The 55,570-nt window shown below is 33.0% G+C and carries 54 protein-coding genes; 40 read left to right on the top strand and 14 right to left on the bottom strand.

Annotated elements, in window-relative coordinates; all coding sequences use genetic code 11:
- Positions 1 to 138 precede the first annotated feature (138 nt).
- Together KA878_RS04100 and KA878_RS04095 are read right to left on the bottom strand one after the other, a co-directional pair.
- The gene (locus KA878_RS04100) at positions 139 to 939 is read right to left on the bottom strand and encodes a prephenate dehydratase (RefSeq protein ID WP_075108564.1); all 801 of its coding nucleotides are present in this window, start codon (positions 937 to 939) and stop codon (positions 139 to 141) included.
- 29 nt (positions 940 to 968) lie between these two features.
- Positions 969 to 2,036, bottom strand: a complete 1,068-nt coding sequence (locus KA878_RS04095) for a nitric oxide synthase oxygenase (RefSeq protein ID WP_193839963.1) — start codon at positions 2,034 to 2,036, stop codon at positions 969 to 971.
- Between the two features lie 178 nt (positions 2,037 to 2,214).
- Between KA878_RS04095 and KA878_RS04090 the strand changes: the two genes are divergently transcribed.
- The 10 genes from KA878_RS04090 to KA878_RS04045 all read left to right on the top strand — a co-directional run bounded on the left by KA878_RS04090 (position 2,215) and on the right by KA878_RS04045 (position 13,688).
- Entirely contained in the window at positions 2,215 to 3,684 is a 1,470-nt protein-coding gene (locus KA878_RS04090; protein WP_075108566.1) for a nicotinate phosphoribosyltransferase, read from the top strand.
- The gene (nadE, locus tag KA878_RS04085) at positions 3,677 to 4,498 is read left to right on the top strand and encodes an ammonia-dependent NAD(+) synthetase (RefSeq protein ID WP_075108567.1); all 822 of its coding nucleotides are present in this window, start codon (positions 3,677 to 3,679) and stop codon (positions 4,496 to 4,498) included. The genes KA878_RS04090 and nadE overlap by 8 nt, the downstream gene beginning before the upstream one ends.
- Before the next feature lie 82 nt (positions 4,499 to 4,580).
- Positions 4,581 to 5,186, top strand: a complete 606-nt coding sequence (locus KA878_RS04080; RefSeq protein WP_053030392.1) for a DUF2179 domain-containing protein — start codon at positions 4,581 to 4,583, stop codon at positions 5,184 to 5,186.
- On the top strand, positions 5,167 to 5,337 hold the full coding sequence (locus KA878_RS04075; protein WP_070855045.1) for an NETI motif-containing protein: 171 nt from the start codon (positions 5,167 to 5,169) through the stop codon (positions 5,335 to 5,337). The genes KA878_RS04080 and KA878_RS04075 overlap by 20 nt, the downstream gene beginning before the upstream one ends.
- A 269-nt stretch (positions 5,338 to 5,606) precedes the next feature.
- Positions 5,607 to 6,902, top strand: coding sequence for an adenylosuccinate lyase (purB, locus tag KA878_RS04070; RefSeq protein ID WP_193839147.1), 1,296 nt, complete (start codon positions 5,607 to 5,609; stop codon positions 6,900 to 6,902).
- 93 nt (positions 6,903 to 6,995) lie between these two features.
- A complete protein-coding gene (locus tag KA878_RS04065) occupies positions 6,996 to 7,298 on the top strand; it encodes a YerC/YecD family TrpR-related protein (protein WP_011275350.1) in 303 nt (100 codons plus the stop codon).
- A 280-nt stretch (positions 7,299 to 7,578) separates the two neighbouring features.
- Positions 7,579 to 8,274, top strand: coding sequence for a heptaprenylglyceryl phosphate synthase (gene pcrB / locus KA878_RS04060; protein ID WP_193839148.1), 696 nt, complete (start codon positions 7,579 to 7,581; stop codon positions 8,272 to 8,274).
- The gene (gene pcrA / locus KA878_RS04055; RefSeq protein WP_053030389.1) at positions 8,271 to 10,463 is read left to right on the top strand and encodes a DNA helicase PcrA; all 2,193 of its coding nucleotides are present in this window, start codon (positions 8,271 to 8,273) and stop codon (positions 10,461 to 10,463) included. Before pcrB ends, pcrA begins: the two co-directional genes overlap by 4 nt.
- 3 nt (positions 10,464 to 10,466) lie before the next feature.
- The gene (gene ligA, locus KA878_RS04050) at positions 10,467 to 12,470 is read left to right on the top strand and encodes an NAD-dependent DNA ligase LigA (RefSeq protein ID WP_075108570.1); all 2,004 of its coding nucleotides are present in this window, start codon (positions 10,467 to 10,469) and stop codon (positions 12,468 to 12,470) included.
- Positions 12,471 to 12,482: 12 nt separating this feature from the next.
- A complete protein-coding gene (locus KA878_RS04045; RefSeq protein ID WP_193839149.1) occupies positions 12,483 to 13,688 on the top strand; it encodes a CamS family sex pheromone protein in 1,206 nt (401 codons plus the stop codon).
- Between the two features lie 60 nt (positions 13,689 to 13,748).
- Here the strand turns inward: KA878_RS04045 and putP are convergent, their stop codons facing one another.
- Positions 13,749 to 15,287 (bottom strand): sodium/proline symporter PutP, encoded by a 1,539-nt coding sequence (putP, locus tag KA878_RS04040; RefSeq protein WP_075108572.1) that lies wholly within the window; start codon positions 15,285 to 15,287, stop codon positions 13,749 to 13,751.
- A gap of 464 nt (positions 15,288 to 15,751) precedes the next feature.
- On the opposite strand from putP, the gene gatC reads away from it, so the two are divergent.
- From gatC to dinB, 7 genes are all read left to right on the top strand, one after another.
- Positions 15,752 to 16,054 (top strand): Asp-tRNA(Asn)/Glu-tRNA(Gln) amidotransferase subunit GatC, encoded by a 303-nt coding sequence (gene gatC, locus KA878_RS04035; protein ID WP_011275356.1) that lies wholly within the window; start codon positions 15,752 to 15,754, stop codon positions 16,052 to 16,054.
- A gap of 1 nt (position 16,055) precedes the next feature.
- Positions 16,056 to 17,513, top strand: a complete 1,458-nt coding sequence (gene gatA, locus KA878_RS04030; protein ID WP_053030385.1) for an Asp-tRNA(Asn)/Glu-tRNA(Gln) amidotransferase subunit GatA — start codon at positions 16,056 to 16,058, stop codon at positions 17,511 to 17,513.
- A 12-nt stretch (positions 17,514 to 17,525) separates the two neighbouring features.
- Positions 17,526 to 18,953: an Asp-tRNA(Asn)/Glu-tRNA(Gln) amidotransferase subunit GatB gene (gene gatB / locus KA878_RS04025; RefSeq protein ID WP_070855034.1), complete on the top strand. Its 1,428-nt coding sequence runs from the start codon at positions 17,526 to 17,528 to the stop codon at positions 18,951 to 18,953.
- Between the two features lie 328 nt (positions 18,954 to 19,281).
- Positions 19,282 to 20,274 (top strand): diacylglycerol kinase, encoded by a 993-nt coding sequence (locus KA878_RS04020; RefSeq protein ID WP_053030383.1) that lies wholly within the window; start codon positions 19,282 to 19,284, stop codon positions 20,272 to 20,274.
- Positions 20,275 to 20,375: 101 nt separating this feature from the next.
- Complete coding sequence (rlmD, locus tag KA878_RS04015) at positions 20,376 to 21,737, top strand: 23S rRNA (uracil(1939)-C(5))-methyltransferase RlmD (protein WP_193839150.1); 1,362 nt, start codon at positions 20,376 to 20,378, stop codon at positions 21,735 to 21,737.
- Positions 21,738 to 21,866: 129 nt separating this feature from the next.
- Positions 21,867 to 22,415 (top strand): DUF3267 domain-containing protein, encoded by a 549-nt coding sequence (locus tag KA878_RS04010; protein ID WP_053030381.1) that lies wholly within the window; start codon positions 21,867 to 21,869, stop codon positions 22,413 to 22,415.
- 101 nt (positions 22,416 to 22,516) lie between these two features.
- Positions 22,517 to 23,587, top strand: a complete 1,071-nt coding sequence (dinB, locus tag KA878_RS04005; RefSeq protein WP_193839151.1) for a DNA polymerase IV — start codon at positions 22,517 to 22,519, stop codon at positions 23,585 to 23,587.
- A gap of 61 nt (positions 23,588 to 23,648) precedes the next feature.
- On the opposite strand, the gene KA878_RS04000 is transcribed toward dinB, so the two are convergent.
- A complete protein-coding gene (locus KA878_RS04000) occupies positions 23,649 to 24,200 on the bottom strand; it encodes a 3'-5' exonuclease (protein WP_193839152.1) in 552 nt (183 codons plus the stop codon).
- Between the two features lie 355 nt (positions 24,201 to 24,555).
- Complete coding sequence (gene ftnA / locus KA878_RS03995) at positions 24,556 to 25,056, bottom strand: H-type ferritin FtnA (RefSeq protein ID WP_053030378.1); 501 nt, start codon at positions 25,054 to 25,056, stop codon at positions 24,556 to 24,558.
- Between the two features lie 194 nt (positions 25,057 to 25,250).
- Here ftnA and murT point away from each other — a divergent pair, with 194 nt between their 5' ends.
- Both murT and gatD read left to right on the top strand, forming a co-directional pair.
- Positions 25,251 to 26,561: a lipid II isoglutaminyl synthase subunit MurT gene (gene murT, locus KA878_RS03990; RefSeq protein ID WP_070855033.1), complete on the top strand. Its 1,311-nt coding sequence runs from the start codon at positions 25,251 to 25,253 to the stop codon at positions 26,559 to 26,561.
- Between the two features lie 2 nt (positions 26,562 to 26,563).
- The gene (gene gatD / locus KA878_RS03985) at positions 26,564 to 27,286 is read left to right on the top strand and encodes a lipid II isoglutaminyl synthase subunit GatD (RefSeq protein WP_053030376.1); all 723 of its coding nucleotides are present in this window, start codon (positions 26,564 to 26,566) and stop codon (positions 27,284 to 27,286) included.
- 63 nt (positions 27,287 to 27,349) lie between these two features.
- Here gatD and KA878_RS03980 read toward each other — a convergent pair whose 3' ends face one another.
- A complete protein-coding gene (locus KA878_RS03980; protein ID WP_075108577.1) occupies positions 27,350 to 28,339 on the bottom strand; it encodes an FUSC family protein in 990 nt (329 codons plus the stop codon).
- 147 nt (positions 28,340 to 28,486) lie between these two features.
- On the opposite strand from KA878_RS03980, the gene map reads away from it, so the two are divergent.
- Positions 28,487 to 29,239, top strand: a complete 753-nt coding sequence (gene map / locus KA878_RS03975) for a type I methionyl aminopeptidase (RefSeq protein ID WP_193839153.1) — start codon at positions 28,487 to 28,489, stop codon at positions 29,237 to 29,239.
- A gap of 382 nt (positions 29,240 to 29,621) precedes the next feature.
- Here the strand turns inward: map and KA878_RS03970 are convergent, their stop codons facing one another.
- Positions 29,622 to 30,632 (bottom strand): HoxN/HupN/NixA family nickel/cobalt transporter, encoded by a 1,011-nt coding sequence (locus tag KA878_RS03970; protein WP_193839154.1) that lies wholly within the window; start codon positions 30,630 to 30,632, stop codon positions 29,622 to 29,624.
- A 187-nt stretch (positions 30,633 to 30,819) separates the two neighbouring features.
- Between KA878_RS03970 and KA878_RS03965 the strand changes: the two genes are divergently transcribed.
- Genes KA878_RS03965 through vraR form a run of 4 tightly spaced genes read left to right on the top strand, consistent with a single transcriptional unit; the run spans position 30,820 to position 33,600 of the window.
- Positions 30,820 to 31,206, top strand: coding sequence for a hypothetical protein (locus KA878_RS03965; RefSeq protein WP_075108579.1), 387 nt, complete (start codon positions 30,820 to 30,822; stop codon positions 31,204 to 31,206).
- Between the two features lie 24 nt (positions 31,207 to 31,230).
- A complete protein-coding gene (gene vraT, locus KA878_RS03960; RefSeq protein ID WP_053030371.1) occupies positions 31,231 to 31,932 on the top strand; it encodes a cell wall-active antibiotics response protein VraT in 702 nt (233 codons plus the stop codon).
- Positions 31,929 to 32,975, top strand: a complete 1,047-nt coding sequence (vraS, locus tag KA878_RS03955; RefSeq protein WP_075108581.1) for a sensor histidine kinase VraS — start codon at positions 31,929 to 31,931, stop codon at positions 32,973 to 32,975. Before vraT ends, vraS begins: the two co-directional genes overlap by 4 nt.
- The gene (vraR, locus tag KA878_RS03950; protein WP_193839155.1) at positions 32,965 to 33,600 is read left to right on the top strand and encodes a response regulator transcription factor VraR; all 636 of its coding nucleotides are present in this window, start codon (positions 32,965 to 32,967) and stop codon (positions 33,598 to 33,600) included. Before vraS ends, vraR begins: the two co-directional genes overlap by 11 nt.
- 716 nt (positions 33,601 to 34,316) lie before the next feature.
- Here the strand turns inward: vraR and KA878_RS03945 are convergent.
- From KA878_RS03945 to KA878_RS03935, 3 genes are all read right to left on the bottom strand, one after another.
- The gene (locus KA878_RS03945) at positions 34,317 to 35,528 is read right to left on the bottom strand and encodes a YihY/virulence factor BrkB family protein (RefSeq protein ID WP_193839156.1); all 1,212 of its coding nucleotides are present in this window, start codon (positions 35,526 to 35,528) and stop codon (positions 34,317 to 34,319) included.
- 188 nt (positions 35,529 to 35,716) lie between these two features.
- On the bottom strand, positions 35,717 to 36,001 hold the full coding sequence (locus KA878_RS03940) for a YtxH domain-containing protein (RefSeq protein WP_053030367.1): 285 nt from the start codon (positions 35,999 to 36,001) through the stop codon (positions 35,717 to 35,719).
- Between the two features lie 5 nt (positions 36,002 to 36,006).
- On the bottom strand, positions 36,007 to 36,471 hold the full coding sequence (locus KA878_RS03935) for a low molecular weight protein-tyrosine-phosphatase (protein WP_193839157.1): 465 nt from the start codon (positions 36,469 to 36,471) through the stop codon (positions 36,007 to 36,009).
- A 141-nt stretch (positions 36,472 to 36,612) separates the two neighbouring features.
- On the opposite strand from KA878_RS03935, the gene KA878_RS03930 reads away from it, so the two are divergent.
- The 3 genes from KA878_RS03930 to KA878_RS03920 are packed head-to-tail and all read left to right on the top strand — an operon-like array spanning position 36,613 to position 38,649.
- Entirely contained in the window at positions 36,613 to 36,822 is a 210-nt protein-coding gene (locus KA878_RS03930) for a DUF1128 domain-containing protein (protein WP_075108584.1), read from the top strand.
- A gap of 13 nt (positions 36,823 to 36,835) precedes the next feature.
- Complete coding sequence (locus tag KA878_RS03925) at positions 36,836 to 38,083, top strand: aminopeptidase (protein WP_193839158.1); 1,248 nt, start codon at positions 36,836 to 36,838, stop codon at positions 38,081 to 38,083.
- A gap of 32 nt (positions 38,084 to 38,115) precedes the next feature.
- Positions 38,116 to 38,649: an acyl-CoA thioesterase gene (locus tag KA878_RS03920; RefSeq protein ID WP_053030364.1), complete on the top strand. Its 534-nt coding sequence runs from the start codon at positions 38,116 to 38,118 to the stop codon at positions 38,647 to 38,649.
- 122 nt (positions 38,650 to 38,771) lie between these two features.
- Here KA878_RS03920 and yfkAB read toward each other — a convergent pair whose 3' ends face one another.
- Positions 38,772 to 39,911 (bottom strand): radical SAM/CxCxxxxC motif protein YfkAB, encoded by a 1,140-nt coding sequence (yfkAB, locus tag KA878_RS03915; protein ID WP_193839964.1) that lies wholly within the window; start codon positions 39,909 to 39,911, stop codon positions 38,772 to 38,774.
- Positions 39,912 to 40,067: 156 nt separating this feature from the next.
- On the opposite strand from yfkAB, the gene KA878_RS03910 reads away from it, so the two are divergent.
- The 7 genes from KA878_RS03910 to KA878_RS03880 all read left to right on the top strand — a co-directional run bounded on the left by KA878_RS03910 (position 40,068) and on the right by KA878_RS03880 (position 45,527).
- Positions 40,068 to 40,229: an SE1561 family protein gene (locus KA878_RS03910; protein ID WP_107630250.1), complete on the top strand. Its 162-nt coding sequence runs from the start codon at positions 40,068 to 40,070 to the stop codon at positions 40,227 to 40,229.
- Between the two features lie 88 nt (positions 40,230 to 40,317).
- Positions 40,318 to 40,836: a type 1 glutamine amidotransferase domain-containing protein gene (locus KA878_RS03905; RefSeq protein WP_070854230.1), complete on the top strand. Its 519-nt coding sequence runs from the start codon at positions 40,318 to 40,320 to the stop codon at positions 40,834 to 40,836.
- 272 nt (positions 40,837 to 41,108) lie between these two features.
- Entirely contained in the window at positions 41,109 to 41,921 is an 813-nt protein-coding gene (gene sgtB / locus KA878_RS03900) for a monofunctional peptidoglycan glycosyltransferase SgtB (protein WP_193839159.1), read from the top strand.
- A gap of 168 nt (positions 41,922 to 42,089) precedes the next feature.
- On the top strand, positions 42,090 to 42,893 hold the full coding sequence (gene recX, locus KA878_RS03895; RefSeq protein ID WP_193839160.1) for a recombination regulator RecX: 804 nt from the start codon (positions 42,090 to 42,092) through the stop codon (positions 42,891 to 42,893).
- Positions 42,886 to 43,200, top strand: coding sequence for a YfhH family protein (locus tag KA878_RS03890; protein ID WP_075108589.1), 315 nt, complete (start codon positions 42,886 to 42,888; stop codon positions 43,198 to 43,200). Before recX ends, KA878_RS03890 begins: the two co-directional genes overlap by 8 nt.
- Before the next feature lie 15 nt (positions 43,201 to 43,215).
- The gene (locus KA878_RS03885) at positions 43,216 to 44,727 is read left to right on the top strand and encodes an ATP-binding cassette domain-containing protein (RefSeq protein WP_193839161.1); all 1,512 of its coding nucleotides are present in this window, start codon (positions 43,216 to 43,218) and stop codon (positions 44,725 to 44,727) included.
- Positions 44,728 to 44,735: 8 nt separating this feature from the next.
- Complete coding sequence (locus KA878_RS03880) at positions 44,736 to 45,527, top strand: teichoic acid transporter (protein ID WP_193839162.1); 792 nt, start codon at positions 44,736 to 44,738, stop codon at positions 45,525 to 45,527.
- A gap of 57 nt (positions 45,528 to 45,584) precedes the next feature.
- Here the strand turns inward: KA878_RS03880 and KA878_RS03875 are convergent, their stop codons facing one another.
- The gene (locus KA878_RS03875) at positions 45,585 to 46,562 is read right to left on the bottom strand and encodes a metal-dependent hydrolase (RefSeq protein WP_053030356.1); all 978 of its coding nucleotides are present in this window, start codon (positions 46,560 to 46,562) and stop codon (positions 45,585 to 45,587) included.
- Between the two features lie 144 nt (positions 46,563 to 46,706).
- On the opposite strand from KA878_RS03875, the gene mutY reads away from it, so the two are divergent.
- From mutY to KA878_RS03860, 3 genes are all read left to right on the top strand, one after another.
- Positions 46,707 to 47,753 (top strand): A/G-specific adenine glycosylase, encoded by a 1,047-nt coding sequence (gene mutY, locus KA878_RS03870; RefSeq protein WP_193839163.1) that lies wholly within the window; start codon positions 46,707 to 46,709, stop codon positions 47,751 to 47,753.
- A 113-nt stretch (positions 47,754 to 47,866) separates the two neighbouring features.
- Positions 47,867 to 48,409 carry a nucleoside tri-diphosphate phosphatase gene (gene ntdP / locus KA878_RS03865; protein ID WP_053030354.1) on the top strand — a complete coding sequence of 181 codons (543 nt, stop codon included), beginning with the start codon at positions 47,867 to 47,869 and terminating at the stop codon, positions 48,407 to 48,409.
- Positions 48,410 to 48,572: 163 nt separating this feature from the next.
- Complete coding sequence (locus KA878_RS03860; protein WP_075108594.1) at positions 48,573 to 50,309, top strand: ABC transporter ATP-binding protein; 1,737 nt, start codon at positions 48,573 to 48,575, stop codon at positions 50,307 to 50,309.
- Positions 50,310 to 50,358: 49 nt separating this feature from the next.
- Here KA878_RS03860 and KA878_RS03855 read toward each other — a convergent pair whose 3' ends face one another.
- Both KA878_RS03855 and KA878_RS03850 read right to left on the bottom strand, forming a co-directional pair.
- Entirely contained in the window at positions 50,359 to 51,453 is a 1,095-nt protein-coding gene (locus tag KA878_RS03855; RefSeq protein WP_053030352.1) for an FUSC family protein, read from the bottom strand.
- Between the two features lie 153 nt (positions 51,454 to 51,606).
- On the bottom strand, positions 51,607 to 52,896 hold the full coding sequence (locus KA878_RS03850; protein WP_193839164.1) for a glutamate-1-semialdehyde 2,1-aminomutase: 1,290 nt from the start codon (positions 52,894 to 52,896) through the stop codon (positions 51,607 to 51,609).
- An 81-nt stretch (positions 52,897 to 52,977) separates the two neighbouring features.
- Here KA878_RS03850 and bcp point away from each other — a divergent pair, with 81 nt between their 5' ends.
- The 3 genes from bcp (at position 52,978) to perR (ending at position 54,934) form a co-directional block, all read left to right on the top strand.
- Positions 52,978 to 53,433, top strand: coding sequence for a thioredoxin-dependent thiol peroxidase (gene bcp, locus KA878_RS03845; RefSeq protein WP_053030350.1), 456 nt, complete (start codon positions 52,978 to 52,980; stop codon positions 53,431 to 53,433).
- A 4-nt stretch (positions 53,434 to 53,437) separates the two neighbouring features.
- On the top strand, positions 53,438 to 54,388 hold the full coding sequence (locus KA878_RS03840; RefSeq protein WP_193839165.1) for an NAD(P)-dependent oxidoreductase: 951 nt from the start codon (positions 53,438 to 53,440) through the stop codon (positions 54,386 to 54,388).
- 93 nt (positions 54,389 to 54,481) lie between these two features.
- Positions 54,482 to 54,934: a peroxide-responsive transcriptional repressor PerR gene (gene perR, locus KA878_RS03835; protein WP_053030348.1), complete on the top strand. Its 453-nt coding sequence runs from the start codon at positions 54,482 to 54,484 to the stop codon at positions 54,932 to 54,934.
- Positions 54,935 to 55,570: the final 636 nt, after the last annotated feature.

Below are 55,570 nucleotides of genomic sequence, written 5' to 3'. Positions count from 1 at the left end.
CTTTGTTGGGGCCCCGCCCGCAAGGATGACTAGAACTGAAAAAAGCTTGATTTAAGCGCATTTTCAGTTCAGTCAGCTACTGCGAATTTGCAAAATAGCATAATCATATTATTTATGTCCCAGGCCCACTCCTAATTTCTATTGGCGATTGAATGCGCCTATAATTTTAACACTGAAGTCCAATGTTTCTAAAATTGAAATAACTTTATCAAGTGCTTCACTTTTACCTATATCGGTTTGAACAAAGAAACGATACATTCCTAGTTGCGTCTTAAGCGGTCTAGATTCTATCCATGATAAATTAATATCAAATAATGCAAAAGTATTAAGTATACTAGCTAATAGGCCAGCTTTGTCATGTTTCGGTGTGATTAATAACAACGTGCTAGAAGCTGTTTCACTATAGTGTTCATCACTTTTAACAACTAAAAAACGCGTAACATTGTGCGGATAGTCTTGAATGTGTGCATCAATTGGTTCGAAACCATATGCTTCGCCACTACCTAGTGGCGCAATAGCAGCAACATGTGTATCGATTTTCTCCAAACTTTGTATTGTACTGTCGACGTAATCATATAAGAAATGATGTCGGTGTATATATTGGCTGGTCTGACTAATCGCAGGTGCGATAGAATATACCTTTTCAATATCCTCCAGTGAAGTACCTTTAAGCGCGTATAGGCCAAAATTTATATCTAAATGAATTTCACCATGAGCATAAATGTCTTCTTGTGCAAGCGCATCTGCAACAATATTAATTGTTCCTTCAATTGAATTTTCAATAGGGACGATACCCACAGCATTGCTATGACTGTTAACTGCTTTAATTACCTCATAGAGATTGGATTTAGGAGAATATGTAACCTCTTCCTCTGATAAATAAGTTTTAGCTGCTAAGTATGAAAAAGTCCCTTTAGGGCCTAAATAATATAAACGCATCTTTGTTCATCACCTCGAATGATTGAACACTAGTGGAACGGACACTTCATTGACTGTGATGTCTTATAGTGAAAATTAGGATCCTTGATTTCATTATTATAACCATGATGATAGTTTGAAGTTAGGGTTGGTGAAAGTGGTGGTGCTAACCATGACCATTTTCCTGTAACATCACGATGATGTGCGTGTTCTTTTTCTTCAAATAATTGAAATTGTTTAGATGCAGTTAGATGATCTACAATTGAGACACCTTGAGATTTGAATGAATGATACACTGCATAATTTAATTCAACTAGCGTTCGATCTTTATTAAAAGAATTATTCTTAAGTGTACCAAATTCAAACGCTTCTGCAACACTTTCAAGTAAATTATAACGGTAAGGGTCTGTGAAATTGCGCACTGCAATTTCAGTTACCATATACCACCCATTAAATGGAGCAGTTGGATACGTGATACCACCAATTTTTAAATCCATATTCGAAATGATAGGAACACCGTACCATTTTAAATTTAGTTGTTTCAATTTTGGGTACTGATCATGTTCTATATTAACTTCTTTTACTAATTCATGGGGTAACTCATATAGTTTAATTGAATCATTAGGTAACTGGTAAATGAGTGGTAGTACATCAAAGTCTGTGCCTGCACCTTTCCATCCTAAATGTTCGGCCAATTGTGTTACTTCTCGTTCAAATGGATCACCACAATGTTCATAGCCTGCATACCTAATAAGTTGATTATTAAATATACGTGGTGCTTGATCAGGTGAAAAAATCGTTATATATGGTTTGATTTTACCATCATTCGTTGCATGTTTTAGATGATGGTTGATAGCATTAATAAAATCAAGCTCATTGTCAACGTTTCTTGCATCTTCTACATGGAGAGAATCCCAGAATAAGCGCCCAATACAACGATTAGAATTACGCCAAGCAAGTTTTGCACCATACGCTAATTCGTCAAACGTATGTGTATATGTACCTGTATATTGAATCTCTTCTTCTATTTCTTTTAATCTATTATCGCGTTGCGATGCATTGTAATTAAGTTCGTGATACATCGTTTCGATAAAACGTCTCGCTTCTTCTAATAACATAAGACCACCTCGGTTCATATTATAATCTAGACAATCAATTAACTCATTCAATTACATATATTGTCACGAATTTGTCTAATTGATATATTTTTTATTTTAAAAGTATCAATTAGATGTGAATACGCACTTCTAATGAATTATGATAAAATGTACTAAAACATCGTTAGGAGAGATTGTGGTGTATCGATACGAAGATGACAGTTTAATGTTACATAATGACTTGTATCAAATTAATATGGCAGAAAGCTATTGGAATGATGGTATTCACGAACGAAATGCAGTATTTGACTTGTATTTTAGAAATATGCCTTTTGAGAGTGGCTATGCAGTATTTAATGGATTAAAAAGAGTAATTCAATTTATAGAACATTTTCATTTTAGTGATTCTGATATTGCGTATTTACAGTCGATTGGTTATAAAGATGATTTCTTGAACTATCTAAAGAACTTAAAGTTCACTGGTAATATACGTTCAATGCAAGAAGGTGAATTGTGCTTCGGTAATGAGCCATTACTTCGAGTAGAAGCACCATTAATTCAAGCACAACTTATAGAAACAGTATTATTAAACATAATTAACTTCCATACGTTAATTTCAACTAAAGCAAGTCGAATCCGTCAAGTTGCACCTGATGATACTTTAATGGAATTTGGAACACGACGTGCACAAGAATTGGATGCAGCACTATGGGGGGCACGTGCTGCCTATATTGGCGGTTTTGATTCTACGAGTAATGTGAGATCAGGTAAATTATTTGGTATACCTGTTTCTGGTACGCATGCACATGCACTCGTTCAGACATATGGTGATGAGTATAAGGCGTTTAAAATCTATGCAGAACGTCATAAAAATTGCGTTTTCTTAGTAGATACGTTCCATACATTGAAATCCGGTGTGCCTACAGCGATTAAAGTGGCTAAGGAATTAGGGGATAAAATCAATTTCATTGGGATACGTTTAGATTCTGGTGATATTGCTTATTTATCTAAAGAAGCACGTAGAATGTTAGATGAAGCGGGATTCAAAGATGCTAAAATTATTGCATCTAATGACTTAGATGAACAAACAATTATGAGTTTAAAATCTCAAGGCGCTAAAGTTGATTCATGGGGTGTAGGCACTAAATTGATTACCGGTTATGATCAACCCGCTTTAGGTGCAGTGTATAAGCTTGTAGCAGTTGAAGATGATAACGGTCAATATATTGATCGAATCAAACTTTCTAACAATGCTGAGAAAGTAACTACACCAGGTAAGAAAAAGGTATATCGCATCATTAATACAAAAACAGGTAAAGCTGAAGGCGACTATATTACGTTAGAACATGAAAATCCTAATACAGAGAAGCCTTTAAAAATGTTCCATCCAGTTCACACATACAAAATGAAACATATTAAACACTTTGAGGCGATTGATTTACATCACTCCATTTTTGAAAATGGTAAATTGGTTTATCAATTACCGAGTGAAAAAGAAGCACAAGACTATTCTAAGCATGCGCTATCTAAATTGTGGGATGAAAATAAACGCTATTTAAATCCTCAAGAATATCCGGTTGATTTAAGTACTGCTTGTTGGGATAACAAACATAAACGTATATTTGAAGTTGCAGAACACGTGAAAGAAATGGAGGAGGACAATGACTAATTTACAAGATATCGTAGTCAAAGAAATGAAAGTGAAACCAACGATTGATAGTGAACAAGAGACGCGTGACATTATACAATTCATAAAAAATTATGTACAATCACATTCATTTATTAAATCTTTAGTATTAGGCATTTCCGGTGGTCAAGATTCAACGTTGACTGGTAAATTGGCACAGATAGCGGTTGAGGAATTACGTAAAGAAGGGCGAGCGTGTCAATTTATCGCTGTGAAATTACCTTATGGTGTTCAAAAAGATGCTGAAGAGGTCGAAGACGCGCTAGACTTTATTCATCCTGATGAAATCATAACCGTTAACATTAAACCAGCTGTTGATCAAAGTGTTCAATCGTTAAGCGAAGCCGGCATTACATTAACAGATTTTCAACGTGGTAATGAAAAAGCCCGTGAACGTATGAAAGTTCAATTTTCAATTGCATCTAATCGAAGTGGCATCGTCATAGGAACTGATCATTCAGCTGAAAATATTACCGGATTCTATACGAAGTATGGTGATGGTGCTGCCGATATTGCGCCAATCTTCGGTCTGAATAAAAGACAGGGAAGACAATTATTGAAATATTTAGATGCACCAAAACATTTATACGAAAAAATCCCTACAGCAGACTTAGAGGATGATAAACCTCAACTACCTGATGAAGAAGCATTGGGTGTTACGTATGATGAAATAGATGATTATTTAGAAGGCAAGGACGTGTCAAGCGAAGCACGTGATACGATTGAAAATCACTATATCAAAAATGCCCATAAACGTGAATTAGCATATACACGTTACACTTGGCCAAAAAATTAAAAACATTTACTAGTGACAAAATAAACATTCACTGATAAAATTATTTCGATTTTAGATATCCATGTAAGAAAAGGGGATTAGTATGTCAGTGATAACTTCAAATCCATGGTCAATGGTATTAGCGATATTCGTTATCAACGTTTTCTACGTCACATTTTTAACTATGCGTACGATATTAACGTTAAAAGGGTATCGTTATATGGCGGCGGCAGTCAGCTTCCTTGAAGTATTAGTATATGTAGTTGGTCTTGGTATGGTGATGTCTAGTTTAGACCAAATTCAAAATATTTTTGCTTATGCGTTTGGTTTCTCTATAGGGATTTTAGTTGGAATGAAAATCGAAGAAAAACTCGCTTTGGGTTATACAGTAGTAAACGTGACATCATCGGAGTATGAGATTGATTTACCAAATGAATTGAGAAATTTAGGTTATGGTGTTACACACTACGCAGCACACGGTCGTGATGGTAGTCGAATGGTAATGCAAATATTAACGCCAAGACGTTATGAACGTAAATTAATGGAAACAGTGCGCAATTTAGATGCGAAAGCATTCATCATAGCGTATGAACCTAGAGCGATTCATGGTGGCTTCTGGACGAAAGGTGTTCGTACTCGAAAAGTTAAAGCATATGAAGTTGAAGAAATTGAAAGTGTTGTGGAACATGATGAAATTCAAAGTAAATGACAATGAAACCATCTCAGAATGTCTATCACGTATGCGTGAAGAAGGGTATATGCCAGTTAAACGAATTGAAAAACCAATATATACTGAAGATGAAGAGGGTAATATCGTTGTTCTAAGACAAGATATTCAATTTGTTGGTAAGAAACTTTAATATTAAAATTAATGAAATATAGCTTGAATAAGAGTGAAAAGAAGGGTGTTCAAAACTTCTTTTCACTCTTTTTATAGTTCTATTGTTAATAGATGAGTGTATTATTTAAAAGAAATCTATTATACTAAGTTTGTAAAAAAAGATTTATACATTTGATATATAATCTGTTAAACTAAAATTGAAGTCTTAAAGACGAACTATTTTAGATAATTTACGTTTAATGTACAGTTTTGAATTATAAATTTTATACATAGAATAGGAGATTAGAAATGATTGATCGTTATTCAAGAGAAGAAATGGCAAATATTTGGACTGATCAAAACAGATACGAAGCTTGGTTAGAGGTTGAAATCTTAGCTTGTGAAGCTTGGAGTGAATTAGGCCACATTCCTAAAGAAGATGTACAAAAGATAAGACAGAACGCTAAAGTTGATGTGCAACGCGCACAAGAAATTGAACAAGAAACACGTCACGATGTTGTTGCTTTTACAAGACAAGTTTCAGAAACTTTAGGTGAAGAACGTAAATGGGTACACTATGGTTTAACTTCAACAGATGTCGTTGATACAGCACTAAGTTATGTAATTAAACAAGCTAACGAAATTATAGAAAAAGATATTGAGCGTTTCATAGATGTTTTAGAACAAAAAGCAAAAAAATATAAATATACATTGATGATGGGGCGTACTCACGGTGTACACGCAGAACCAACGACGTTCGGTGTTAAAATGGCATTGTGGTACACTGAAATGAAACGAAATTTAAAACGATTCAAAGAAGTTCGAAAAGAAATTGAAGTGGGTAAAATGAGTGGCGCAGTTGGTACGTTTGCTAATATTCCACCTGAAATAGAACACTATGTATGTGAACACTTAGGTATTGATACAGCACCAGTTTCAACACAAACATTACAACGTGATCGTCATGCATACTATATCGCTACGTTAGCTTTAATAGCTACATCACTTGAAAAATTTGCTGTCGAAATTCGTAATTTACAAAAAACTGAAACACGAGAAGTTGAAGAAGCATTTGCAAAGGGCCAAAAAGGTTCATCAGCAATGCCTCATAAACGTAATCCTATTGGTTCAGAAAATATCACAGGTATTTCTAGAGTAATCAGAGGGTATATTACTACTGCATACGAGAATGTGCCATTATGGCATGAACGTGATATCTCTCACTCTTCAGCTGAACGTATCATGTTACCAGATGTTACAATTGCGCTGAATTATGCATTAAATCGTTTTACAAACATTGTAGATAGATTGACTGTGTTTGAAGATAATATGAGAAATAACATCGATAAAACATTCGGATTAATCTTCTCACAACGTGTATTATTAGCATTAATCAATAAAGGCATGGTTCGTGAAGAAGCTTATGATAAAGTACAACCTAAAGCGATGGAATCTTGGGAAACGAAAACACCTTTCCGTCAATTGTTAGAGAAAGATGAAACGATTACAAATGTACTTTCTAAAGATGAATTAGATGAATGTTTCAACCCTGAACACCATTTAAATCAAGTTGATACTATTTTCAAACGTGCAGGATTAGAATAATAAGTGACTGTTTTCATTTAAAATACTACACTTTAACTATTTAATGCGTTAAAATGAGAGTATATTGAAAACGGATTATAGGGGTTGTTTGAGATGCAAATAGAGAAATTACGAGGACAAGCGTTAGATGAACTTTTTGATGCAATTCTTACACTTGAAAATAGAGAAGAATGTTATCAATTCTTTGATGATTTATGCACTGTTAATGAACTTCAATCGTTATCTCAAAGACTACAAGTTGCTAAGATGATTAAACAGGGCTATACCTATGCTACTATCGAAAAGGAATCTGGCGCCTCAACAGCAACAATTTCCAGAGTGAAACGTTCATTACAATGGGGTAATGATGCGTATACGATGATTTTGGAACGACTAAATATAGAAACGAAAAAATAATATATCATAACGTTAAACGCAAAGTTATAACGTGAATTGCTCCCTTCGAAACGGTCATTCATATGAATGTTTTGGAGGGAGCATTTTATCTGTACGTTCAATGCGAAGGGATAACTGTTTATAAATATAGGTTTAAAATTAATTTTTTTCACAAGTGTAACTGCAAATAATTATAATTTGTTTTCCTTATAAACTGTATAAATTCCAATGATTCTATTTAGAATTGGCACCCTAAAAATGATATAATTTGGTGTATGTTAAAAAAAGGAGTTAAGGGATTATGTATGACATTAAAGCGTGGCAACATGTGTTCAAATTAGATCCTGCAAAAGAAATTAGTGATAACGATTTAGATACACTATGTATGTCAAATACAGATGCTATCATGATTGGTGGCACAGATAATGTTACTGAAGATAATGTCATTCATTTGATGAGTAGAGTAAGAAGATATCCATTACCATTAGTTCTTGAAATATCTAATATTGAAAGTATTATTCCGGGCTTTGATTTTTATTTTGTACCTACAGTGTTAAATAGTCAGGATACGACATATCATAACGGGATAATGCATCAAGCCTTGAAACAATTCGGTTTTATGGTTAATTTTGATGAAGTTGTGTTAGAAGGTTATCTCGTGCTTAATCCAAATAGTAAAGTAGCACAACTAACACAGGCTAATACGAATTTAGATATTGAAGATGTAGAGGCATATGCACAAATGGTTAATGAGATGTATAAATTGCCAATGATGTACATTGAATATAGTGGAGAATATGGTGATGTTGCGACGGTTGAAGCTGCATCACGTTTATTAACGAATACGCAACTGGTGTATGGCGGTGGTATTACGTCTATTGAACAAGCTAGAGAAATGTCACAACATGCAGACACTATTGTAGTAGGTAATATTATTTATGAAGACATTAAAAAAGCGATAAAAACAGTAAAAATAAAAAAGGAGTCTAATAAATGAATTCATTAGTTGATCATATGAATAAAGAGCAAAGTGAAGCGGTAAGAACGACAGAAGGTCCATTGTTAATTATGGCCGGCGCTGGTTCAGGTAAAACGAGAGTGTTAACGCATCGTATCGCCTATTTATTAGATGAAAAAGACGTTTCTCCTTACAATATATTAGCGATCACTTTTACTAATAAAGCCGCTAAAGAAATGAAAGAACGTGTTGAACAATTAGTAGGTGAAGAGGCACAAGTGATTTGGATGTCTACCTTCCACTCTATGTGCGTAAGAATATTGCGACGTGATGCAGATAGAATAGGCATTGAACGTAATTTTACAATTATTGATCCAACCGATCAAAAATCTGTCATTAAAGATGTCCTAAAAAATGAAAATATCGACAGTAAACGTTTTGAACCAAGAATGTTTATTGGTGCAATTAGTAATTTGAAGAATGAACTCAAAACACCTGAAGATGCAATTAATGAGGCGAATGATTTCCATTCACAAATGGTTGCTACGGTTTATAGTGGATATCAACGTCAATTGACGCGTAATGAAGCACTTGATTTTGATGATTTGATTATGAAGACAATTCAGCTATTTGAACGTATTCCAGATGCACTTGAATACTATCAGAACAAATTCCAATACATTCATGTAGACGAATACCAAGATACGAACAAAGCGCAATATACTTTAGTGAAGTTATTAGCTAGTAAATTCAAAAATCTTTGCGTAGTTGGTGACTCAGATCAGTCTATTTATGGCTGGAGAGGTGCAGATATTCAAAATATCTTATCATTTGAAGAAGATTATCCTAATGCTAAAACAATATTTTTAGAACAAAATTATCGTTCGACTAAGACGATTTTAACTGCAGCCAATGAGGTCATCAAACATAATTCAGAGAGAAAACCAAAAGGGTTATGGACAGCAAATACAGGTGGCGAAAAAATCAAATACTATGAAGCAATGACAGAACGTGATGAGGCTGAATATGTAGTTAGAGAAATTATGAAGCACCGTAAAGCTGGAAAAGATTATAGTGATATGGCAATACTTTATCGAACAAATGCTCAATCACGTGTCTTAGAGGAAACATTTATGAAATCTAATCTTCCTTATACGATGGTTGGTGGTCAAAAGTTCTATGACCGTAAAGAAATCAAAGACTTACTAAGTTATTTAAGAATAGTTGCCAATAGTAATGACGATATCAGTTTACAACGTGTCATTAATGTGCCTAAACGCGGCATTGGCCCTTCATCTGTTGAGAAAATTCAACGCTATGCGATGGATAATAATATTAGTATGTTTGATGCTTTGGCAGAAGTAGACTTTATTGGTCTTTCGAAAAAGGTAACGCAAGAATGTATTAAGTTTTATGAACTGATTCAAAACTTAATCAAAGAACAGGAATTTTTAGAAGTAAGTGAAATTGTTGTTGAAATCTTAGATAAATCAGGATATAGAGACATGCTTGAACGTGAACAAACGATAGAGTCACGTAGTAGATTAGAGAATATCGATGAGTTTATGTCCGTACCAAAAGATTATGAAGAGAATACCCCTTTAGAAGAACAATCACTTATTAACTTTTTAACAGATTTATCATTAGTGGCGGATATTGATGAAGCGCAAATTGAAAATGGCGTAACACTTATGACAATGCACTCAGCGAAAGGATTAGAATTCCCAGTCGTATTCTTAATGGGAATGGAAGAATCACTATTTCCTCATATTCGTGCAATTAAGAGTGATGACGACCATGAAATGGAGGAAGAACGTCGTATTTGTTATGTGGCCATAACTAGAGCTGAAGAAGTATTGTATATTACGCATGCGACATCCCGTATGTTGTACGGTCGTTCACAATCTAATATGCCTTCAAGATTCTTACGTGAAATTCCTGAAGATTTATTAGAAACGCCAGCTAAGCAACAACGTCAAACGATTACGCCTAAAACATCAAAACAACCTAAACGTGGATTTAGCAAACGTACTACATCATCAAAAAAACAAGTTTCAGCTTCTGACTGGAATGTTGGAGATAAAGTGACTCATAAAGCATGGGGCGAAGGCATGGTAAGCAATGTCAATGAGAAAAATGGTTCTGTTGAATTGGACATTATATTTAAATCAGAGGGGCCTAAACGTCTCTTAGCACAATTTGCGCCAATCGAGAAAAAGGAGGATTAATGTATGGACAATATCCAAAATCGTGTGAAAGCGTTACATGATTTATTGAATCAATATGGCTATGAATATTATGTACAAGATAATCCTTCTGTACCTGATAGTGAATACGATAAATTATTACGTGAATTAATCGATATTGAAGAAGCACACCCTGAATTAAAATCACCTGATTCACCTACCGTTCGTGTAGGTGGAGAGGTGCAATCATCGTTCGAGAAAGTGAACCATGATACACCAATGTTAAGTTTAGGTAATGCTTTCAACGAGCAAGAGCTGCGTCGATTTGATCAACGTATTCGTGAACAAGTTGGTAAAGTTGAATATATGTGTGAATTGAAAATTGATGGTCTAGCTGTATCACTCAAATATGTAGATGGTCGTTTCGTTCAAGGTTTGACACGAGGTGATGGAACGACAGGGGAAGATATCACTGAAAATTTACGTACCATACATGCGATTCCATTGAAAATTAATGAGCCGCTTAGTTTTGAAGTGCGTGGTGAAGCTTATATGCCACGTAGTTCTTTCATAAGACTCAATGAAGAAAAAGAAAAAAATGATGAACAACCATTTGCGAATCCACGTAATGCTGCAGCAGGTTCATTAAGACAACTCGATCCGAAACTAGCTGCTAAACGTAAATTGAGCGTATTTTTATACAGTGTTAATGATTTTACAGATTTTAAAGCAACCACTCAAAGTGGTGCGTTAGATGAGTTAGATCGCTTAGGATTTAAGACAAATCATGAACGTGCACGTGTTGATGATATTGAAGGTGTATTAGCATACATAGAAAAATGGACAAATCAACGTGAACAACTACCTTATGATATTGATGGTATTGTAATAAAAGTAAACGACATAGAGCAACAAGATGAAATGGGATACACACAGAAATCTCCAAGATGGGCTATTGCATATAAGTTCCCAGCAGAAGAAGTAGTTACAACATTACAAGATATTGAGTTAAGTATTGGTAGAACAGGCGTTGTGACACCAACGGCAATTCTCAATCCAGTACGTGTTGCTGGAACAACAGTTTCTAGAGCATCACTACATAATGAAGATTTAATACGTGAACGTGATATTAGAATTGGAGATAGCGTCGTAGTTAAAAAAGCTGGTGACATCATTCCAGAAGTTGTAAGAAGTATCACGGAGCGTCGTCCTGAAGGTACGTCACCTTATTCTATGCCTACGCATTGTCCAAGTTGTGGTCATGAATTGGTAAGAATCGAGGGTGAAGTTGCATTACGTTGTATTAATCCAAAGTGCCAAGCACAACTAGTTGAAGGGTTAATTCACTTTGTATCACGTCAGGCAATGAATATAGATGGTTTAGGCACAAAAATAATCCAACAACTCTATCATCATGAAGTGATTAAAGATGTGGCTGACATTTTCTACTTAACTGAAGATGATTTATTACCACTAGAGCGCATGGGTTCTAAAAAAGTAGACAATTTACTTAAAGCTATTGATGATGCTAAAGCCAATTCATTAGAGCATTTGCTATTTGGTTTAGGTATTCGCCATCTAGGTGTAAAAGCGAGTCAAGTTTTAGCTGAGAAATATGAAACAATGGATCGTTTGCTTGAAGTGACCGAAGAGGAACTTATTAGTATACATGACATTGGTGATAAATTGGCACAATCAGTAGTGACTTATTTAGAAAATGAAGATATAAAAGCATTGATTGAAAAATTAAAAAACAAAGATGTCAATATGGTTTATAATGGAATTAAGACGTCGGACATAGAAGGTCACCCTGATTTTAAAGATAAAACCATCGTTTTAACAGGAAAATTACAACAGTTAACACGCAAAGAAGCATCCGCTTGGTTAGAATTACAAGGTGCGAAAGTTACAAGTAGTGTAACAAAAAATACGGATTTAGTAATTGCGGGTGAAGATGCTGGTTCTAAATTAACTAAGGCTGAAAAGTTTGGTACTGAAATTTGGACAGAAGAACAATTTGTGGCAAAACAAAATGAAATATCAAGTTAGAGGAGAACGGCAATGAAGCGGACCCTATTTTTAATTTTAACGTCGCTTGTGCTGTTAGCGGCATGTGGCAATGACAATGATAATAAAAATAATCAATCTGTAAATAAGCAAGAAACAAAATCAGACTCAAATAATGTTAAGACAATAGCAACAGATAAAAATGTACAAGGTGATAATTACCGTACGATTCTGCCATTTAAAGAAAGCAAGGCGCGTGGCGTATTACAAGATAATATGGCAAATAGCTACAATGGTGATGATTTTGAAAGTGGTTTATTGAAATTAAGTAAAGATGTCTTTCCAACTGACGACTATCTATATCAAGACGGTCAATATTTAGATAAAGATACAATTAATAGTTACTTAAATCCTAAATACACTAAAAAAGAAATAGATAAGATGAGTGATAAAGAGAAGGAATCAAACAATGCGAGTGAAAATTTAGGTTTGAATCCATCACATAAAGGTGAGGATGATCCAGAAAAAATCGCAGAACAATCACCTGCGTATTTATCTAACATACTTGAACAAGATTTCTATGATAGTAGTGATACTAAAGGCAAAAATATAAAAGGTATGACAATTGGTTTAGCCATGAATAGTGTTTATTACTATCAAAAAGAAAAAGATGGAGAAACTTATAGTAAAGAACTTGATGATAAGGAAATTGAAAAACAAGGTAAACAAATGGCATCCGAAATCTTAACGAGATTAAGAGCCAATGATGACCTTAAAGATATTCCTATTCATTTTGCGATTTATAAACAATCAGATCAAAATTCAATTACTCCAGGTGAATTCATCGCCAATACTACAGTGGATGATGACCAAACTAAAATTAATAAATGGAATAAAATTGATCAAGTTTCAGCACTCTTACCTTCATCAACAGCTGAAAAGTATAATGAGAATTTAAATAATAATTTCAAGCAATTCAATAATAATCTACAATCTTACTTTACTAATTTTACGCAAGCAGTAGGTAAAGTGAAATTTGAAGGTAAGAAACCAACCCAATTAACAATAGACTTACCGATTGATTACTATGGTCAAGCTGAGACGATTGGTATTACGCAGTATGTTACAGAACAAGCGCAGAAATATTTTGATAATATCGATAGTTATGAAATTCGCATTAAAGATGGCAATACGCCAAGAGCTCTAATTAGTAAATCTAAAGAGGACAAAGAACCTCAAGTTCATATTTATAATAATTAATTAAAAAACTACGGATAATGCCTAAATGATAGGCTATCCGTAGTTTTTAATATAATCATGCTATTTTTCACGAACAATTGATTTAACTTTCTCAATGTCTCGTTCAACAAAGTCACCAGGATGTTGCGTTAACAAACTAACAACATAGGTAACAATAACACTAACTAAGAAACCTGGAATGATCTCATACATGCCAAAAATTTCATTGATACCAGCTAGAGGTTTAATCCATACAATCCAAATAATGACCACGAGCGCACCAGCTACCATACCACTAATCGCACCAGCTCGAGTTAACTTCTTCCAGTAAAGTGAGAATAATACTAATGGACTGAAAGATGCGCCAAAGCCTGCCCAAGCATTACCAACCAAATTCAGAATTGTGTCATTAGGAGACCATGCAATTGCGATAGCAACAATGGCAACCGCTAATACAGAAAGTCTACCAACCAATACGAATTCTTTTTGATGTGATTTTGCGCGTTCTTCACCACGAATTAATTTATAGAAGTCTTCTGTTAAGGAACTTGAAGTAACCAATAATTGTGATGAAATCGTGCTCATAATTGCTGCAAGAATGGCAGCCAATAAGAAACCACCTACTAACGGGTGAAATAAAATTTGACTCATAATGATGAATAACGTTTCAGGATCATCCATCTTAACGTGATTGTCTGGTATAAACGCAATACCAGTTAAACCAACGCCTACAGCACCTAGTAGGCCAACAGTCATCCAACTAATACCTAATCGACGTGCTTTAGGTAACATTTTATGTGACTTTATAGACATAAATCTTACAATGATGTGAGGTTGACCAAAATAACCTAGACCCCAAGCAAATAGAGAAATAATACCAAGTGTAGTCGTACCTCTAAATAAGTCCATATTCGTTGGTTTCATTTCAGCTACTCGAGAAAAAGTATCCCAACCATTAAGTTGCAACATAGCAACGATAGGAACCATAACCATCGCGATTAACATAATGACGCCTTGGAAGAAATCGGTAATCGATACAGCCAAGTAACCTCCGAAGAAAGTATAGGCAATCACGATGACAGCAACGAGTAGTAATCCAAAGTGATAGTTTAATCCAAATGCACTTTCAAACAGCTTACCACCCGATACAAAGCCAGAGTGAGTATACAATGTGAAGAATACTACAATGATTAAACCAGAAATAATTTTAATAATATTTTCTTTATCATTAAGTCGATTTTTGAAGAAATCAGGAAGGGTGATTGCATCGCCTGCCACTTCTGTATACACTCTCAATCTTGGTGCCACAATAAGGTAGTTGACATAGGCACCTAATGTAAGTCCGATTGTTATCCAAATTGCTGATAAGCCTGTGCTATAGACTGAACCTGGAAGCCCCATAATCATCCAACCGCTCATGTCTGATGCACCGGCAGATAATGCTGTAATATATGGTCCGATATTTCGACCACCAAGCATATATTCACTTAAGTTACCCGTAGCTTGCTTGTAGCCGTAATAACCAATAATAAGCAAAATAATAAAATAAACCGCAATCATTATGTATGTTTGCCAATTGGTATTCACTTGACTAGGCAAGCTTGCTCCTAAAATAAGCATATAGAAATACCCCCTTTGATTTTAATGAAGTAGATGCATAGATGTTCAATAAACTTTGATAAATTTTAAATACATATGTATGCAACCTTTTTAATTAATTTAGTTACATGTAATATTATACAATGTGATGAATGGTTTAGAGAAGTGTTAATTTTTATTTTTAAAAAGAAAAACACTTTAAACACTTAATAATAAAGGGTTTTTAAAAAGTGAAATTTAACAATCTTATTGTGTTTGATGTGAATATTTAAATGTTTAATGTCCTTAAATGCAAAATATAGACCACATATATCTCGAAAATTATAATTGAGTTACATCATTTGTGGTGCAAAAAGATCTTGTTTTTCTATCAATGAACCATTCACAATGGTTTACCGTAGTGTTGATTCAATAAATATTTAGATTTTTAAGTGAAAATTTGATACAATTTTATGATGAATGAGTAATAAGGAGGCTTTTAATAAATGACTAAAGTTACACGCGAAGAGGTTGAACATATAGCACATTTAGCAAGACTTCAAATTTCTGAAGAAGAAACTGAAGAAATGGCTAATACACTTGAAAGTATCTTAGATTTTGCTAAGCAAAATGATACAGCAGATACAGAAGGTATTGAACCAACGTATCACGTATTAGATTTACAAAATGTGTTACGTGATGATGAAGCAATCGAGGGCATTCCTCAAGAACTTGCATTAAAAAATGCTAAAGAGACAGAAAATGGTCAATTCAAAGTACCAGCTATCATGAATGAGGAGGAAGCTTAAGATGAGTATTCGTTATGAATCAGTTGAAAAATTATCAGAAATGATTAAAAACAATGAGATTAAGCCTTCAGAAGTTGTCAAAGACATCTATGATGCAATTGAAGAAACGGATCCTACAATTAAATCATTTTTAGCATTAGATAAAGATAATGCAATTAAAAAAGCTAAAGAATTAGATGAATTACAAGCAAAAGGCCAAATGGAAGGTAAATTGTTTGGTATTCCAATGGGAATCAAAGACAACATTATTACTAAAGACGTGGAAACAACATGTGCAAGTAAAATGTTAGAAGGATTTGTTCCTATTTATGAATCAACTGTAATGAATAAATTACATGATGAAAATGCCATTTTAATCGGTAAACTTAACATGGATGAGTTTGCTATGGGTGGTTCTACAGAAACATCATACTTTAAACAAACAGTTAATCCATTCGATCATAAAGCTGTACCAGGTGGTTCATCTGGTGGTTCAGCAGCAGCAGTTGCAGCGGGATTAGTACCGTTTAGTTTAGGGTCAGATACTGGTGGCTCAATTCGTCAACCAGCAGCATATTGTGGTGTCGTAGGAATGAAACCAACCTATGGACGTGTTTCACGTTTCGGATTAGTTGCATTTGCATCATCACTAGATCAAATAGGACCAATTACACGTAATGTTAAAGATAACGCTATCGTTTTAGAAACGATTTCTGGCGTTGATAGAAATGACTCTACAAGTGCACCAGTTGAAGACGTTGACTTCACGTCAGATATTGGTAAAGATATTAAAGGTTTAAGAGTAGCGTTACCAAAAGAGTATTTAGGTGAAGGTATCAATGAAGATGTTAAAGAAGCTGTTAAGAATGCAGTTGAGACACTTAAATCTTTAGGTGCAGAAGTTGAAGAAGTTTCACTTCCAAATACTAAATATGGTATTCCATCATATTATGTTATTGCGTCATCTGAAGCATCAGCAAACTTAGCTCGCTTTGATGGTATTCGTTATGGTTACCATTCTAAAGAAGCTCAAACATTAGAAGAATTATATAAAATGTCTAGATCTGAAGGTTTTGGAGCTGAAGTTAAACGCCGTATCTTCTTAGGTACTTTCGCGTTAAGTTCTGGATATTATGATGCATACTATAAAAAATCACAAAAAGTTAGAACATTGATTAAAAATGACTTTGATAAAGTATTTGAAAACTATGACGTAGTTGTAGGACCAACAGCACCAACGACTGCATTTAACTTAGGTGATGAAATTGATGATCCTTTAACTATGTATGCTAATGACTTATTAACTACACCTGTTAACTTAGCTGGTTTACCAGGTATTTCTGTTCCTTGTGGGCAATCAAACGGTAGACCAATCGGCTTACAATTTATCGGTAAACCTTTTGATGAAAAGACGTTATATCGTGTGGCATATCAATATGAAACACAATTCAACTTACATGACGCATATGAAAAATTATAAGGAGTGGAAATAATGCATTTTGAAACAGTTATCGGACTTGAAGTTCACGTTGAGCTAAAAACAGACTCAAAAATGTTCTCTCCATCACCAGCACATTTTGGAGCTGAACCTAACTCAAATACAAATGTTATTGACTTAGCATATCCTGGTGTATTACCAGTCGTTAATAGACGTGCTGTAGACTGGGCTATGCGTGCATCAATGGCTTTAAATATGGACATTGCGACAAATTCTAAATTTGACCGTAAAAACTATTTCTATCCAGACAATCCAAAGGCATATCAAATTTCTCAATTTGATCAACCTATCGGCGAAAATGGATATATTGATATCGAGGTAGATGGTGAAACAAAACGTATTGGAATCACACGTCTTCACATGGAAGAAGATGCTGGTAAATCAACACATAAAGATGGTTATTCATTAGTTGACTTAAACCGTCAAGGTACACCATTAATCGAAATTGTTTCTGAACCGGATATCAGATCTCCAAAAGAAGCATATGCTTACCTAGAAAAATTACGTTCAATCATTCAATACACTGGCGTATCTGACTGTAAAATGGAAGAAGGCTCATTACGTTGTGATGCCAACATTTCATTACGTCCTTATGGACAAAAAGAATTCGGTACTAAAACTGAATTGAAAAACCTTAACTCATTTAACTATGTAAGAAAAGGTTTAGAATATGAAGAAAAACGCCAAGAGGAAGAATTATTAAACGGTGGTACTATTGGACAAGAGACACGACGTTTCGATGAATCAACTGGCAAAACAATCTTAATGCGTGTTAAAGAAGGTTCAGATGACTATCGTTACTTCCCAGAACCTGATATCGTACCTTTATACGTTGATGATGAATGGAAAGCACGCGTACGTGAAACAATTCCTGAATTACCAGACGAACGTAAAGCGAAATACGTTAATGATTTAGGATTACCAGAATACGATGCCCACGTCTTAACACTTACTAAAGAAATGTCAGATTTCTTTGAAGGTGCTATAGACCAAGGTGCCGATGTTAAATTAACATCTAACTGGTTAATGGGTGGCGTTAATGAATATTTAAATAAAAATCAAGTTGAGTTACAAGATACTCAATTAACGCCAGAAAACCTTGCTGGTATGATTAAACTTATTGAAGACGGTACAATGAGTAGTAAAATCGCTAAAAAAGTTTTCCCAGAGTTAGCTGAAAATGGTGGAGATGCTAAACAAATTATGGAAGACAAAGGTTTAGTACAAATCTCTGATGAGGCTACTTTAACTCAATTTGTTACAGAGGCGTTAGACAATAATCCACAATCAGTTGAAGATTATAAGAATGGTAAAGGCAAAGCGATGGGCTTCTTAGTTGGTCAAATTATGAAAGCATCTAAAGGCCAAGCTAACCCTCAAAAAGTAAACCAAATTTTAAAACAAGAATTAGATAAACGCTAATTAGATTATGCATTTGTATGTCATTCAATGATTAATTAACAGTCTGCGAAAAAATAATATAATAATGCTATTTAGCAAATTCGCAGTAGCTGACTGAGCTGAGAAGGCGCTTAAATCAAGCTTTTCACAATTTTAAAAGAATTCTGTCCCGCTCCCTTTTAATTTTGGTACATTTTAAGCGCTAGCACCCGGTGTAATATAAGATTTACAATCACCATATGACTGATAATATATAGGATGTATTTCAAAGTTTATTGATTTAAATACTTCCAACTCTCTTATAAATCATTTAATATAAGAATATGTATAAAAAGATGAGGGATAATTTATGAGAAAACGTGCAAGAATCATTTATAATCCAACTTCTGGAAAGGAACTCTTCAAAAGAACTTTACCAGATGTTTTAATAAAATTAGAACGTGCCGGTTACGAAACAAGTGCTTATGCAACAGAGCGTGAAGGAGACGCAACACTTGAAGCGGAACGTGCACTTAAAAGAGATTATGATATTATCATAGCTGCTGGTGGAGATGGCACGCTTAATGAAGTGGTAAATGGTATCGCGGAGCAACCTAATCGCCCCAAATTAGGCATTATTCCTATGGGGACGGTGAATGATTTCGGTAGAGCCTTACATTTACCAAGCGATATTATGGGGGCGGTTGATGTCATCATTGATAATCATACAACGAAAGTTGATATTGGTAAGATGAATAACCGCTACTTTATCAATTTAGCAGCCGGCGGACAATTAACGCAAGTGTCCTACGAAACGCCAAGTCGCTTAAAGTCTATCGTGGGTCCTTTCGCGTATTACATTAAAGGTTTTGAAATGTTACCTCAAATGAAAGCGGTAGATTTAAGAATAGAATATGATAATCAAGTCTTTCAAGGTGAAGCATTATTGTTCTTATTAGGACTTACGAACTCTATGGCAGGCTTTGAGAAATTAGTTCCGGACGCGAAATTAGACGATGGTCATTTTACATTGATTATTGTTGAAAAGGCTAACTTGGCTGAATTAGGACATATCATGACATTAGCGTCTCGCGGAGAACACATCAAACATCCAAAAGTCATCTATGAAAAGGCAACATCTATTAATATTTCATCATTTACAGAAATGCAATTGAATGTAGATGGAGAATATGGCGGTAAATTACCAGCTAATTTCTTGAATTTAAAGCGTCATATCGAAGTATGCACACCAAAGGATATATACAACGAGGAGTTAACTGAAGATCAGCAAGTTGAAGATGGTATCATTGAAGAAAAACCATCAAATGAAGAGATTATAAGAAATAATGAAATATCAGAGTAATTTATACAGTTGAAGAGGTTGAGCAATAGTTTTAATATCTTGGGTATGAAAAACAAACCTAGGTTAAACTACTCCAACCTCTTTTTATGTGGGGTGAAATAATGGAAACAATAAGTAAAAATGCAATTAACTATGGTAATGTTGTTGATTTAACGCACGAAGGGCATGGTGTTATCAAAATCGATCGTTACCCAATTTTTGTGCCAAATGCGTTAATTGGAGAAGAAATTGAATACAAAATTATCAAAGTAAAGAAAAATTTCGCGATAGGTAAACTACTTCAAGTTGTGAAACCGAGTGAGCATCGCGTTGAACCACCATGCAAATATTATTGGAAGTGCGGTGGTTGTCAATTACAACATATGACTTATGAAGCGCAATTGGCAATGAAACAATCACAAGTGATTAATCTCTTCCATAGAAAAGCACAATTTACCGATACAACCATTCATAAAACTGTTGGAATGGATAATCCATGGCAGTATAGAAACAAATCACAACTACCTATTGGTACCGATAAAAATGGACAAGCAATCATGGGATATTATCGACAACGAAGTCACGATATTATTGATATGGATAGTTGTTTAATCCAAGATGATATACATCAAGATATTATGAATCACGTTAAACAATGGATTAAAGAATATCGTATTAGTATCTATAATGAACGTACTAAAAGTGGATTGTTAAGACATCTAGTTATTCGCACAGGCTATTATACTGATGATATGATGGTTATCTTTGTAACCAATGGAAAACATTTTAAAGACGCTTCAATTCTAGTGGAAAAGTTAAAACAAACATTTCCTAACATTACGAGTATTAAGCAAAACATTAATAACAGCCATTCTAATGTTATTATGGGTCAACAATCTATAACACTATATGGTAAAGACAGAATTGTAGATCAACTTAGCGATACAACATTTAAGATTAGTGATCAATCATTCTACCAAATTAATTCATCTCAAACTGAGAAATTATATCAAAAAGCAATTGAGTATGCGCAGTTAACAGGAGAAGAAACAGTGCTCGATACATACTGTGGTATTGGTACGATAGGTTTATACATGGCACCAGTAGCTAAACATGTGTATGGTGTTGAAGTTGTGCCATCTGCGATTAAGGATGCACAGCAAAATGCGACTTTAAATGGATTTGAAAATACAACTTTTGTCTGTGGTAAAGCTGAAGAGGTCATTATAAAATGGAAACAACAAGGTATCAGACCAGATGTTGTAATGGTAGACCCGCCGCGTAAAGGCTGTGATCAAACATTCTTACAAACTTTACTGAAACTTAATCCTAAGCGTATTGTGTATATTTCGTGTAACCCTTCAACACAACAAAGGGATGCACAAATTTTAGCCACACAATATGAGTTGAAAGAAATTACGCCGGTCGACATGTTCCCACAAACAACACATGTAGAAACAGTAGCATTGTTTGAAAGAAAATGATACGTGATATTTCATAATACGAATATTAAGAAATGATTACAGCGCATTAAATCTTATAGAAAAGGTTTTTTTCTCGATATAGACTGTGTATACTATGGTTGAAATTAAGAAAGATTGGAGGTCATTTTTGTGCAAAAATTTGATTTTTCGCCTAGTCGAATCAATTTACCTAAGTTTATTACAACCCAATTGGTCGTGGTTTTATTTATGATATTGTTTACATACAAGTGGGCGTTTATGTTTACAACTATTCATGAGCAAACTTTTTTAGCTAATTTACTCTACGGATTTTTAGGTTTTGTTGTTATTTTAGGATTACATGAATTGATTCACAGACTTTCGTTTTTTATTTTTTCAAAGGGTGAACAGCCTAAATTAAAATATAAAAAAGGATTTCTATTAGTACATATTTCAAAAAAATGTTTTAACAAGTGGCAATTTTGCACAATTATGTTAGCTCCAATGGTCATCATTACTGGTCTATTAATGTTGATATTTAGTTATTATACGTACTCTTCAATTATCATCATGTTAAGTATTCATTTCGGGTATTGTCTAATAGATTTATATCTAGTAGGTATTACGTTTACGAATAAATTTGAGTACATTCATCCATCCGATGAAGGATTAATTATGTATTACCAGCGTCCTATACAAGTTAATAATGAGTTTGAATAAATCATAAGTCTCAATATGATTATATATGTGCACATTTCATGAGTTTTGAAGGATTTCACATTATAATTACGTTGAGGCTTATTTTTTAAAGAGGTGAGACAATGGCTGAAAGAAGAATTATACATATAGATATGGATTACTTTTTTGCACAAGTAGAAATGCGAGATAATCCTAAATTAAAAGGGAAACCAGTAATCGTTGGTGGAAAGGCGAGTACACGCGGCGTGGTTTCTACTGCATCATATGAAGCGCGAAAATATGGTGTTCATTCTGCAATGCCAATGTCTCAAGCCCATAAATTATGCCCAAATGGTTATTATGTCAGCGCAAGATTTGATGCCTATAGAGAAGCTTCTGCTATTATTATGTCTATATTTAAAAGTTATACAGATATCGTTGAGCCAATGTCACTCGACGAAGCATATTTAGATATTACACATTTAGTCAGATCTGACTTACCGGCATCAAAAATTGCAAGCTTTATTCGTCGTGATATTTTTGAAAAAACAGGTTTAACATCATCTGCAGGTGTTTCGTATAATAAATTCTTAGCAAAATTAGCAAGTGGTATGAACAAACCGAATGGCATGATGGTTATAGATTATAATAATGTAAATGATATTTTAATGAATTTAGATATTGGTGACTTTCCAGGTGTGGGCAAAGCCTCGAAAAAAGTAATGCATCATCATGATATCTACACAGGGAAGGATTTATATGATAAAACAGAATTTGACTTAATACGTTGGTTTGGAAAAAGAGGTCGTGGCTTATATCAGAAAGCCAGAGGTATTGATCATAGTGAAGTGAAAGCGAAGAGAGTGCGTAAATCCGTGGGAACTGAACGCACGTTTTCAACTGATGTCAATGATGATGAAGTCATATTGCAGAAGATATGGGAACTATCTGGAAAAACAGCAGAACGTTTAACTAAATTGCAAAAATCAGGTAGCACTGTAACAGTTAAATTAAAAACATATCAGTATGAAACATTTTCAAAACAAAGAAGCTTAAGAGAACCGGTTAATAGTGATATTGATATATACAATGTTGCTTATGATTTATATAACGAATTAAAGGATCCCGATATTCCAATAAGGTTAATTGGTGTCACAGTAGGGAATTTAGAACAATCAACATATAAAAATATGACAATCTATGATTTTATTTAAAGATAAAGGTCAATGCCGATAAAATGTACTTTGCTTATCAAAATACATTTCACATCATGCGCTAGCCTTTATCTTTTAAATTTTTACCATAAATTTGGAGCATACTTTGCAAATTATCATAATGCTTTAATAATCTAAATGTAATCATTGCACATGCTTTGGCATCATTGAGCGCATCATGATGACCATGAAAGTCTAATTGATAATGATTCATTAAATGTTTAAGACCATAACGATATGCATCAATTGTACGTTTAGCAAGTTGATATGAACAAAAGTAAATCATTGACGGAGTTTCAATATTTAATTGTTTTAAACTTTGGTGAAGTACATTCATATCAAAGGCAGCATTATGTGCAACAACAGGTAAGTTATCAATAAATTGCATCATATAGGGATATACATAGTCAAAACTCGGCGCATCATTGACATCTTCAGGTGTAATACCATGAACATTTATATTCGTCTTTGAGAAATAATCAAATGGATTGACTAAAGTGTAAAAGGATTCAACAATCTCATTATTGACAACTTTAACCATACCAACAGAACAGATACTTGTACGTTTACCATTTGCTGTTTCAAAGTCTAATGCAATAAAAGCATTATCCATATTTACACCATCCTTTCATGTATAGATGCTTTCATTTTAGTAGTAGTATAAAAACATTTCCAGGATGTTGCACAACTAAAAAAGGGAGTGGACAGAATTCTTTTAAAATTCGTGTTCACTCCCAGCTTGCTTAGCTTGTAGAATTTCATAATGAAATTCTCTTTGCTGGGGCCCCGACTCCCAGCTTGCTTAGCTTGTAGAATTTCTTAGTGAAATGCTTTTAGCTAGGGCCCGCATGCAAGGTTGACTAGAACTGAAAAAGCTTGAGTTAAGTGCCTTTCCAGTAGCAGTCAACTATCGATTATTTTCAGATATAGTCTTATCTATATCGTGTCTAGATTTAATAAGGAAAGCATTATTCTTCATTAAATGAACGTGCTGCTAATTCTTTTTCATATAAATATAATGTATTGCAGTCATCGCCAATACGATTTAAATAATCAATGTGTGTTTCAAAAGTTGCTTCTTCTTCCACTTGTTCATCTAAGAACCAGTTTAAGAATGAGATAGTAGCATAGTCTTTATCTTTTTGAGCAATTTCAGATAAATTATAGAAACGACGTGTTACGTCTTGTTCTTGTGCTAATCCATCTTTAAATGTTTCAAGGATTGATTTGAATTCAGTTTTAGGTGCTGGAATTGATTTGAATTCAGCGTGTTCACCACGGTCATTAATGTAATCATAGATTTTTTTACCGTGGAAACGTTCTTCTTTAGCTTGTTGAATGTAGAAATTAGCGAAACCTTCATATGAAGCGTCATCACAATAAGCTGCCATTGCCATATAAGCATGTGCTGCGAAATATTCATGGTTCATTTGATCATTAAGTGCTTCTAACAAGTCTTTACTTAACATAATTAAGTCACCTCTATTAAAAATTTGTCATTTATTTTGTCTTTGTTCATAAAGAGTATAACAAATCTATTCTCATTAGTAAATAATAATTATTATAATCTAGGATGTAACTTGTTATTTTTAATTGAGAATGTTTTTTGTTATACCCGTTACGTGTTATAATTATTCAAGTGATTTATATGAGGAGGAAGCACATGAGACAATGGACTGCAACGCACTTAGCGAAATTGGCACGTAAGGCTAGTATCGCTGCCGGGAAAAAAGGTACTGACTTACCTGGACAAGTTGCCCGCAAAGTGGATCAAAATATATTAAGAAAATTAGCTGCAAAAGTTGATGATATCGTTTTTATTAGCGGAACGAACGGTAAAACGACTACATCTAATCTTATAGGACATACTTTAAAAGCAAATCACATTGATATCATACATAATAATGAAGGTGCTAATATGGCGGCAGGTATAACATCTGCTTTTATCATGCAAAGCACTAAAGATACTAAAGTAGCTGTCATTGAAATTGATGAAGGTTCAATACCACGTGTATTAAAAGAAGTGACACCATCAATGATGATTTTTACAAATTTCTTCCGTGATCAAATGGATCGCTTTGGTGAAATCGATATAATGGTAAATAATATTGCGAAGTCTATTAGTAATAAGGGAATCAAATTGTTACTTAATGCAGATGATCCTTTTGTTAGTCGACTCAAAATCGCTAGTGATTCGATTGTTTATTATGGCATGAAAGCACATGCACATGAATTTGAGCAAAGTACAATGAATGAGAGTAAATATTGTCCTAATTGTGGCAAACTATTAGTATATGATTACATTCATTATAACCAAATTGGTCATTACCATTGTTCATGTGGATTCAAACGAGAATTACCGAAATACGAAGTAACATCATTCTCTGCATCTCCATTCTTAGGATTAAATATTGGTGATACTACGTTTAATATGAAAATTGCCGGTGACTTTAATGCGTATAATGCATTAGCGGCATATACAGTATTAAGAGAATTAGGTCTTAATGATGATTCAATTCGAACAGGGTTTGAATCATACACATCAGATAATGGACGTATGCAGTATTTCAAACTCAATCATAAAGAGGCTATGATTAACCTTGCTAAGAATCCCGCTGGTATGAATGCAAGTTTGTCTGTGGGCGAACAATTGGAAGGTAAGAAGGTATATGTTATTAGTTTGAATGATAATGCGGCAGATGGTCGCGATACGTCATGGATTTATGACGCTGATTTTGAGAAGTTAAGCGAACAAAATATAGAAACGATTATAGTAACAGGAACTCGAGCTGAAGAATTGCAATTACGTCTGAAATTGGCTGAAGTGACTGTGCCTATTATCCTTGAAAAGGATATCTATAAAGCAACAGCATTGACTATGAACTATGAAGGATTTACAGTCGCAATTCCTAACTACACGTCATTATCTCCGATGTTAGAACAACTTAATCGTTCATTTACAGGAGGGCAATAAATATGAATGAATTAACCGTTTATCATTTTATGTCAGACAAATTAAATTTATATAGTGATATTGGAAATATTATTGCACTCAAACAAAGAGCAAAGAAACGTAATATTCAATTAAATGTTGTTGAGGTTAACCAAACTGAAGGTGTGACGCTTGATAACTGTGACATCTTCTTTATTGGTGGTGGAAGTGATAGAGAACAAAGTATTGCGACTAAAGAATTAAGCAAAATGAAGACCACACTTAAAGATGCAATTGAAGATGGTATGCCAGGTTTGACAATTTGTGGCGGCTACCAATTCTTAGGAACAAAATATATTACTCCTGATGGCACTGAACTTGAAGGATTAGGTATATTAGATTTTTATACTGAATCACGTACTGAACGATTAACTGGCGATATCGTCATTGAGAGTGATACATTTGGTACAATAGTTGGCTTTGAGAATCATGGTGGACGTACACATCATCATTACGGTACGTTAGGACACGTTACAGTAGGATATGGAAATAATGATGAGGATAAACAAGAAGGTATCCACTATAAAAACTTATTAGGTACCTATTTACATGGACCTATTTTACCTAAAAATCATGAAATCACGGATTATTTATTAGAAAAAGCTTGTGAACGTAAAGGTATACCGTTTGAACCTAAACAACTAGATAACACTGAAGAAGAAGCAGCTAAGCGTGTTATTATTGAACGTTCATCTAAGAATAAATAATAGTTGACTATTAACTTAGTAAAAAGACGTACTGGAACTTCGTATGAAGCCAGTACGTCTTATTTATTTGTCATTGTATCTACTATCTAATAATTTATAAATTAAAAGTATTTCATAAATGATATGACTTTTTATTTGATTTTGATCAAACTCTTCTAATCGCTTGACAGAAGACTTAAGTGTTGATGCAGATGAACGATGTGGTTCGAAATGATCGCTATTGACTATATTATTGACACTATGACTGATTTTAATAATTGCCATTTTTTCCTCAGGCGTAAATACTAAATGAATATGCTTAGGTAAATAAATGATATTTGATAGATGGGTAGCGAGTAATCGGTCAATATATGAACGGTTCGAAATCTGTTTCAACCGTTTCCACTCATCTTCCTTGTTCTTATGGTAGCGTAATTCATCTTTTTGATAACCAGTTAATGTCTCAGATTTGTTAATCACACCCATTAGCTTATTTAATAAATTATTACTATCATCTGAATCAAATTTTCCTAATAATAATTCATTACATCTTGATGAAAATAACTCATACATTTTATATTCTGATTGTGTTAGATTATCCTCAATTTGTTGGTAATATTTGGGAGGAAGAACAACAAAATTAACTAATCCCGCTGTGACCAAACCAATCAACGCTGTTAATAATCTTGAGAAGAAGTTAAAGAAATAGGCATCGTGTATACCAGGTATCATAGCAACTGATGTTAATACCGCAACGGTCGTACCAACTTGTAAATTTAATTTTGTACAAGCTAAAATGGTGAACAGTGCACTAAATGTATAGGTTAATGCTGATTGATCTCCAAAAATAAATGTAAAAATAACAGCGAATAATGCGCCAATGACTGTCGCTGGCAATCTTCTGTACCCTTTTTTTAATGATGCTTTGGCTGTGGGTTCGATTGTTACAATAGCTGTTAATATCGCAAAGATAGGAGTTAAATTAAGCATCAAACAAAATAGCGATGTTAAAAAAGTGGCTAAACCAGTTTTAATGGTTCTAGCGCCAATAATTCTTTTGTACCATTTATCCATATGATAAATCCTCTCGTTGTACGAAAATAACATTAATATGTTTCTTTAATAAGTAAATTATTTTCACTTCATTTTTTGTATGTTTAGTATATCAAAATTTTTTTGGTATAATAAGATGTAATCACAATTAAAAAGGAACGGGATATTATGATTGTAAAAACAGAAGAAGAATTACAAGCCTTAAAAGAAATAGGTTACATTTGTGCTAAGGTTAGGGATACGATGCAAGAAGCTACTAAACCTGGCATCACAACTAAAGAATTAGACAATATTGCTAAAGATTTATTTGAAGAACATGGCGCTATTTCAGCACCTATTCATGATGAGAATTTCCCTGGACAAACATGTATTAGTGTTAATGAAGAAGTTGCACATGGAATTCCAGGTAAACGAATCATTCGTGAAGGCGATTTAGTTAATATTGATGTATCAGCATTAAAAAATGGCTATTACGCAGATACTGGTATTTCGTTTGTTGTGGGTGAAGCAAGTGATCCGCTTAAACAAAAAGTATGTGACGTTGCATTAAGGGCATTTGAAAATGCGATGGCAAAGGTTAAACCAGGAACTAAATTAAGTAATATTGGTAAAGCTGTGCATGCAACTGCACGTCAAAATGATTTAACTGTCATCAAAAATTTAACAGGACACGGCGTAGGTCAATCTTTACACGAAGCACCTAATCATGTAATGAACTATTATGACCCTAAAGATAAAACGTTGCTTAAAGAAGGGGTTGTAATCGCAGTAGAACCGTTTATTTCTTCTAAAGCAACATTCGTAACAGAAGGTAAGAATGAATGGGCATTTGAAACAAGAGATAAAAGTTACGTAGCCCAAATTGAACATACGGTTATCGTTACTAAAGATGGTCCATTATTAACGACTAAAATAGACTAATTTTAGAAGTAAATCTTTAATTGGCTAAACGTGAATAGATAAGTAAAAAGACAATTTCTAGTGAGTTTTGATACGCACCTTAATAGTTAATCTTAAAATCTAACTTTATGAGTGCATTCACTATAGAAATTGTCTTTTTTATATTTACTTTGCTTTTAAAATGCAAACGGGTTTATTCATTTTCTTAAGTGCGATTTAATGCCACTTATCAATGACTGGTATAAACGTGTGTATTCATCCGCATTTATGTGCCTGTATCATTCATTAAGAGATGGATAATGTGACTGCCAATTAAAGATATGTTAACTATGCGACCTTCACTTGTCGACTCAGGTAATTTAAACAACCTTTGTATTCATAATACAAACGTATTGAAACATGCTTACTTGGTCCATCGTTGTTCAACTTTGCCAAATTTCCATATTAAAGAGGAAATGAGCCAACTTGTTAAGAACAAAACGACCAGAATATAACCAAAATAATCAAACTGGATATTTGCGATGAATGTCCAGAAAGTACCACTTAATTGCCATTTTTCTGCTATGATTTGAAGCAACTCTGTAGTACCGATTAACAATGCAGCGATAACTGAGATGGCAGTAATTGTAATGTTGTAATAAATTTTCCGAATAGGATTGAAAAAGGCCCAATTATAGGCAGAGGTCATCAATATACCATCTAACGTATCAAGTAAACTCATGCCTGCAGCAAATAGTATGGGCAAGGATAAGATACCTATAAATGAAATTGCTTGTTGAGACGCACCAGAAGATAACGCAAGTAAAGAAATTTCACTTGCAGTATCAAATCCTAAGCCAAATAAAAAACCAAGAGGCAAGACATGCCAACTACGACTTATGAGTTTAAAGTAGGGTCCAACAATACGAGAAATCAATCCACGTGCCTCTAATAAATCATTTAACTTATTATCATCTATACGTTCATTTTTTAATTTTAAGAATAGCGTAATTAAGGATACTAATATGATTAGATTCAATATACCAATTAGAATTAAAAAACTTCCTGAAACGATTGTACCAATAATACCACCAATTTCTTGAAAATGTGGCAACGCGTCTTTTGCCCATTTTACAGAAATGCCTAAGAAAACAGACATAAGAAAGACGACTGTAGAGTGTCCAATGGAGAAATAAAAGCCTACGCCGACAGGACTACGTTGTTGCTGTAATAATTTACGTACAGTATTGTCTATCGCAGCAATGTGATCGGCATCAAATGCATGACGCAATCCCAGCGTATATGCAAGGATACCCATACCTAGAAGTAGATGGTTAGAATTTGCTAACCAAAGGAAACTGAAACCTAAAATGTGCAGAAAAATAACGATAAGAATGTAGGGGAGCCAATTCAGACGATGATGTGCTTGAGTCATTGATGTTACCTTCTTTCTAGAATAAATATACTTAATCATACACTTAAAAATGGTAAAAATAAAATTAAGTTTATAATGAAATGAAGAAACATCGTACTAAAGTATGAGAACAAGATGGTCCCATAGCCTATGGGCGTTTATACCACTTTGAACTATAATTAACCTTAATCAAGGACGAGGTGGTTCTATGAATTATATGGACTTATATTTAAAACATTTTCTTAAAGTGATTATTAAACGAAACATTAGTGATTATCAAATTAGTTTAGATGAAAAATTAAAAAACATTGAAAATTATATTGAATATTTAAAAGCTAAGAAAACGCAAATGAATAAGTTGATTGACAGTTTATCTGCAACATTAGAAAATAAATATATTGATATAACTAATACTTATAACATTAAACATGCTCAGGAAATTAATAATTATGAAATTGAAAGCCTTAAAAAACAACTGGATTTATTCGAAGCGTATTGTGCAAGAATTGAAGCAGATATACAGCGCTGTTCTAAAGAAAAAATTACAACTCAAGGCGAATGTGACATAATTGAACAAATGAGTGTAGTAGCTTAATTAAGAGGGATAGGAGGCGACACATTGACTCGAAAATATATTTCGACAGAATTATTAATCATATTTACCGCTTTAATGATTATTGCAAATTTTTATTACATCTTTTTTGAAAAAATAGGTTATCTATTCGTATTGCTTTTAGGATGTATATTAGTTTATGTAGGCTACCTTTACTTTCATAAAGTAAGGGGTCTCTTAGCGTTTTGGATTGGCGCCTTACTTATAGCGTTTACTTTACTTTCAAATAAATATACTATTATTATTTTATTTGTCTTTCTGGTAATTGTTATTATAAGATATCTTATTTTTAAATTTAAACCATTGAAAGTAATTGCTTCAGAGGATGAAGTAACATCACCTCAGTTTATAAAGCAAAAATGGTTTGGTGAGCAACGCACGCCAGTGTATGTCTATAAATGGGAAGATGTGCAAATTCAACATGGTGTTGGGGACATTCACATTGATATGACTAAAGCTGCGAATATTAAAGAAAATAATACAATTGTTGTAAGACATATTTTAGGGAAAATTCAGTTAGTGGTACCATTGAATTATAATATTAACTTACACATGGCTGCTTTATATGGAAATGCATACTTAAATGGCCAATCTTATAAAGTTGAGAATAACCATATCCAGGTTGAAGAGAAGCCCAAAGAAGAAAATTATAACGTCAATATCTATGTTTCAACATTTATCGGAGATGTTGAGGTGATTTATCGATGAATCACTATTTAAGAGCTATCGGTTCAATGCTTATACTCGTCTATAGCATGTTAACCGCGTTCTTATTTATAGATAAAGTATTTGTTAATATTATCTATTTTCAAGGTATGTTTTATACACAAATTTTTGGTATACCTGTATTCTTATTTTTAAATTTAGTTATCATTTTACTTTGTATCATCGTAGGTTCAATTCTCGCATACAAAATTAATCAACAAAATACGTGGATTAAATCACAGATTGAACATGCTATAGAAGGTGAAACGGTAGGTATTAACGATCAAAATATTGAGCTTTACAATGAAACAATTGATATTTATCAAACGTTAGTTCCGCTAAACCAAGAACTACATCGTTTACGAATGAAAACACAAAATTTAACTAATGAAAATTACAATATGAATGATGTTAAAGTTAAAAAGATCATTGAAGATGAACGTCAAAGGTTAGCTCGAGAGTTACATGACTCCGTTAGTCAACAACTTTTCGCAGCAAGTATGATGTTATCTGCAATCAAAGAAACAAAATTAGAGGCACCACTTGACCAACAGATTCCAGTCTTAGAGAAAATGGTTCAAGAATCACAATTAGAAATGCGTGCACTGCTACTTCATTTAAGACCTTTAGGCTTAAAAGATAAATCTTTAGGTGAAGGTATTAAAGACTTAGTCATCGATTTACAGAAGAAAGTGCCTATGAAAGTGATTCACGATATACAAGATTTCAAGGTGCCTAAAGGCATAGAAGATCATTTGTTTAGAATAACGCAAGAAGCGATTTCTAATACATTGAGACATTCTAACGGTACAAAAGTGACGGTTGAATTATTTAACCAACAAGATTATTTATTACTTCGAATTCAAGACAATGGTAAAGGTTTTAATGTTGATGAGAAATTAGAACAAAGCTATGGATTGAAAAATATGAGAGAACGTGCATTAGAAATCGGTGCGACATTCCATATCGTATCATTGCCAGATTCTGGAACAAGAATAGAAGTAAAGGCACCATTAAATAAGGAGGATGATAATTATGGCGATTAAAGTTTTGTTCGTAGATGACCATGAAATGGTTAGAATTGGGATATCAAGTTATTTATCAACACAATCTGACATTGAAATAGTTGGAGAAGGGGCGTCTGGTAAAGATGCAATTGCGAAAGCGCATGCGCATGAACTTAAACCGGATTTAATTCTCATGGATTTATTAATGGATGACATGGATGGGGTAGAAGCTACTACTCAAATAAAAAAAGATTTACCACATATTAAAGTCGTTATGCTAACAAGTTTTATTGAAGATAAAGAGGTATACAGAGCCTTAGATGCTGGTGTAGATAGTTATATATTAAAAACAACCAGTGCGAGCGATATTGCAGATGCAGTACGTAAAACGTATAATGGAGAATCTGTATTCGAACCTGAAGTTTTAGTTAAAATGCGTAATAGAATGAAAAAACGTGCAGAGCTATATGAAATGTTGACTGAACGAGAAATGGAAATTTTATTATTAATTGCTAAAGGCTATTCTAACCAAGAAATTGCAAGTGCTTCTCATATAACAATTAAAACTGTAAAAACACATGTAAGTAATATATTGAGTAAATTAGAAGTACAAGATAGAACGCAAGCTGTAATTTATGCATTCCAACATAATTTAATTCAATAAAAACATATAAATACAAAGTATTTTAACGAGACGCTTGCGTTGATTATTAATGAACATAAGTGCTAGCACACTTATGTATGAAATGCTAAAGATGAACTACGAGTGACGTTGTGTGCGGGGCCCCAGCAAAGAGATTTTCAACATGAAAATATACAAACAAAGCAAGCTGGGGTTGAGGAACTTAAGTGTTTACACACTTACGTAAATAGTTCTAAGATAGATTACGAAACAGAGTTGCGGAGACTCCTAGGGGAGCAGTAATTTTAATGAACCTAAGCGCAATAGCACTTAGGTAAGTAGTTCTAAAATGGGTAATGGAACGTAGTTGAGCGACGCCTGAGGGAGCAGGATGAGTGTCGAGACCAAGGCTCGACCCAGCCCCCTAGGCAAGCGTCTCAACTTAAGTGAAATGAAAATTCATTTAAGAACTACTTTAGAGACAGCACCCCAGGAACGCGAAGTAACTTATGTGAGTGTTTATCTATCTAAGAACTATTTTACAAGACCAAGGCTCGACCCAGCCCCCTAGGCAAGCATCACAACAGAATGAGTAAATGTTCATCTAAGCATTTCTTTAGAGGACTACAGGCACGAGCCTTGCGAGCCAACAATTCAGAGTATTGTAAATAAATAAGCCAGTAAATGAATTAGTTAAAACTCATTTACTGGCTATTTCTCTAGGAATGATGTCCCAGTCTCTTTTTGTTTAATGAATATTACTTCTTAGTATCATCGTCGTTGTTAGTGAATTTATCTTTGATTTTCTCAGTTAATGAAGCGTCTTCTTCATTTTTATCTTCTGGATCTTTATCAACTTTGTAGTTTTCATCTTTACCAGTTGCTGTTTGTTTATATTCATAAGTTGTATCTTCGTTGTAGTGGTTTTGGTTATTATCATCATGGTCTAATGCTGCTTCTTCAGGCGTTTGGCCTTTAATCACATGTCTTTGATGAATAATTGCATTAATTTCGGCACCTATGATGATGATAAAACTTGTTAAATATAACCAAATTAAAAGGATGATAATCCCTGCGATACTGCCGTATGTTTTTGAATAGTTTCCAAAATTAGAAATATAGAAACCGAATGCGAAAGATCCAATTAACCAGATAACCGATGTGAATATCGCCCCTGGTAATACAGATTTTAATTTCGTTTTAACATTTGGCGCTACTGAGTATAGAATTGTAAAAAGAATCAAAATAATGATTAATGGAAGTACAATTCTAATTAAACTGAAAACCCATTTGACTTGATCATCTAATCCTAGGGGACCAAATAAGAAATGAGCGATAACTGAACCCATTGTTGGTAGTGCCATAGCTACTAAAAATACTACACCTAACACAATTGTAAATACAACACTTAATAACTTTAATAGAATACCGTTTCTATTATCTTCTACATCATAAGCAACATTAAATGAGTTCATGATTGCAGTCATACCATTTGAAGCTGACCAAATTGCTAAGATTAACCCGATAGATAGTAAACCGCCACTTGAATTTTTAGTGACATCGCTAATGACACCTTGAATTAGACTAGACGTGTCAGCGGGTGCGTTACTTAGTAAACCAGTAATTTGGCTTTGATCTAAGTTGAATAGTGGTAATAAAGTTAATAAAAAGATTAGCATAGGGAACATAGCTAATACAAAATGATAAGTCATTTGTGCAGCTAAACCTGATGCATCATCTTTTCCTATACGATAGATTAAATATGAGAGAAAATTAGATTTCTTTGTATATTTAGCTGGTTTATTTAATCGTGATACAAAAAAGACTTGATTATCTTTTTTGGGTTCTTTAGATTGAAATTCTTGTGGTTCGACATATGTACGATCAACATTTATTTTATCTTGATTCTTCTCTTGTTCTTCTTTAATAGAGTTAAGATATTTTGAGTTCAATTTATTTTCTTTTGACATAACAATCTCCTTTGCTTTAACCACATACATAAATAAAAAGTAAAAGAAGCGGGACAGAAACCTGTTATATTAGAAGATTTCATTGTCCCGCTTTACTATGAGTGAAAATCAAAATTGATATGATTCACTTTTAGTTATTGCTTATGATCGCTAACATGTTAGACGATGTAGCAATCGTAAGCAATCAATTATTGACCAATGCGGTTATTCTTACGGTTAACGAAAGTATCTTTCGCATCTTTAATTGATTTTTCTAATTCTGGATTATTACGACGAATTTCTTCAATTGTATCTTTCCAATATAAAACTTCGTCTTTAATAGAATTAAATTTAGAAGGTTTACGTGAACGATTACCTTCTTTAATATCTTTTACAGATTGAACTAATGCATTACGTGTTGATTTGTCTGCTAACGTAGCAGCACCACCAACAAGTGCACCTATTAGAATACCAGGAATTAATTTGTTTTCCATTTCATTTACCCCTCTTTCAAATTTGCATCTTTAACGATGAAATCAATTAGATTATCACAAGATGATTGTACCATTTCATATACACCATCAAAATTATTTGTGTAGTAAGGATCTGGTACATCACTCTCTTCCATATTACTAAATTCAAGTAATTTGAACAATTTTCCTTTTAGGTTAGGATTGATGTTTTTGATATTATCAACATTACTTTGATCCATGGCAATAATATAATCAAAATCATCATTCGGTTCAAACAACTCACTAATCATACCATCAAAAGGTATATTATGGCGATTAAGAATATCTTGAGTACCTTCATGAGGCGGTTCTCCAAGGTTCCATTTGCCAGTGCCTCTTGAATAAACATTAACACCTGAAACATGTCTATCTTTCAAGCGTTGACGCATGATTGCTTCAGCCATAGGAGAGCGACATATGTTTCCAAGACATACAAATGCTATATCTACCATACTCTATTCCCCCTAATCTGTTATATATAAACCATTTTATAGTTATTTTAAAATTTTATAAAGACATAATATTACTTTATTCGATAAAAGTTTGTTAAATCGTCATACTTTGATAAAATATTGTATTAAAGAGGTGATAACGTGACTCAAAATAATAATAAAGAAATGATTGCAGAGATTAGAAAAAAGTTAAACATCGTTAATCAAGGATTATTAAATCCTGATAAATTTGAAGAAGCCAATCAACAAGATGTAGAGGAAATATACAATTTTGTAATGTCTAAAGATTCTTTTTCACCAAGTGAAGTGACAGCGATTGCTGACGAATTAGGCAACTTACGTCAAGATTAAGGAGGATGCGCATATGACTTCATTAAGTTATAACGAGAAATTACAACAATATGCAGAATTATTAGTGAAAATTGGCATGAACGTACAACCTAAACAACCTGTGTTTATTAGATCTTCAGTGGATGCTATCGAGTTGACGCGATTAATTGTTGAAGAATCATATAAAGCAGGAGCTTCTGACGTTAAAGTTGTATATGCTGATTCTAGATTAAATAGACTTAAGTTCGAATATGAATCGGTCGATTATTTTGAACATCAAGCTGTAAAATCATATGAAGTAGATGAACGAATGGATTATGCTAATCGTGGTGCAGCTAATTTAGCCTTATTAAGCGGAGACCCTAACTTATTAAACGGTATAGATGCAGAAAAACTGAAAGCATATCAAATGAGTTATAGTCATGCATTCAAAGGTTATATGGAAGGAAGTCAGAAGAATCAATTTCCATGGGTAGTTGCAGCCTTTCCTTCTAAAGATTGGGCGAAACGTGTTTATCCAGAATTAGACGAAACAGCTGCACTGGAGAAATTTATTGATGAAGTATTTGATATCGTAAGAATTGATGGAAATGATCCTATTGAAAATTGGAAGCATCATATCGAAAACTTAAGTGTACATGCTAAACAAATGCAAGACAAAAATTATAAAGCCTTACACTATCAATCAGATGGAACAGACTTAGTCGTTGGTCTTCCTAAAGGGCATATATGGGAAGATGCTACAAGCTATGTAAATGGTAATCAACAAGCATTTATAGCGAATATACCAACTGAAGAAGTCTTTACAGCCCCTGATCGTAATAATGTCAATGGATACGTGACGAATAAATTACCACTAAGTTATAATGGTACAATTATTGATGGCTTTACATTAACGTTTAAAGATGGACAAATTGTAGATTTCAAAGCGGAAAAAGGCGAAGAGGTACTTAGAGATCTGATTAACACAGATGAAGGGGCTAAACGATTAGGTGAAGTTGCCTTAGTACCTGACGATTCTCCAATTTCAAATCGTAATACTATTTTTTACAATACACTTTTTGATGAGAATGCATCGTGCCATTTAGCTATTGGTTCGGCATATGGCTTTAATGTTGAAGGTGGTACAGAAATGACGACGGAAGAAAAAGTTGCCAGTGGCTTAAATGACTCAAATGTGCACGTTGATTTCATGATAGGTAGTGCTGATTTAACAATTTATGGAATTAAACAGGATGGCTCTAAAGAATTAGTGTTTAAAAATGGTAATTGGGCACAATAAAAATAGAAATTAATATAAAAGAGGTATAACGCATGTCAAATTCTCAAGATAATCGAAAATCAATGTCTGAATCGAAAAGTTTTAAAGCTAAGCAAGTATTTCCTCAAGACACCAATCATCATCACACAATGTTTGGTGGGTCATTGATGGCTAATATAGATGAAATAGCAGCTATTACAGCAATGAAACATGCTAACGCTCAAGTAGTAACAGCTTCAACAGATTCGGTTGATTTTTTAAGACCAATCAAAACAGGAGATATAACTTCTTATGAAGCAATGGTCAGTTATGCAGGTACGAGTTCAATGGAAGTTTGTGTACAAATTATCATTGAAGATGTTTTAAATAAAGAAAAGCATTTAGCAGCCTTAAGTTTCCTTACTTTCGTTGCATTAGATGATAATGGGAAACCAGTCAAAGTACCAGATGTTTATCCAGAAACAAAAATAGAAAAATGGTTTTATGAAAGTGCACCTAAACGTGTTCAACGTCGTAAAGATAGAAGAGAAGAAAGTAAAAGTACTATCGAATTTTTATCAAACGCGCAACATATTGAAGAAATTTAAACTGTGTGAAGCGGCTTGCAATATAGATAGTATAGTTTAAAAGAGTATAAATAAGCACCACATAAAATAATATTAGCGTAAATTTATTTTATGTGGTGCTTATTATATTTGCTTGAAATGAATTAACTGAAAATATTTTCAGTATGCATTTCAATCTCATTTTTTCTGAAATCAGTGTTTGGATAGTACATATTTTTAACTAGAACGTTAGGACCTAAACAGTGAAACGCCTCACAATGACAATTGAGCGATTGCGCTAAATCTGATGTAAGCCATTTATTAAATACGTCTGTTAATTTGTCAGTTTTAATATTTGAAATTGTACCATTTTCATCTCCGAAATCAGTCACAATCACATCCCCACTAAAGACATTAACATTCAGGCGACTACGTCCATCTGGATCATTACGTGTCGTAACATTTTTAGCATTGCCTAAACGCTGTAACAATGCTTGGTCGTTTTCATCATTTATACATGGATAAATAGGTAATGTACCAAATAACATCCATATATTTTCATCTCTAATGTCTAATAAATGATGAATCGCTTGTTTCATTTCTTTTAAAGAAAGCACATTTAATTGACTTGCAAAATCTGCAGGATACATTGGATGAACTTCATGGCGACTGCATTTCATGTCATTAACGATTTCATTGTGAATTTTATCTAAATAAGGTAATGTACTTTGATTTAACATCGTTTCAGCTGAAACAAACATACCTTGACTTGATAATGTACTTGCATTCTCTAACATCTGTTCATATAATTTTAATTTTGCTTTTAAAGGAGGTTGCTTCTTCATTGCGCCGAAACCTACATCAGTAAATTCTTGAATTGTACCCCAGTTATGAGAGATATGCATAACATCTATGTATTCAGCTATATCTAAATAACGATCTTGCGGTAGTGTTAAATTAGAATTCATTTGAACATATATACCACGATCTTGTGCATATTTTAACAGAGGTTTAACAATGTTTTTAATTGATTTTTTTGAGAACATTGGTTCGCCACCTGTTATTGACATAGTTCGTAAGTGAGGTATTTCATCTAAACGACGATAAATGATATCCATAGGTAAAGCATCTGGATCTTTAGTTTGTAAAGTATAGCCAACAGCACAGTGACTACATCTCATATTACATAATGTAGTAGTAGTAAACTCTATATTACTTAGTGTTAACTGGCCGTGTGTTTTAACATCGTTGTATGCTTCCCATGGATCGTTGTTAATTGAAATGGATTTTTTCTGATTTGTCATCCACATATTTATTACTCCTAAACATAAAAAAATTCCTTAATCCGTTGCAAAAGTACAGTAAACATTATTAAGATTATATCGCTTTTTGTCAAATTCTGTTAGGATAAAACTAACGTATAGTTTAATAAATATATAAATTAACGAGGAGAAATAGTTATGAATGAACAACAAACAATGGAACAAATTAAAACAAGATTATCAAAATTTTTAGAAGATATTGACCATGTAAATCCCGATGAAGTAAGCGTTGAAGATATAGATGAATGGATTGGATTACTAGACCAATTAGAAGAAAAAGTTAAACAAGTTTCTAAATAAATTGAAATACTTCAATCTATGTATGTTTAATATCACTTAATTTCGTCTATATAATTAGTATAATTCGAACAAGAAAGGTGATTGACTAATGGCTAAAAAAGTAGCAATTATTTTATCAAATGAATTCGAAGATATCGAATTAACTAGCCCTAAAGAAGCAATTGAAGAAGCTGGTTTCGAAACTGAAATTATTGGTGACACTGCAAATGCAGAAGTAGTAGGTAAACACGGTGAAAAAGTTACTGTTGATGTAAGTATTGCAGATGCAAAACCAGAAGATTACGATGGACTACTTATTCCTGGTGGATTCTCACCAGATCATCTTCGCGGTGATGCAGAAGGTCGTTATGGCACATTTGCTAAATACTTCACTAAAAATGATGTGCCAGCCTTTGCGATTTGCCACGGCCCTCAAATTTTAATAGATACAGATGACTTAAATGGACGCACACTTACTGCTGTATTAAATGTACGTAAAGATTTATCAAATGCAGGTGCAAATGTCGTAGACGAATCAGTTGTAGTTGATAATAATATCGTTACAAGTCGTACACCAGACGACTTAGATGATTTTAATAGAGAAATTGTTAAACAACTTCAAGCATAAATTTTATTGTTTCTTAGACTTAAAATTAATTTGAAACATGCATGTTGCTATAAAGCAAATGTATAAGTCATAGAACTGAGAAGAGGCTGTAAAGCTTCTCTCAGTTCTTTTTTATTGTGATTAGGATGTTCGTCAACGATTGATTTAAAATGGCTTTAAACAATCTTTCCTCATACACCTTGGGACTGATTTTTCATGATAGGTATAGCTTAATCTAAAAACTACTGTTAAACTCACAGTTATAGAGTGAGTTTTAGTAAAGGAGCTACCACATGAAAAGAAGCCAAAGAATGAACAACTCGCCTGAGAGACATTCACATTACCGTAATGAACCTCATTACAATACGTATTATCAACCTGTAGGTAAACCACCCAAAAAGAAAAAGAGTAAACGTATATTTTTAAGAATATTTATTATATTTATCATCATATTTGCATTGTTTATTGGGTTAATGTATTTCTTATCTTCGAGAGCAAATGTTGATGACCTTAAAACAATTGAAAACAAAAGTAATTATGTTTCTTCAGACAATATGCCGGATTATGTAAAAGGTGCTTTTATTTCGATGGAAGATGAACGTTTTTATAAACACCATGGATTTGACGTCAAAGGAACAACACGAGCATTATTCTCAACGATAGGTGATAGAGACGTTCAAGGCGGAAGTACAATTACACAACAAACTGTGAAGAATTATTATTACGACAATGAGCGTTCCTTTACTCGGAAATTAAAGGAATTGTTTGTAGCACATAAAGTAGAACAACAATATAGTAAAAATGAAATATTGAGTTTCTACTTAAATAACATTTATTATGGTAGTGATCAATATACAATTGAGGGTGCTGCGAACTATTATTATGGAACAACAGTAAATAAGAATAATAGCAATATGCCTCAAATCACTGTCTTACAAAGTGCGATTCTAGCAAGTAAAGTCAATGCACCGAGTGTTTATGATATAAGTAATATGTCTGACAATTTTAAAAATAGAATTAAAACCAATCTTGAAAAGATGAAACAGCAGGCGTATATTTCAGATAGTCAATATCAAGAAGCGTTAAGTCAATTAAATAACTATTGATTGTAAATCTTGAAAAAATAAATTTTATATTTGTGTAAGTCCTCATAAAGGAGTCATTTTAATAATAACCTTTATGAGGTTTTTTTATGGGTAAAACATTTTGTGTAATGCGTTAAGTGATATAAAATAATGTGTGTTAGATAAATCAAAGTAAAGGTGGTGGAGGAATTGCCTAAAATTACTAAAATAGAAGTACAGAAGAACAATAAAGAGCGATTTAACTTATTCTTGGACGGCGCTTTTGAAATGGGAATCGATATTAATACACTTGTAAAATTTAATTTAAAAAAAGGGCAAATTTTTGAGCCATCTGATATGGAGAAGATACAGAAGTATGAGCATTACCGTTTAGGTATTAATATGGCTATACAATACTTATCTTATAAAAAGAGAACTGAAAAAGAAGTGCGACAACATTTACAAAAAAACGAGATTAGTGCATCCGCGATTCAACAAGTTATAGATTATTGTTATAAAGAGGCATATATTAATCATGAAGATTATGCTGAAAGCTTAAAAAATACAATGATACATACTACTGATAAAGGTCCTGAAATTTACAAACAAAAATTATATCAAGTTGGAATTGAACCTAAGATTATTAATACATATGTTCAAATTTATGAAGAAGAACAACCATTTGAAGCGGTTATAAATGTTGCAAATAAAATTATGAGAACGAAGAAAGGTCCTGAAATTAAAGTACGTCAAAAAGTACTTCAAAGCTTAATTCAAAAAGGCTATTCTATGGATATCGCACAACAAGCAATATCTGAATTAGATTTTGAACAAGATGAAGCTTTGTTGGAGGATCTGTTACAAAAAGATCTTGAAAAAATATATACAAAGCAACAACGTAAATATGATGGACAACAATTAGTAATGAAAACTATAGAGTCGCTTATGAGAAAAGGCTATAAATATGATAAAATTAAAGCAAAATTAGAAGAAAGTGGTATTTCAGATGAATGATAAAAAGCTAAGTGAAATGTCTGAACAGGAATTAAGACATGAAATACAGATATATAAAGAAAAGATGCGTAAAGCTGAAATGAACGGCATAATGAATGAATATGATGTTTATCAAAGTAAGGTCATTATTGCAGAAAGTTACTTAGTTGATCGTACCAAAGTTGTACTTGGTAGAATGTATAAACTTAATGATGGAAGCGAGCAATACTTTAAAGTTGAACGATTAAAAGGTGTGTTTGCATGGGGCTATAGAATTAATAGTAAGACCCCTGAAGAAGGATTGCCACTCGCTTTATTAAAAATTTAGAAGGAAGTAACACGAATGGGAAGTTCAATAATCTTAAAAATGCTCAATGTCACGCATTATTATAGAAGTAAAAAAAACAGAAAGTGGTATCTACCATTTGGCTATGCCGCTGAAGACATAGAATTAAACAATATATCGCTACATATATACCAAGGGGAAGCATTAGCTATCATTGGTGAACCAGGATCTTCAAAAACTTTAATAGGTAGAATTATGGCTGGTGACATTAAGCCAGATAGAGGTAAGATTAATCAATCGGTTTCTACGTATTATGGTGATATAAAAGATAAACATTTAATACATATGACTGTAAGACAGTATGTAACTGAAGTTCAACGATTATTTACTTATGAAACAACCTCTCATAATGTTGATCAAATCATTAAGTTCGCACATTTAGATGATAAGTCTTCGGTTCATATTAATGCACTTAGCCATTCAGATTTTGCACAGTTAATTTTAAGTATTGCACGCGTATGTCGAAAGGATTTAATCATTTTAAATCATATCATTGAACATCTCGATGAAGCCTTTTTAGAAAAAGCAAAAAAATTATCAAAAGACTATATTAGTGAAAATAAGTCATTAGTATTTATAGATAATGACTTGGCAAAAGTTGAAAAAGTGAGTAACTATGTTGCTTGGATTTCACATGGACAAGTACGTATGGAAGGCTCACTAAACCAAGTCTTGCCTGTATTTAAAGAGCACGAGCAAGATAGAATGAGCATAGCAAATGATGAAGAACAACTTAATTTTGATTTAGATTGGAAAGAAAGCCGTAGTAGACTTCCGGAAATGAGCTATAATTTCAAAAGAGTTGAACGATATAGACATGCGAAAGTACCTGATTTTGTTGTAAGATTTTGGACGATTTTAATTACGAGTTTAATTTGCTTATTCATTGTAGGCGCATTAGTGATTAATAATGTAGGACGTTTTGACGTTCCAATTATTGAAGCGCAAAAGAAAGTAGAGAATAAAGACCCATTTGAAGAAAAGCTTGCATATGGCATTGTGTTAGATGATTCAATCACTTTAAAAGGGGATTCTAATATCAACGTCCCTAAATATACGTTTTTAACAATCACAGGTGAAAATTCAAAAAGTTATCGCGTCAGCAGTGATGATAAAGATTATGTGGTAGCAAAACATAAATTAGAATATTTTAACCCAGCGGCACTATATGAGTCACATTCTTTCAAAGCGCTATCTCCATATATGAAATCAAATTACAGTAATTATGTAGATTATTTTAATAGCCACTTACATAAGAAACACGATCAAGTTAAAAAAACATTAGTGCCAGATAAAGATTCAAGATATGTTGTTGAAGTAACACAACAACCAATCGATATGTTATTTAATGATCAAAATAAATTAACTGGATTTGTTTTTCCAATAGTTAATAAAGATGAGCTCAAAGATAAATATCATATTACACAGGATTTATGGATTGTTAAGTCGGGGGATGGATATTTAATCGCAGACATGAAAAATAGCAAGTGGATATACATTGAATTGTAGGTGTAAAAATGATAGATAACTTTTTATTATATATTAAACGCTTTCCATCACTAATTGAGTTTACAAAACAACGCATCATAGATACTTGGAAATGGTTTGCTATGCTTTTAATTGCGCAATTAGTTGTATTAGTGATTGCACTAATGACATTATCTTTTATAGGGATTGAGGATATTAGCAAAGCAAGATGGCTATATCGACTCATTGCTATGATGACATTTATTACTCTATTCGCAACGATATTTAAATCTTTTAAAGCGTACAGCCAAGATTATTTAATAACAAAATCATTCCAAGCAACACCATTGGTTACAGCCATTGCAAATGCACTTCTTGGAAGTTTTATTTGTTGTATATTAACGTTGATCGTCGTACTGTTTAAGCCAGTGAATTTCGATGAGTCACTGATTGCATTTATCGTATTTTTTATCATGATGGTCTTATTTATTGTATTTATATCCGTTACTTTAGGATTATTAGATATTATAAACAAGAATATGACAAAGTTATATTTCTTAATTGGAATTATTTGCTTTTTCATTATACCTGTCATATTTATTCCATCTGCAAATGAGAATTTAATGATTCAAATTCTAAAATTGAATCCACTATTTTATTTAATTGACGGTATTGCGACTTCTGCAATATATGGTGTAGTAAATTTGTACAACATTACTTACCATATCTATTTTGTTATTATTTTAGTAATTATAGGTGCGGTTAATTTTATGTTAATGAGATATGTTGCACACTCAAAATATAAATATTCATCTCAAACAATAGCAACAAAAAATAAATAAAAGAGTGAACCAGAATCATAGATAAGATTATGACTCTGGTTCACTCTTTTTAAAAGTTTATTTAGAATATAATTTCTTTTGTAATTTTTCTTCTGTGAAAACCCATCCAATGTATGAATGATCAATATTATTGTCATTATCGACATGTGCAATTGCTGCAAAGCTATAATGGCCTTTATTTAAATAACGTAAATCAACCAGACGAACTTCTGTAGTATCATCGTCTAGCTTTCGAGTTTGCCAACGATAAATAGACGAAAAGTTTAAAAATGTTCTAATATCCTTATTACCTTTGATTTGCCACAATAACGTATCTGGTGAAAATGGTTGTCGCTTAACTTTATCACTAAAAACAACATTTCTACCAAATGATCGGCCTACATAATCATGTTCTTCAGTTTGAATCGCAACACGCCATTCCATAAATTTCATAGTTGGTGCTACAAAAATTTTAACAGGATTGTGTTGTTCTTTAATTTGACTTAATGCTTGTTTCTTTATAATACTTTGCATTTTAAAACGAACAATGTAATAAATGATGAGTACACCTATAATTGGAAAGAACACTGCAAATGGATGAACACCTAGAAGCCAAATCACAATACCTAAACAAAGTATGATAAAAATGATTGGATCAAAGGTATTAATAACACTTAGTTGAATCCATTTGTTTGTTAGTGGGCGTAGTGCTTGGGTACCATATGAATTAAATATATCTACAAAGACATGTAAAAATACCGCTAACTGTGCCCATAACCATATATGCGTAGTATCTACGCCTGGAAAGATTACGTAAATCAAAAATGTAATCAATATCGGCCATAAAATTGTAAATGGTATAGAATGAGTGATACCACGATGATGTGAAATATATGTGGCGTTATTTTTTAATTTTAAAACGGTGTCGCCATCTGGAATTAACGACCCTGCAATTAAGGTCGTGGCTGTGGCTGCCATAGTATTTGCCATAGCTGGGTCTTGACTTGCTAAAGCAGTTAATCCAACACCGATTGCAATGTGCGTGGCTGTATCCATAACGTTCACTCTTTTCATGTTAATTTAATATATATTATAATCTAAAAATTGGAATAACGAAATTAAGAAACATATTAAAATACTGTTCATTTAATATTAAGTGCTCGTAGTGAAGTAAATAAAGCGTATTGAAAGGAAATAATTATGATAAACGATTCTACTTTTAAAAAGAATTTAATACAATGGTTTAATAAGAATCAGAGAGAAATGCCATGGCGTGAAACTTCGAATCCATATTATATCTGGTTAAGTGAAGTTATGCTTCAACAAACACAGGTTAAAACAGTTGTGGACTATTATCACAGATTTATTCAACGTTTTCCAACAATAGAGGAATTAAGTCAGGCAGATGAAGAAGAAGTTCTTAAATATTGGGAAGGATTGGGCTATTATAGTCGCGCACGTAACTTTCATACTGCTGTGAAAGAAGTAGCATCAGAATATCATGGTGTCGTTCCTTCTACACCAGAACAATTTGGGAAATTAAAAGGGGTAGGTCCTTATACTCAAGCAGCAGTTTTAAGTATCGCGTTTAATCAGCCATTAGCAACTGTTGATGGCAATGTCTTTAGAGTATGGTCTAGATTGAATAATGATTCAAGAGATATAAAGTTGCAAAGTACGAGAAAAAGTTATGAACAAGAATTACAGCCTTATGTGTATCAAGAGGCGGGTACATTTAACCAAGCAATGATGGAATTAGGTGCGCTAGTTTGTACACCTAAGAAACCGCTATGTTTATTTTGTCCAGTACAAGAGAACTGTCGTGCTTTTAAAGAAGGCACTGTATTTGAATTACCAGTAAAAACGAAGAACATTAAGAAAAAAACTATTCAACAAGCGGTATTCTTAGTTAGAAATGCCAAAGGTCAATATTTAATGGAGCAACGTCAAGAAAGATTGTTAAATGGCATGTGGCAATTTCCAATGTTTGAAACACCAAATGCTTTAGAACAATTGCAAGAAAAATTGGGATTGTCGTTATCGATAGCTGAGGGAATTGTATTTAAGCTTAAACACCAATTCACACATATGACTTGGGATATTAGTGTCTATAGTACCATTGAGACCGTGACACTGTCAGAATCATTTATGAAAGATAACCATCTGGAATGGATGGATTTAAATCAGCGACAAGCATATACGTTACCAGTTTCTATGGATAAGATATACCAATACATTAACGGCTAAGACTTTCTAATTTGTGTATAACTTGAGTGAAAATAACAACGCATCTGTAAAGACTTATTTAAAAATATGATATAATCTAAAGTGCGAAAATTACTAAAAGGGTGGTGTGGAGTATGGTAAAAGAATCCATACCTAAAGAAGGCGAAAATATAAAAATTCAAAGTTACAAACACGACGGTAACATCCATAGAGTATGGTCTGAAACAACAATCTTAAAAGGCACAGACCATGTGATTATTGGAGGGAATGATCACACTTTAGTTACTGAAAGTGACGGTCGTACATGGATTACGAGAGAACCAGCTATCGTGTATTTTCATTCAGAATATTGGTTTAATGTCATTTGTATGTTTAGAGAGGATGGCATTTATTACTACTGTAATCTATCATCGCCTTTCGTTTGTGACGAAGAAGCTTTGAAATACATTGATTATGATTTAGATATTAAGGTATATCCTAATGGAAAATATCATTTATTAGATGAAGATGAGTATGAACAGCATATGAATCAGATGAATTATCCACATGATATAGATGTTATTTTACGCCGTAATGTAGATATTTTACAACAGTGGATTGAACAGAAAAAAGGACCATTCGCTCCAGATTTTATAAAAGTTTGGAAAGAGCGATATAAAAAAATCCGTAATTATTAAGCATAAAAGATGTAATTGTTACATATTTGTTTTATAGTACTTGAGTGATAATAACAAGAGGTTGAATTTACTTTGATGATACAAATGTATTGTTTGGGATCAAAGTTTCAACCTCTATTAATTTTTTAAAAATATAATTGTGATCATCATAGGGGGGAGTAGTATGATACGACGCTATTTAGAATTTGTTAAACCATACAAATATCGAATAATAGCTACGATAATTATTGGGATTATCAAATTCGGCATTCCTATGTTAATTCCTCTACTTATCAAATATGCAATTGACGGCGTTATTAATAATAGTGCACTTTCAACGAATGAAAAGTTTCAACATTTAAGTGTAGCTATCGGCATAGCGTTATTTATTTTCTTAATTGTCAGACCACCAATAGAATATCTACGACAATATCTTGCACAATGGACGAGTAACAAAATTCTATATGATATTAGAAAACGTCTATATGATCATTTGCAAGCGCTAAGTGCAAGATTTTATGCAAATAATCAAGTTGGACAAGTGATATCGAGAGTCATTAATGATGTTGAGCAAACGAAAGACTTTATATTAACTGGTTTAATGAACATTTGGCTAGATTGCATAACAATCATCATTGCACTATCTATTATGTTCTTCCTAGATGTGAAGTTAACTTTCGCGGCAATCATTATTTTCCCATTCTATATTCTCACAGTCTATTTCTTCTTTGGACGCTTAAGAAAATTGACGCGTAAACGTTCGCAAGCATTAGCTGAAGTACAAGGATTTCTACATGAACGTGTACAAGGGATGTCAGTAATTAAAAGTTTTGCAATTGAGGATAATGAAGCTAAAAATTTCGACCATAAAAATAAACATTTCTTAAATCGTGCATTTCAACATACGTCATGGAATGCATACTCATTTGCGGCGATTAATACAGTTACAGATTTAGGACCTATAATTGTTATTGGCTTTGGATCATATTTAGCAATCAATGGTTCAATTACTGTTGGTACACTTGCAGCTTTTGTTGGCTATTTGGAACAATTATTTGGACCGTTAAGAAGACTAGTTGCTTCATTTACAACATTAACTCAAAGTTTTGCGTCAATGGATAGGGTGTTTCAGTTAATGGATGAAGATTATGATATAAAAAATGGTATTGGCGCTCAGCCTATTGAAATTAAACAAGGTCATATAGAATTGAAAAACGTTAGTTTCAAATATAATGAAGATGAATCAACAATATTAAAAAATATCAATCTCAATATAAACAAAGGAGATACCGTAGCTTTTGTTGGTATGAGTGGTGGTGGTAAATCAACTTTAATTAACTTGATACCACGCTTCTACGATGTAACTGAAGGTGAAATAAGAATAGATGATCACAATGTTAAAGACTTTTTGACCGGTAGTTTAAGAAATCAAATTGGTTTAGTACAGCAAGATAATATTCTTTTCTCAGATACAGTTAGAGAAAATATATTATTAGGACGCCCAGATGCTAGTGAAGAAGAAATAATTGAAGCGGCTAAAATGGCCAATGCACATGATTTTATTATGAATCTTCATGATGGCTATGATACTGAAGTAGGGGAACGTGGCGTTAAACTATCTGGTGGACAGAAACAACGTCTTTCAATTGCAAGAATCTTTTTAAATAATCCACCTATATTAATTTTAGATGAAGCTACTTCAGCATTAGATTTAGAGAGTGAAGCGATAATTCAAGAAGCGTTGGATGTGCTTAGTAAAGATAGAACAACACTTATTGTTGCACATAGACTCTCAACGATTACACATGCGGATAAGATAATTGTAATGCAAAACGGTCAAATCGTTGAAACAGGCACACACCAAGAACTAATAGATAAAAAAGGTGCTTATGAGCATCTCTATAGTATACAAAATTTATAATAATAAATAAGCGTTCACTGAACTTTATTGATTCAGTGAACGCTTATTATTATAAGTCAAAATCTTCATCGGCTATATCTATTTCAGTATCATTTCGATGATACGTGAAGAAACTTAATCTTAAACGATCTAAATGTTCTAGATAATAACGATATTCTTCAATTGTAGCAATAATTTGCATAATATTAGAATAAGAATAGTCGACTTGGTAAGGATTTTGAATTAATTGTTGTTGAAAAGCATCCATTAGGTCTTTCTTTTGAGGATTCATGATTTGATTATCAAAATGTTCTACATTATATCGTGCCTTCTTCGACAAACTTTTTAGAATTTGTTCATGATACGCTGTTAAAGAATCTAATTCTAATTTGATTTGAAATATCAAATTGTAATTTAAGTTATGAAGATCATTCTGATATCTAGCCATTCGATTAAGCACTTCATATGCTTGTCTGGTTGTACCTACAACTTCTTTAAATAAAATTTTCTTTCTATTTTGTTGGAAGGCTGCTTTTCTAGTTAGTGCTTTCTCTTCATTGTAATAATTAAAAATCTGTTCAAGTTTTGAAATGCGTGATTCAATTTGTTCTCCATCTTCTTTTATCTGATGATAGTCAGAAGCGTCATTTAATACAAGCTTAAACCAAATAAATATATCAGAAGCAATATTTACCGAGTTGTGATATATCTTGGTTTCAAATTTAGGTGGTAAAAATATTAAGTTAACTACAGAAGCACTTACGACACCAATCATTACTAGAATGAATCTAAAAGCCGCTGTTACATAGAATGATCCTGTATGTTGCCCCATTATAATGAGTGCAGTGACACCTGCAAGTGTAGCAACATGAGCTAAATTTATTTTATATAAAATAGCAATTAATAAAATAACAGTGACGCCCATAATCACAATATTTTTACCGAAAATGGTTACCATGATGACTGCTAATAAAGCACCAATGACATTACCTGTAGCCTGTTCTGAAATCGTTTTGATGGAACGATATATATTAGGTTGCATAGCAACAATCGCACTAATACCCGCTACAGATTTTAATCCGACATTATCAGGTAAAAAAGAAGCTATAAACAAAGCGAGAATAATTGCAATACCAGTCTTTAGTATACGAGCTCCTAGCCTCAACTATAACGCTCCTTTAAATATAATTTTGATAATAATATTTTAAACTAGTATACACTTGAAGACTGAAATGATACAAGTTTTTGTTTCTAATAAAAAAACTACAATAAAACTGTTCTTCAAATTTGAACAGCTTTATTGTAGGCCATCAGTTGATTATTTCATTTGACTAAATGCATAATCAGCAGCTTTTAATGTCTCATCAATATCTTCTTCAGTGTGTTCTGTAGTTAAGAACCATGCCTCAAATTTAGAAGGTGCTAAATTAATACCTTGATTTAGCATTAATTTAAAGAATTTAGCAAATGCTTCACCATCTGAATTTTCAACTTGTTCATAGTGCGTAATCGTTTCATTAGTAAAATAAAGCGTCAATGAACCGTATACACGATTTATAGTAGCGGTGATATGATGTTTCTCTATCAATTTTAATAAGCCATCTTCAAGTCTTTTCCCTAATTTGTCTAATTTTTCATAAACGCCTTCTTGCTCTAATACTTCCAATAATGCAATACCAGCTCTCATAGAAAGTGGGTTGCCGGCCATTGTACCTGCTTGGTATGCAGGACCTAAAGGTGCAACATGTTCCATAATATCTTGTCGACCACCATAGCCTCCAATTGGAAGACCACCGCCAATGATTTTTCCGAAAGCTGTTAGATCAGGATATACATTTAATAAGTCTTGTGCAGCACCATAATGGAAACGGAATGCTGTAATAACCTCGTCATAAATCACCAATGCACCATAATCATGTGTGATTTTATTTACTTCTTCTAAAAATCCAGGTTGTGGTTCTACCATACCAAAGTTACCAACAATAGGTTCTACTAATACTGCTGCAACTTCATTTCCCCAGTGTTTCATAGCTTCTTTATATGATTCAATATCATTAAATGGAACTGTTATTACTTCTTTTGCAACACTTTCGGGAACACCCGCTGAGTCAGGAGAGCCTAATTGTGATGGACCACTTCCTGCAGCAACTAATACTAAGTCTGAGTGACCATGATAAGAGCCCGCAAACTTAATAATTTTATCTCTCTTTGTATAAGCACGTGCAACACGTATTGTTGTCATTACTGCTTCAGTACCAGAGTTAACGAATCGTATTTTTTCAAGTGATGGGATTGCTTCACGTAATTTTTTACTGAATTCAATCTCTAACTCTGTTGGTGTACCATACAATACACCTTTAGCTGCTTGATCTTGAATGGCTTTTGTAATGTGAGGGTGTGCATGACCAGTAATAATTGGGCCATAAGCTTGTAAATAATCAATAAATTTATTGCCATCTACATCATATAAGTATGCACCATGACCTTCGCGCATAACTACAGGCGCACCTCCACCTACCGCTTTATATGAACGTGATGGTGAATTAACGCCACCTAAAATATATTCATTTGATAATTGTTGCAGACGTTCACTCTCAGTGAATTTCATCTTATTTCAACCTCTCTTATTTTAATATTATTCATTACTATCGTATCATATAATTAATACGATTAAGAAATAGGTGATAAGATGTTTAAAAAAGGTGACAAATTTCCAGAATTCAAATTAGAGAATCAAAATGGAGAATGTATTACAAATGAAACAATAAAAGGAAGCAAAACAATTTTATATTTTTATCCACGTGATAATACGCCAACGTGTACGACTGAAGCATGTGATTTTAGAGATAATTTAGATAGATTTAATGAATTAGATGTACAAGTTTATGGTGTCAGTGCAGATACTAAGAAAAAGCATCAAAACTTTATTGCTAAACATAATCTTAATTTCGACTTATTAGTAGATGAAGATTATGTATTATCTGAAAAAGTTGGTGTTTACCAATTGAAAAAGTCATTCGGTAAAGAATCCATGGGAATTGTACGAACAACTTTTATAATAGATGAAGAAGGTATCATCATTGATGTTATTGAAAAAGTTAAAGTTAAAACACAAATGGAAGAATTAAATCGAATTTTGGGGTGAAAAAATGAAAATAGTTAGTTTAAAGCGACTTGGAGAAATAGAATCAGTACTTAAAAGTGACTATCCAGAATTAGAATTTTACTTTTTCAAAAAAGCCGAAGACATACCTAAAGCATTAAAGGAAGAATTGAATATATTGATTGGTTATGATGGTGGGGTAGATGCAAACTTCATTAATGAGTGCCCAAATTTAAAATGGATTGCTTGGTACGCAACAGGCGTAAATAGTTTACCCTTAGAAACAATTAAGAAAAGAAACATTATTTTAACCAATAGTAGAGGCGTGCAAGCAAAACAAGTTTCAGAGTTTGTTCTTGCATTCATACTTGATGACTATAAGAAAATGCGTACATCATACATTAATCAAATCAATAAAGTATATGACTCTAGACTAACTGGCAAGCGATTGAGTGGAGAACGTGTTTTAATATTAGGGACAGGATCATTAGCACAACAGACCGTTAAATTACTTAAGCCATTTGATATGACTATAGTTGGAATTAGTAGGTCAGGTAAATCCAAAGAAGGATTTGACTGTATTTATAAAATAGAAGAACTTGAAAAACATCTAAATAAAGCTGATATCATCATTAACACCTTACCTGAAACTAATGAAACATATCATTTACTATTAGAGAAACATTTTGAGCTTATGAATGATGAATGTTTATTTATTAATGTAGGTAGGGGAACTGTTGTAAATGAAAAAACACTCATAAAGGCTTTATCACAGAATCAAATTCGACATGCTTATATTGATGTATTTGAAAATGAACCATTGAAACCAGACAATGTGCTGTACAAGTTAGATAATGTAACGCTAACTACGCATATCAGTGGTAATGATAAAAACATTAAAAGAGACGCAACGAAACTTTTTAAGAAGAATTTAGACCATTTTCTCAATAAGAATGATGTAATTGAGAATAAAGTCGATTTATATCATGGTTATTAATGGAAAAGGTTCGTACTTATTGACATTATACTTTCTAAACAGTTATATTAATATCAAGTAATAATTATTATTAACTAGAAAGTGGTGAAAACAATGAGTGCAGAAGTAGAGTCCATTGATCATGAACTAGAAGAATCAATTGCAGCCCTTAGAAGAGCTGGTGTTAGAATTACACCACAACGTCAAGCTATCATTCGTTATCTTATTGCATCTCATTCACATCCGACGGCGGATGAAATTTATCAAGCACTTTCACCTGATTTTCCAAATATTAGTGTTGCGACAATATATAATAATTTAAGAGTGTTTAAAAGTATTGGCATAGTTAAAGAATTAACATATGGAGATGCATCAAGTCGATTTGATTTTAATACTCATAATCATTATCACGTTATCTGTGAGAAATGTGGCAAGATAGTAGACTTCCACTATCCACAACTTGATGAAGTTGAACAACTTGCTCAACACATTACAGAGTTCGACGTAACACATCACCGTATGGAAATATATGGTATCTGTAAAGAATGCAAAGATAAAGAAGAATAATAAGTAGAAGTTTAAATGGAGTAGGTCAGAAAGAATTAAACTTGTTGTTTACTCCTAGTAAAGATGACTAAGAGTGCAAAAGTTTGATATAAGCACTTTTCAAATTAGTTATCTACTACCTAAATGTTAAAGAGGCTGGAACATTTTATTATGTCCCAGCCTCTTTCTTATATTGATCTAAATATGTAGTAGCAATTTCAAAGTAGCTACCTTAATATATAGTGAATATAATGAAGTATTGGCATTATAGTTGAATATTAGATATGAAATTAACAATAAAATGCGTAAATTATACCCTTAATTCAAAACAATACATTAGATGTGAAAAATTAGTCATTATTCTTATGAGGAAATGATTGACGTTCATTTCTAAACTTGATATTATATAAAAGTCGTCAAAAACGAATGTAAACTTTCTTTTCCGGCAAATTAATATCATTAATTTAATGTTAAGAAAGTGTAATTTTGACTATTGAAAAACTTAGCAAGACATTATAAGATATTATTTGTTGAAATAATCAATTAAGTTTTGAACAGAAAATTTTAAAAAATAAATTTAAAAAAGTTCTTGAAATTAGATATTGATTGTTGATATAATTAATAAATGTAATTGCTTTAAATGAACATTGAAAACTG

Source organism: Staphylococcus sp. GDY8P57P, from assembly GCF_017892585.1.
GTDB classification, from domain to species: domain Bacteria; phylum Bacillota; class Bacilli; order Staphylococcales; family Staphylococcaceae; genus Staphylococcus; species Staphylococcus borealis.
The sequence above is the reverse complement of the archived record's forward strand: the minus strand, read 5'-3'. Positions and strand labels throughout refer to the sequence as shown.

Coding starts and splice junctions, on each gene's coding strand:
- KA878_RS04100 (WP_075108564.1), bottom strand. CDS start 939: ATGCGTTTATATTATTTAGGCCCTAAAGGGACTTTTTCATACTTAGCA.
- KA878_RS04095 (WP_193839963.1), bottom strand. CDS start 2,036: ATGTTATTAGAAGAAGCGAGACGTTTTATCGAAACGATGTATCACGAA.
- nadE (WP_075108567.1), top strand. CDS start 3,677: ATGACTAATTTACAAGATATCGTAGTCAAAGAAATGAAAGTGAAACCA.
- KA878_RS04080 (WP_053030392.1), top strand. CDS start 4,581: ATGTCAGTGATAACTTCAAATCCATGGTCAATGGTATTAGCGATATTC.
- KA878_RS04075 (WP_070855045.1), top strand. CDS start 5,167: ATGAAATTCAAAGTAAATGACAATGAAACCATCTCAGAATGTCTATCA.
- purB (WP_193839147.1), top strand. CDS start 5,607: ATGATTGATCGTTATTCAAGAGAAGAAATGGCAAATATTTGGACTGAT.
- KA878_RS04065 (WP_011275350.1), top strand. CDS start 6,996: ATGCAAATAGAGAAATTACGAGGACAAGCGTTAGATGAACTTTTTGAT.
- pcrB (WP_193839148.1), top strand. CDS start 7,579: ATGTATGACATTAAAGCGTGGCAACATGTGTTCAAATTAGATCCTGCA.
- pcrA (WP_053030389.1), top strand. CDS start 8,271: ATGAATTCATTAGTTGATCATATGAATAAAGAGCAAAGTGAAGCGGTA.
- ligA (WP_075108570.1), top strand. CDS start 10,467: ATGGACAATATCCAAAATCGTGTGAAAGCGTTACATGATTTATTGAAT.
- KA878_RS04045 (WP_193839149.1), top strand. CDS start 12,483: ATGAAGCGGACCCTATTTTTAATTTTAACGTCGCTTGTGCTGTTAGCG.
- putP (WP_075108572.1), bottom strand. CDS start 15,287: ATGCTTATTTTAGGAGCAAGCTTGCCTAGTCAAGTGAATACCAATTGG.
- gatC (WP_011275356.1), top strand. CDS start 15,752: ATGACTAAAGTTACACGCGAAGAGGTTGAACATATAGCACATTTAGCA.
- gatA (WP_053030385.1), top strand. CDS start 16,056: ATGAGTATTCGTTATGAATCAGTTGAAAAATTATCAGAAATGATTAAA.
- gatB (WP_070855034.1), top strand. CDS start 17,526: ATGCATTTTGAAACAGTTATCGGACTTGAAGTTCACGTTGAGCTAAAA.
- KA878_RS04020 (WP_053030383.1), top strand. CDS start 19,282: ATGAGAAAACGTGCAAGAATCATTTATAATCCAACTTCTGGAAAGGAA.
- rlmD (WP_193839150.1), top strand. CDS start 20,376: ATGGAAACAATAAGTAAAAATGCAATTAACTATGGTAATGTTGTTGAT.
- dinB (WP_193839151.1), top strand. CDS start 22,517: ATGGCTGAAAGAAGAATTATACATATAGATATGGATTACTTTTTTGCA.
- KA878_RS04000 (WP_193839152.1), bottom strand. CDS start 24,200: ATGGATAATGCTTTTATTGCATTAGACTTTGAAACAGCAAATGGTAAA.
- ftnA (WP_053030378.1), bottom strand. CDS start 25,056: ATGTTAAGTAAAGACTTGTTAGAAGCACTTAATGATCAAATGAACCAT.
- murT (WP_070855033.1), top strand. CDS start 25,251: ATGAGACAATGGACTGCAACGCACTTAGCGAAATTGGCACGTAAGGCT.
- gatD (WP_053030376.1), top strand. CDS start 26,564: ATGAATGAATTAACCGTTTATCATTTTATGTCAGACAAATTAAATTTA.
- KA878_RS03980 (WP_075108577.1), bottom strand. CDS start 28,339: ATGGATAAATGGTACAAAAGAATTATTGGCGCTAGAACCATTAAAACT.
- map (WP_193839153.1), top strand. CDS start 28,487: ATGATTGTAAAAACAGAAGAAGAATTACAAGCCTTAAAAGAAATAGGT.
- KA878_RS03970 (WP_193839154.1), bottom strand. CDS start 30,632: ATGACTCAAGCACATCATCGTCTGAATTGGCTCCCCTACATTCTTATC.
- KA878_RS03965 (WP_075108579.1), top strand. CDS start 30,820: ATGAATTATATGGACTTATATTTAAAACATTTTCTTAAAGTGATTATT.
- vraS (WP_075108581.1), top strand. CDS start 31,929: ATGAATCACTATTTAAGAGCTATCGGTTCAATGCTTATACTCGTCTAT.
- vraR (WP_193839155.1), top strand. CDS start 32,965: ATGGCGATTAAAGTTTTGTTCGTAGATGACCATGAAATGGTTAGAATT.
- KA878_RS03945 (WP_193839156.1), bottom strand. CDS start 35,528: ATGTCAAAAGAAAATAAATTGAACTCAAAATATCTTAACTCTATTAAA.
- KA878_RS03940 (WP_053030367.1), bottom strand. CDS start 36,001: ATGGAAAACAAATTAATTCCTGGTATTCTAATAGGTGCACTTGTTGGT.
- KA878_RS03935 (WP_193839157.1), bottom strand. CDS start 36,471: ATGGTAGATATAGCATTTGTATGTCTTGGAAACATATGTCGCTCTCCT.
- KA878_RS03925 (WP_193839158.1), top strand. CDS start 36,836: ATGACTTCATTAAGTTATAACGAGAAATTACAACAATATGCAGAATTA.
- KA878_RS03920 (WP_053030364.1), top strand. CDS start 38,116: ATGTCAAATTCTCAAGATAATCGAAAATCAATGTCTGAATCGAAAAGT.
- yfkAB (WP_193839964.1), bottom strand. CDS start 39,911: ATGACAAATCAGAAAAAATCCATTTCAATTAACAACGATCCATGGGAA.
- KA878_RS03910 (WP_107630250.1), top strand. CDS start 40,068: ATGAATGAACAACAAACAATGGAACAAATTAAAACAAGATTATCAAAA.
- KA878_RS03905 (WP_070854230.1), top strand. CDS start 40,318: ATGGCTAAAAAAGTAGCAATTATTTTATCAAATGAATTCGAAGATATC.
- sgtB (WP_193839159.1), top strand. CDS start 41,109: ATGAAAAGAAGCCAAAGAATGAACAACTCGCCTGAGAGACATTCACAT.
- KA878_RS03890 (WP_075108589.1), top strand. CDS start 42,886: ATGAATGATAAAAAGCTAAGTGAAATGTCTGAACAGGAATTAAGACAT.
- KA878_RS03885 (WP_193839161.1), top strand. CDS start 43,216: ATGGGAAGTTCAATAATCTTAAAAATGCTCAATGTCACGCATTATTAT.
- KA878_RS03880 (WP_193839162.1), top strand. CDS start 44,736: ATGATAGATAACTTTTTATTATATATTAAACGCTTTCCATCACTAATT.
- KA878_RS03875 (WP_053030356.1), bottom strand. CDS start 46,562: ATGGATACAGCCACGCACATTGCAATCGGTGTTGGATTAACTGCTTTA.
- mutY (WP_193839163.1), top strand. CDS start 46,707: ATGATAAACGATTCTACTTTTAAAAAGAATTTAATACAATGGTTTAAT.
- ntdP (WP_053030354.1), top strand. CDS start 47,867: ATGGTAAAAGAATCCATACCTAAAGAAGGCGAAAATATAAAAATTCAA.
- KA878_RS03860 (WP_075108594.1), top strand. CDS start 48,573: ATGATACGACGCTATTTAGAATTTGTTAAACCATACAAATATCGAATA.
- KA878_RS03850 (WP_193839164.1), bottom strand. CDS start 52,896: ATGAAATTCACTGAGAGTGAACGTCTGCAACAATTATCAAATGAATAT.
- bcp (WP_053030350.1), top strand. CDS start 52,978: ATGTTTAAAAAAGGTGACAAATTTCCAGAATTCAAATTAGAGAATCAA.
- KA878_RS03840 (WP_193839165.1), top strand. CDS start 53,438: ATGAAAATAGTTAGTTTAAAGCGACTTGGAGAAATAGAATCAGTACTT.
- perR (WP_053030348.1), top strand. CDS start 54,482: ATGAGTGCAGAAGTAGAGTCCATTGATCATGAACTAGAAGAATCAATT.